Below are 57,671 nucleotides of genomic sequence, written 5' to 3' on the forward strand. Positions count from 1 at the left end.
TAGTTGTGAACACAAAAGAATCGATCCGAACCAGTATTTCAGCGCTATATGGATCAAATGTAATGCGATCTGATGGACTAAGCTTTACCTTATAATCATTTATCAATACCATAACCGAATAGTTCAGATCTGTTTCTACCAGATTTGCCTTCTTTTTGAGCACTGATAGCTCCAACATCTGATTGATATGCGATTCCAGCCGGCGGGCCTGCCGTTCTACAATGTGAACAAGTGCTTTTACACGCGGCCTGTCGTTCAGCACAACATCATCATCGAGGCTTTTACTTGCCACCAGGATTGTAGTAATCGGTGTGTTGAATTCATGCTTAATGCTGTTCAGAAAATCGGACTTTATTTCGGCCTCTTTTTTCTGCCTCATCCAGTTGATGTAAGTATAATAATTTATGCCAACAGTTATGAGAATACATATTGCCACCAATGAAAATGTAGGAAGCATCTGATAGGCAACCCTTAACATGCGGTAAGGGTGATCAGCAAAAAGGCTAAACGTAACCCTGTAATCGTATTTTAGCTTGTCGCTTACAGAAAGATTGGTTACCCTGTTTTGAGGTGTGGGGTTGGCGAGCTCACCATCAATAATAGCCCCATAGTTTGCTTTATTCTTTTCTTTAAAAAATGCTTTTTTACTGTCAAAGATGAAAATATCTCCTATACGGTTGTCAAAGTTTATTTCTATTGATTGAAACGTTAGTAAATAACGCATGTTGGTATCCAGGGAGTTCCCAATAACGATCGACTTGAAAACACTGTCCATGTTACTCTTCATCCTTAAAACATTGAAAAGTGTATCACTTACCCGCATGGCCAATTGATCAAAGGTTTTCTTATCTTTAAGATAAGCCGCACGTAGGTTGGGCATATTCCGGCTTAGAATAGAATCAATGATTTTTCCACCACCGGGATACACTTTGTCGGCAGGTATGCTCCTCCCGTATTCGTCATTAAGCAGCGTTTTTTCCTTTAAGTTGAAGTCTCTGTCGCGTAAAGTGTATGTATTGTAAATTAACCTTGCCTGCACAACTATGAGGATCAAAAAGCTGACTAACACTATGCTCTTATATAGGCGACTTGTCATTTTTCAATAATTCAATTTGCTTTAAAAGTAGGGTAAGTTTTTTTATTTTTCTTACTGTTAAGCTTTTGTTAGGCTTCTGTTAGGTTTCCATTCGACAAGTTTATTCTTTATTCACTATAAATTTGCACTGACCAATTTCAAAACAGAAAAAATGACTATTAAAAGAATTTTAGTTTTATTGTTACTGATTTCAGGACTTTCTCCTTTAAAATCAGTACATGCGCAGCAAAAAGCGCCGAATAAATCGCTCCCTGCACTTCAACAGGATTTTGTAGACCTCGGATTTGGCATGTTCATCCACTATGGGATGCCTACTTTTATGAACCAGGACTGGTCGGATCCTGATGCAGCCCTTTCCCTGTTCAAATCACCTAAGTTTGATGCCGATCAGTGGGCTAAAGCAGCAAAATCGGCAAACATGACCTATGGATGCTTAACAACCAAACACCATAGCGGTTTCCCTATCTGGAATACCAAAACTACGCCTTATAATGTGATGCATACGCCATTTGGACGTGATGTGGTAAAGGAATATGCCAATGCTTTCCGTAAAAATGGCTTAAAAGTAATGCTTTACTATTCCATTCTGGATACCCACCATGGCATCCGCCCCAATCAGATCACTGCTGAACACATTCAAATGATCAAAGATCAGATCACCGAATTGCTTACCAATTATGGTGAAATAACGGCTCTGGTTATTGATGGATGGGATGCGCCATGGTCAAGAATCTCGTATGATGATGTACCATTTGAGGACATCTATCACCTGATCAAATCACTACAACCCAATTGTCTGGTAATGGATCTTAACGCGGCAAAATACCCGGCAGAAGCACTTTTTTATACCGACATCAAATCGTATGAGCAGGGCGCAGGGCAATTCATTTCTAAAGAGCACAATAAGCTGCCGGCTTTGGCATGTCTTCCATTGCAGGAAAACTGGTTTTGGAAAACATCTTTCCCGGGTACACCGGTTAAAAATGTAGACGAGCTTGTAAATAAATTTATTATACCGTATAACAATGCTTACTGTAACTTCATCCTTAATGTAGCCCCAAATGCAGATGGCTTGATTGATGAAAATGCCGCGCAGGCTTTAAAAGAGATAGGCAAGCTTTATAAAAAACCTGAAAAGCTTCCGCAGGTACCGGAGCATGCTGCACCGATCATATCAAGTAACCTTGCTAAACATGTTAAAAGCAACAGCAGCTGGAGTGATGACATGAATATTATGGATTTTGCCAATGATGATAATTTTGGAAGTGCCTGGGTTTCAAATTCCGAAGTAAAATCGCCATGGTATGAGCTCAATTTTGAAAAGGCCAAACCTGTAAATATGCTGGTGATTACTCAGGGAAGGAATACAAAAAGTGCCTATACCATACAATACTTTGCCAGTGGAAAATGGCAGCCGCTTAAAACCGAAAAAGTAGACCAAAACAGCAAAATTCAGATTTTCCGCTTCGACAGACTTTGGGCAGAGAAAATAAAATTAGCTATCCAATCTCCTGATGGCCCACCATCTATTGCCGAAGTTGGTGTTTATAATGAAAGGAGATAAAAGCCGCTAAGGTTCCCAAATATTACTTTATAAAAAGTTTCTTTATGATAAATTCAGTTTACTGACGTTACTAGTATAGTATTACTGAATTATTATGAAGAGACTTTTTGCTATTATATCACTGTTATCTATTATCAGCTCCCACCAATTATTTGCCCAGACCGGTTTCGAACAACTCATAAACGCAGGACCTGCCGATGCCACAAAACTTGTTGATGCTTATTCCAAGTCTCTTTTTAAGGGATTTGGATTGGGTATGAACAGTGGGTGGACAAACAGTGCCCAGACCCTCGGACTGTCCCATTTTGAGTTGCGTGTTACCGGAACTGGTGTAATAGTACCTGCCTCTGGCAAATCATTTGACGTTACCCGGATCGGTTTGTCGAGCAACCTGCGTCCAGCGAACCCCAATGACGTCATTTCACCCTCCTTTAGTGGCAGCACCAGAGCTAATGGGCCTTTGATGGATGTTTATGATGAGAATAACAACAAACTGGTTTCTTTTGAATTACCCAGTGGGATGCTGGAGAATTATGTACCTACACCACAGATCCAGTTAACTGTAGGCCTGCCCGCCAATACAGATGTTACTATTCGGGCTGCGCCAAGGTTTACAATTGGCCGGAAAATAGGTTCGGTTTCTCTGATTGGTTTTGGAATTAAACATAATTTTATGCGTGATTTATCTAAGGATGCGCCTTTTGATCTCGCCTTGGCCTTCAGTTACAATAACCTGAAATATAAGAAATCACTCAACCTGCAACCACTTGAAAATTCGGTGCCGCAAGACAGCGAACAGTCTACAGACTTTTCCGGACAAGAGATTTTTGGGAACTTTAACAACTATCTATTCCAGGCATTGATATCCAAACAGTTTTCAGTGTTCACCCCCTACCTGTCTTTAGGCTACAACGTGTCGAGCGCCGATATGGGACTGAGCGGAAACTACCCGATAATAAGCGGTTATAATGGTGACCAGGTTACTTATAAAACATTTTCTAATCCCGTAAGGATTGAGAGAACCTACCTAAAAGATTTTCGTGTTGATGCGGGTTTTCAGGTTAAACTTCCTATAGTCAGGTTTTATGCTTCTTATGGTGTTTCTGGAAATTACGGTATTGCCAATGCGGGCATCGGTATCGGCCTTTAATATCTTTTATTTATATAATTTGGAATTGGCATGACGAAAAGCCGGTTATCAAATAACTACTTTTGTGGTATGACGCAAAAAAGATATCTGTTCTTAATTTTAATACTTGGTTCACTCACCGCTCTCGGCCCCTTTTCTATCGATATGTATTTGCCGGGTTTTAAAGCAATAGCCAAAGACCTGAATACCACCGATGCGAAGGTAGCCTGGTCGTTATCAAGCTATTTTATAGGTATCTCTGCTGGTCAGTTACTTTATGGACCATTGTTAGATCGTTTTGGTCGTAAGAAACCCCTATTTATTGGTTTACTGGTATATATTCTGGCAGCTGCCGGATGTGCGCTGGTTAAAGATATTGACTCGTTTATTGTATTGAGGTTTGTTCAGGCAATTGGAAGCTGTGCGGCTACTGTTGCATCGGTTGCCATGGTTCGCGATTTGTTTCCTGTTAGTGAAAATGCCAAGGTATTTGCCTTATTGATGCTTGTGCTTAGCGTTTCGCCTATGATTGCTCCTACCGTAGGTGGCTATGTTACGGTGGCTTTTGGCTGGCATACAGTGTTTTTGATTTTACTGGGCTTAGGCTTGTTTAATTTGATAGCCAGCTGGCTCTGGTTGCCCGAAAGTTATAAGCCGGACACCACCATGTCATTAAAGCCTAAACCCATAATAAACAACTTTATAGCGGTGTTACGTGAACCTACATTTTACACGTATGCGTTTACCGGAGCTATGGCATTTGCTGGTTTGTTTGTATACATTACCAGCTCTCCTATTCTTTTTATGTCGCTATTTAAAGTGAAAGAAGAGACTTATGGATGGATCTTTGCCTTTCTTTCTGTAGGGTTTATTGGCGCAAGTCAGGTAAATACATTGATGCTAAGGAAATATAAAAGCGAGCAATTGATTTTTGCCGCTTTAATTGGGCAGGTTATTACGGTAATTGTATTTTTAATTGGCAGTATTAATGGCTGGTTCGGGCTTGCCGAAACTATTGGTTTTCTGTTTGTTTTCTTATGCTGTTTAGGAGTTGCCAACCCGAATGCTTTGGCGCTTTCGCTTGCTCCTTTTTCAAAAAATGCAGGTAGTGCATCTGCGTTGATGGGCGCGCTTCAAATGGGATTAGGAGCATTGGCATCGGCATGTATTGGCTTTTTTGAGCAGACATCGGCTGTGCCGATGGTTTTGATTATGACAGTGACCTCTGTTATTGCGCTTACTGTACTTTTTTTTGGAAGAAAGAATATTGTGGCAGCGCCAGCGGGTAATTAGTTTTTTTTCTCGACGATCGCCTTATAGCGACCGCTAAATATTTCTCCTCCCCTGCGTAGGGGTATAAGTAAATCATGTTGTCTTACTCTAAAACAAGACAACAATGAACATCAAATCTTTTATAACAGCATCAGTATTATTAGCTACCGGTCTAGTTGCAAATGCGCAAAATCAAATGCCAGGCAAAATGCATATTGGTATTGTGTATCCTTTAAGTACTAACGGAACACATGCCCCTTTAGATACCAATAACCTTTCTTTTAACTTACTTGGGGGAGTATCTGCAGCTGAACGTGGTTTGGCCTTTGCAGGGCTTTCGAATGTGGTATTACATGATGCCAAAGGGTTCCTGTTTGCAGGATTTTCTAATCATGTAATCAAAAATGCAGACGGCGGACAATTTGCTGGTTTCCTTAACACTTATGGCGGTGGCGATGGTTTTGCTTTTGCAGGCTTTACCAACATATCATCAGGGAATGTAAAGGGTGCTCAATTTGCTGGTTTCGCCAACATTGCTAAAGAAATGAATGGTGCCCAGTTTGCAGGCTTCGGCAATGTGGCCAAAGGGGGAACAGCATCTCAGTTTGCAGGTTTCATCAATATAGCAAAAGATGTGAAAGGTTCTCAAATGGCTGGCTTCATGAATGTAGCCAAAGATGTAAAAGGATCTCAAATTGCAGGCTTTATAAATATTGCCAAAAAGGTTAAAGGCGCCCAGATAGCCGGTTTTATAAACATCGCAGAGAGCAGTGATTTCCCGATAGGTATTGTAAACATTATAAAAAACGGGGAGAAAAGTATTGGGGTAAGCACCAACGACAACCTGACCACCATGCTAACCTTCAGATCGGGAGGCAGAGTACTTTATGGTATTCTGGGAGTTGGATACAACTTTAAAAACGACAAAGAAGTATATGCAGCTGAGGCCGGTATGGGAGCTCATTTTTTCCAGTCAAACAGCTTCAGGTTAAATACTGAATTAACGGCGATGAGTTTAGAGAGCTTTAAACATGGAGAATATTTTAGTTCGTCGATTCGCGTATTACCTGCTTTGAAGATCGCTAAATTTCTGGAGATCTATGGCGGTCCGTCTCTTAACTACGTAAACACCAATACCATTGAGGGTAAAGATTTAAACAAGCACTACATATCTAAATGGGGTAACAAAGGAAACGACTTCCAGGGACTATATGTAGGCTATACCGGAGGTATTCAGGTAATCTTTTAACCTAATGCAACCTTTAATTGAAATTAACAATCATCGTTTATAACACACAAAAAACCAAACTACTATGAGAAACCTATTATTGTACGTTTACATCAGTCTGCTTTTTATCTCCTGTTCAAAAGACAGACTAACAGCCAGCGGTGATAAGATCACAGAGGAACGTAACCCAGGAAACTTTACCGGTATAAATGCAAGTGGCTCCAACCCTGTCCATGTGGTTTATGGCGCCGATTTTAAGGTGGTATTAAAAGGATCTGACAACCTGATCCCTCACTTTAAAACCAAGGTTATGAGCAGCGTATTGTATCTGGAATATGAGCGCACAAGTGTACAACATGACGATATTGAGGTATTTATTACCATGCCTTTGATAGACCGTGTTTCGTTAAGCGGTAGCGGGGAGGTTGAAATAAAAGGTCAGTTTCCTGATGTTGATACATTTAGGGCTTCTCTTAGCGGATCCGGAGAAATTGAGGTTGACGAGACCTTTAATGCCAGACAGGCAAAAGTAGATATTTCAGGTTCTGGCAATGCAGATCTGGAGAAGCTAAATGCTAAAAATGCCGACATAGACATATCTGGAAGTGGTGATGTGAAAATCAAAGTACAGGATCTGTTAAAGGCTGCAATAAGCGGCAGCGGTAAAGTATACTACTGGGGTAGTCCACAGGTTAATTCCGATATCAGCGGTTCTGGAAAAGTAATTAAATTTTAAAAACTACGGTCATGGCTTCACTTCAATCAATTTGGCAAAACTTCATCTCTACATTCGGAGCAGCAAGAATTCCGATTAATGACATCCATCAGCTAGAGAAAATTGCCCCCGACTTACTGATATATGCATTGCCGTTGGTGTTCTTTTGCACGGCTTTGGAATGTGGATTTTCTCACTTTGCTGAACATAAAAGCTATGAGAAGAAAGAAACCATAGGTTCACTTTTCATTGGCCTTGGAAATTTAGCTGTTAACCTTTTAATGAAAGCAATATTGCTTTACGGTGCAGTGTGGATTTACAATGTTTTGCCATGGCGCATGCATTTGAGCTGGTGGAGCCTGATTCCGTGTTTTATCATTTATGACTGCTGCAGTTACTGGTCGCACCGCATATCTCATTTCAACAGGTTCTTTTGGGCAACACATGTAGTGCACCACTCGGCCGAGCATTACAATTTAACGGTGGCTTTCAGACAAAGCTGGGTGCAGCATTTTAAAACTGTATTTTTTATACCGGTGGCTTTAATGGGTTTTAACCCGGTTATATTCTTTGTTGCCAGTCAGTTGAGCACGTTATATCAGTTTTGGGTACATACCGAAGCCATTGGAAAATTGCATCCTTTTATTGAAAAGTACTTTGGTACGCCATCTAACCACAGGGTGCATCACGGCAGTCAGGAGAAATACCTGGATAAGAACTTTGGTGCTACGTTTATGATCTGGGACCATTTGTTTGGCACTTTTCAATATGAAGAAGAAAAGCCCGTGTATGGCCTTACTACGCCTGTAGGCAATAAAACGAATCCTTTTATTTTGAACTTTCATGAATACAGGGACATGATAAAGGATGTGAAGCAGAGCGATGGGATTAAAGAAATGCTTTTCTTCATTTTTGCCAGTCCGGGTAAGATTTACAGACACAAACTTGCCAATATTGAGCAGGCCGATAAAGCTCCGGTTTTAGATAAAGCAACTTACCTTAAGAACAAGGGAATAAAGGTTTTAAAGTTTGCAGGTATGCTGCTGGTGATCATTTTATTGCTTAGTGAGTCGTTAGATGTTTTAAGCCAGCCTTTAAAGAAAGCGGTTGAAGCTGAAACCTCGGCCCTGCCTACTCCTATTGGAGAAAACCTGTTGTTTTTTCTGCAGAGAAACCCTGATGCCAATACGGTAATTTATGAGCTTAACTTTAAAAGTGAAGGGGTTTTGGATCGTGAAAACCCAGTTAAAGGATCGTGGATCAGGTATGCAGAGCAAGGCAAATACAAAGAGCTGACCGGTATTGAGCGCAGGTTTGCCTATGGGGTAAAATGTAAAGCTTTGGAGAATGGGGAATTTGAGATCAGGTTGGTTGCGTATAAAAAGCTGCCATTGTATCTTAAAAGGTCTGAAATTGATAATAAGTATAAGATTTATATAAAGGATGAGGGCAAGGATTTATTGTTGAAACGGGTTTTTGTTAGGGTAAATGGTGGTTCGTTCTGGTTCCCAAAGGTAGAGTACATTGATTTGATAACAGTGAATAGCGCGTCAGGGATTGAGTTTTTAAAGCGGATTGAGATTTAGGGGCGTGCGGGCACGCCTGGGTAATCAGCCACGTCATCCTGAATTTATTTCAGGATCTCTCACTAGAAAGGCGTAATAGCGCTTCCGAGATCCTGAAATAAATTCAGGATGACGATCGCCGACGAGGAAGGATGACGACCATGTGGGACAACGCTTAAAAAAAACTAATATATTTGAACAGACCAGCAATAAATTAAAGTAGTAAGAAACAAACCAGTGATAAATCAAAAAACCGCCCTTCTGCATCAATATGATGATAAAGCATTTGAGCAAATGTTCAAAGCGCATTATAAAGAGCTTCACTCCTATGCCAATGTAATGCTTAGGGACGAAGACACTGCGGAAGAAATTGTACAATCTATGTTTCTTAAATTCTGGGAAAAGAGAGAATTGTTAAACGTGCAGACATCAATAAAAGCATATCTGTACAAATGTGTTTATAACGATAGCTTAAACTACCTTAAACACCAAAAAGTTAAAACGAAATACCAGGATTTTGCCGCATATACCATGAACGATCATCATGAAGCTGCATCATCAAGAGTAGAGCTTACTGAACTTCAATATAAGCTGCAGGAGGCGTTAAATGAATTACCTGAGCATTGCAGAACCATTTTCCAGATGAGCAGGTTTGAGGAATTGAAATACAGAGAAATAGCCGAGCAACTGGATCTTTCTATTAAAACAGTAGAAAACCAGATGGGCAAAGCTTTAAAGATATTGCGTTTGAAACTGGCCGATTTCATCACGCTCATTTTACCAGGCATAATCATGTATTACAAAGATTTTTTTAATTAAGAGGAACAGATGACCGAGGAAATATTGATAAAGTTTCTTTTAAAAGAAACAAGTGAAGAAGAAAGTATTGCTGTACAAAAATGGCTGGATGAGGCTACCTCTAACAGGGCCGAATTTACCCAGCTGGAAAGAATCTGGACTGCAAGTAAAAGTTTAAGTACTACCAGCAATGTTGATGAAGAACAGGCATGGACAAAATTCAAAGCAAGAACGGCTTCGGGATCAAAGGAAGCTATTGTGCGACCAATTAAGCAAAATTTCGGGTGGTTAAAAATTGCCGCTGTATTGGTTTTAGTAGCCGGAGCATGGATGATGTACAATGTATTTGGCCCCGCAAATTATACGGATCTTGTGGCCAGCAATAAGGTGATCGTTGAACACCTTCCCGACGGATCGGAAGTAACTTTGAATAAAAACTCGCAGATCAGCTATGTGACAGATTTTAAAGACGAACGCAGTGTGAGGCTTAAACAAGGTGATGTGTTTTTTAATGTGGCGCACGATAAATCAAAACCTTTTGTAATAAAGATTAATAAAGTATCGGTAACGGTTGTTGGTACTTCCTTTAATGTGAAACACTTAAAAGGAGAAACTGAGGTAATTGTAGAAACAGGTATTGTAAAAGTGAGCAATGGCAATGAAATGGTAGAGCTGCATAAAGGAGAGAAAGTTTTGATTAAAGAGGTATCGCCTAAATTGATTAAAGAGCAGAATACAGATCAGCTGTATAGCTATTACCGCAGCGGAAAGTTTGTATTCTATAAAACACCTCTTTGGAAGGTGGTAGAGGTTTTAAATGAGGCTTATGATGTGCATATCGTTATACAAGACCCTTCTATTGCCAATGAAACACTTAATACTACGCTTGAAGAGGCTAATCAATTAGATAAAAACCTGGGGTATATTAAAGAGACTATGCAGAATTTAAAAATAGATCGTAACGATGGACAGATCACGCTGTCTAAAATTAAATAATGAGATTAAAAATAATCATAGCCCTATTATTTATAACCGGATATTGTAAGGCCCAGTCGTCCGTAACCAATTACCTCCGTAATTTGGACAGAAGGGTTAATCTGGATATAAAACAACAACCGATTTCTGAGGTGCTCAACAAAATGAGTAAGGCAGGCGATTTCTATTTTTCGTACACAGGCTCTTTATTTAAGCAGGATAGCATAGTAAACCTGAAGGTGAAGGATATGCAGGTTAGAGACATACTTGACCGCTTATTTAACGGAAAAGTGGATTATAAAGAAACCGGACAGTACATTATACTTCGCTATGCAGCCAACCACCTGACTATTGAACCCGAAAATATTACCAGCGCGGATAAACTGTACATCATTAGCGGATATGTTATTGATACGGAAACGGGCAAAAAAATAAAACAGGCAAGCGTTTACGAAAAACGTTTACTCCAATCGACACTTACGGATAACGAGGGTTATTTCAGGCTTCGCTTTAAGGGTGAACATACGGACGTTACTTTAACGGCCAGTAAAGATACCTACAGGGATACTTCGCTGGTTTTTCTGGCTGATATTACAGTTAAGCCCGAAGGTTATAAAGAGGAAGATTCTGAGCAGGGCAGTGAGTTTTTTAATTCGATTGAGAACTCGGGAATCAGCAGGTTCTTTATTTCTTCAAAACAAAGAATGCAGAGTTTAAATATTCCTGATTTCTTTGCAAACACCCCCTTTCAGGCTTCGCTTACCCCCGGTTTAAGTACACATGGGATAATGAGTTCGCAGGTGATAAATAAAGTATCACTGAATATTTTAGGTGGTTATACTGCCGGAACAGATGGTGTTGAGGTGGCCGGTGTGTTTAACATTACCAAAGGAAACGTGAAGAAGTTGCAGGTAGCCGGTGTGTTTAATGGCGTGGGCGGCTCTGTAGATGGTGTACAGGTGGCTGGGGTGCTTAATGATGTAAGAACGAGTGTTAAAGGTGTGCAGGTTGCTGGTTTGCTTAACCACGTGAAAGAGAAGGCCGAAGGTTTTCAGATTGCAGGGCTTGCCAATGTGGTATCCAAGGATGCGAAAGGTATGCAAGTTGCAGGCCTGATCAATGTGGTATCTCAGGACACAAAGGGTTTTCAGATTGCAGGGCTTGGGAATCTGGCTTCTAAAAACCTTAATGGAATGCAAATAGCAGGTCTTGGTAACATCACCTCACAACGAATGAAGGGGACTCAGATTGCCGGTTTGTTTAATTACGCTAAGGAAATGGATGGTTTTCAGATTGGTATCGTAAATATTTCAGGAAAATCGGATGGCTATAGCCTAGGCCTGATCAATTTTGTTAAGAATGGCTATCATAAGCTTAGTTTCTCTACAAATGAGACCATAAATGCGAATGTTTCTTTTAAAATGGGGAATGCAAAGTTGTACAACATCATATTGGCTGGAAAAAACTTTGCCGATTCTGCTAATATTGAAACTGCGGGTTTAGGCTTTGGCCACGACTTTATATTCAGCAACAGATTCTCTGTAGCGGCCGAGATCACCTCTCAATATTTGTATCTGGGCAATTGGGATTACTCCAATTTCCTGCACAGGTTCCAGACCAACCTCCAGATTCAGTTGGTTAAAGGTATAACCGTATTTGGCGGACCGGTTTATTCTATTTACTCTACAGAAGCTCCTGAAGGTTCAAGCGGCAAAGGCTACAAACAAAACATAGCGCCCGCAAAGCATGATTACATCAGCAAAAGGGCTAAGGGTTGGATTGGCTGGAATGTGGGTATTACCATTATGTAGCGGTTAACATTTTTACCACTTCGGCTACTCCGGCGGTTGCGGTTTTTTCTATTTTAACTATGTTTTTATAATGGTCTACCTCAGGTATTTTAGGGTCAATTATGTATTTAACTGTGGTACGCGGAACAAAATTTATTAAACCTGCTGCCGGATAAACGGCCAGAGAAGTGCCTATCAGCATAAAAACATGGGCTTTTGAGCAAATTGAGGTAGCGGGGCCTATCATAGGCACATCTTCTCCAAACCAAACTACATGTGGCCTTAGTTGCGCGCCAAGTTCACAATACTCCCCTGTTTTAAGCTCCCATCCGTTTATCGGGTAAGTTAAATCGGGGTTCAGATCTGATTGTGAGCGGGTAATTACGCCGTGTAAATGGGTAACTTTTGTTGATCCGGCACGCTCATGCAAATCATCTATGTTTTGGGTAATGATGTGTACATCGAAAAACTCTTCGAGATCAGCAAGGGCTTTGTGAGCGGCGTTTGGCTTTGCTTCCAGCACTTGCTTCCTTCTTTGATTATAGAAGTCTTGTACCATTGCAGGATTGCGTTTCCAGGCCTCTGGTGTGGCTACATCGTAAACGTTGTATCCTTCCCACAGTCCATCGGTATCTCTGAAGGTTTTTAAACCGCTCTCGGCGCTGATGCCTGCTCCGGTTAATACTACAAGTTTTCTTTTCATAGAGAGTTGTTTGGTTTTTGAGTTAGCTGTTTGGTTAAAAGGCTGTGCAATTGCAAATGCCCTTTCCGCGGTCATCATATCGACGATAGGAGAGATCTCTTGGTTATGCCAATTTGCCTGGCACAGCTATTTAGTGATCAAGAGATCTCTCCTATCGTCGATATGACGAATTCCCCGAGATGACGGGGTGTGCTATTCGGTTCTCAGGATGACGAGCTACTTCAGTATGACTGACCACAACTAATTTCCTTTTAAATTTAAAAGGCTGTTCTTTAGAACAGCCTTCAATATTTCAATATAATATTAATATAATAAATACTTTAATTACAATTATACCGCTGTATTTGCTGATAAACTTAAACGGGGATACTTGGCTCTTAATACCTCAAATGCACCGAACATAACGGCACCGTAAGCAAGTGTTCCGTAAAGGAATAACCTTTCGTAAGGTACTGCTGCGCCTAAGCATTTAATGTATCCTGCCAGGGTTGGCTCGTACAATCCCGGGAAATACATCACACCAATATCGGCAACAATCCAGTGTACCAGAACTGCTAATACAGATGCACCAAGGAAACTTAATACCGTTACCTTTCTAATGATGAGCTTGGCAACCAGAACCATTAGCACAAACGCGATATAGGTCCAGTACCAGCCTGCATAAAAGAAGCCGTAACCAGATGTTTTTGCGATGAAAATATCGCTTAACAATAAAAGCAACAAGGGAAATCCGAAGGCTTTATAATTGTTATTAAAATATGCTCCTCCAAATAAGGCTATCGCCCCTACTGCAGAGAAATTTGCAATTTCTTTGAAATTATCAGAAAGTGGTGCAGCAACACGAATGAGGCTGATCACTACAATAATTAGCAAAAGAATGGCAGTACGTGGATTGAATTTAAATTCAGACATATTTTTAAAATTATAACACAAAGTTATATTATTTCTATGGTATAAAAAAACAAGGCATTTATTATGAAAACCGTTATATTTTAATGAAACACAAACGTTGCCGGGAAATAATATCCTTCGTAAGGAATCTTTTTAACTAAGTTACCCGATGTGGCATCGTAAAAGTAAATGTTGTTTACGCCATAATTGGTTCCATAACCGTCTTGAACTGTTGTGGTTACAATCTGGTTGGTTTTAGCATAATAACCAAGGTTCTTTTTGTAGAATGACTGCTTATCAGGAGTGGTTATAAAAGGCTGGTCAAGTGATGCTTTATTTCCTTCGATATATCTGTACAGCATTTTACCCCCGCCAAATCCCGGCGATTTTAACAGGTAAACGGTGTTTTCTTGGGTAGATGCGATTATTGGCGATGAAAACCAGGCAAACCATGTGCCTGCAGGTGTGAAAGGCAATTCTACACTATCGGTAGCTAAGGTTAAAGGATCGGAGTTATAAAGGAATTTTCCTTTTGTATACCATACTTTATTGTTTGGAGTTTGAGCAAAACCCAGCGTAACATCTTTTATTTTTTTAACTACTGTAAGATCTGCAGCATTGTAAATTACTGCTCCCTCTGATTGAGAAAGGGTGTAAACGTATTTTCCAGCTTTAAACATATCTCCTGTTTGGCCACTGGTTCCGGCAAGTTGTGTAGCGGCGTAAGTTTTAAGGTTGACTTTAAAGATACCTTTGCTGCTACTTAAAAGGCCATTGTTTTCGTCGAGACCTACAAAAGCACGCCAATCGCTTTGAGGCGATGCAGGAATACGGCCAATTTCTTTAAGTGTCTTAGCATCAGCTACTACAACAGGGCCACCTATTTTACTTACTACATATAAATTTTTATTGAATATGGTTGCAAACTGAATGGTTGAGCTTTTAGGCTCAAAGTCTTTTCCAGGGTTTTCTTTCTGAAAAACGCTGTCTTTTAATGTGCCTGAAACAGCGTCGAAAAAGGTTACTGAACCTGTACCATGACCATACCAGCCTTCGTTAATCACAAAGAATCCGTCTTCGAATTTTCCTTGCTCAGGTTGTTGAATTTCTTGGTTGTTGTCTTTTTTACAAGAAAATAGAGTTCCGGCTAATACTGCAAGTAAAAGCGATTTTTTAAAACTAAAGTTGTTCATTTAATTGTTTTGATTTCTTTGGAGCGGCTTATTATAAAATTGATTTAATTATTAATTGGGGAAATTATTTAGCCAGGTTTAAATCGGCAACACCTAATATTTCGGTCGACAGTTCGCCTAACCAGCCAAGATCTGCCTGGATACCCGTTTGAATTTTGATGAAATCTATGCCGGCAAGATGTACCACTTTACCGTCTTTATCGATAGCATTGGCAATATCTATATTGTCACCACCTACCTTATTATCGGCATACCCAAATTCAAATGGTGCACTGGTAATATATGTTGGCGTTTCAGGTTTAATGCCCGAGGAAGGCAGCAATGTGCCTTTAAGTGTGTATTCGTTACCTTCTACCCATGATGGAAATGCCTGTGAGGTAGCCCCTGCAATGGTAACTACACCGGTTTTTCCTTTATTGTCTTTCCATGATACGCTACCGCCTGTAGTTGGTTTTGTATAAGTTACTTCGTAATCGCGAACGTATCCTTCCTTGCCAAACTCACTTCCTTTTAGCTCGTACCAGGTATCATCAGGTTTACCGTTTCCATTCTCGTCCTGCATTACCCACACTACTCCGGGTTCTGCCCAGTTTGACTGGGCATTGCCATAAATAACAATGTCGTCTTTCTGATTTTCATTGATCACCGTATGGTCGAAACCGAGTACAATGTATCCACCCCAGGCACCCAGAGATACAATACCCTCTTTACCCTCGATGCTTTTTGCACCCTCTAGTGTTCCTAGAGATTTATTGGTGAATTGCCCCGGAGCTGGTAAATATTCAAATACTTTGGTTACGTAATTATTGCTTCCAGGATTTGAAGGCACTGTTGGGATGCCAACATTAACCACATATTTATAGTTAAAAGAGCCACTGCTATTTGTAGCAGTGTACTCTATGTTATATATACCTGCTTTTAGCGGGGTAAAATCGTAAGTGGAGGTATTACTGGTAACTTCACCTTCTAATTTCCATTCCTGATCATAAACCTTATCGTTGACATTAAAAGCTGAAAATGCGATCTTTTCATTGACCTTGCCGTTTATAGGGCTATCTTCAATTTTCATTTTAACCACCGGAGCCTGCTCTGCATCCTCGTCTTTTGTACAGGCAGATAGAACACTAATGCTCAATAAGGCGAAAAGTAGGTAATGTTTAATGTTCATAACAGGTTTACTTAAGGAATACAATATCGTTATTTATAGTTGTAATTGAATACCGCACTTTGAGGTAAAGTACCTGTAGCAAAGTCAAATTTCTTTTTACCATCGGCACCGAAACAGAAGAACTTGCCCGTAACTGCATAACCTGCAGCATCTCCAACGTAAACATCATTGTTTAGCGTATTTACAGTGATGCCATAAGGGGTTTTAATTGCAGTCTGATCTGTAACAAAATTTCCATTAAGTGTGCCAGTTGATATATCGAATGTTTTAAGATATGGATCTAGGTAATCACCAATTACAAAACCTTTTGTTCCTGTAATGTTCAAATACTCGAGACTAACTTCATTAGAGCTAACTTTTTTATCCGTTACGCTACTCAATTTAACCAGTTGAGCTGGAATATCTGCATAATTTCCTTTTACAACTGTAAACAGATCGCCATTTGCAGTTGCTGCAATTTTTGTAGAATTAAAACCAACATTGATGTCTAATTTCTTTGTAAATGTTGTTAGATCGACCACAGAAACTGATGTGCTATTGGGACTAGGGTAATCAAACTGATCAGAGTTTGTTACATATAATTTGCCGTTTACTATTGCCAAACCTTCTAATGCACCACCAACCTGAATTCTTGATTCGACAGCCAGACTTGCCGTATCAATTTTACTAATGTAACCATCGTAACCAGACACATATGCTTTGTTTTTATAGAAAGCTATGAAGCGAGGCATAAAATCTTTACTGTCATCAAAGAAGGGGATTCTTTTAATAGATTTTCCTGTTACTATGTTAATGACTTCAATATAGGAATCCTGCTTTGTGTCTTTTGCTCCTGTTACAGCGCAATACATTTTGCTGCCATATTGTTTTAAATCGGCGGCATTAGTTCCCAAAGGAATTGCATTTTTCAGTTTGAAATAATCTTGTGTGACTTCGTTTTTAGCAATGTCGTAATAAGTGATGGTACTATTGTTTGTCCCGCCAAAAAATCCTTCGCACAATACATACACACCGGCTGTAGAAACGGGTTGCGGATCTAATGCAGGAAGCCTGTCTTTTTTACAGGATGCTAATCCTAAAACACAACCAAGGATTGCGAGCAATCCTGGTTTTCTATAATTTAGTACTGGTTTATTCATGATTATTGTTTTTATATATTTTTATTAATATCCGTAATTAAATACTGCATGTTGTGGTAAAGGGCCGGTTGCAAACTCAAACTTCTTTTTACCATCGGCACCAAAGCAAAATGCTTTTCCTTCTGTTGCATAATTTTTATCGTCCCCTATGTAAACTTCGTTGCCTACCGGATTCAAGGTTATTCCGTAAATGCTCCCGATAATGGTATCGTCTGTGATAAACTCCTTACCCATTACACCGGTGCCTACATCAAATGGTTTTATAGATGCACCCCAATCCAGACTTAAATAAGCAGTATTACCTCCTATTGCCAATGCTCCTGCGCTGTATTCGTAGTTACCTGTAACCTTGTTTGTTGTACTGCTAATTCGTGTTAAACCTGGATTGATGTCGTCGTAATTACCCCATGAAATTACCAATAAATCTCCATTTCCTGCTGCTGCGATCCTAACCGGATTATGGATAACTTCGATATCCTGTGTTTTTATAAATGTGGTTAGATCCACAACAGAAACTACATCCTTTTTGCCGTTGGGATGAATCGGATGATCGGAATTGGTAACATAGATGTTGTTATTTACTACGGCCAGCCCTTCAAGTGCCCCACCCACTGCAACTCTTGAGTCAATAGCTAAAGTTGCTGTGTCTACACGGGTGATTTTTCCATCATAACCAGATACATAAGCTTTGTTTTTGTTAAAAGCTACATAACGTGGCATATATTCGCCGTCAGCATCAAAGAAAGGAATTCTCTTTAATGATTTTCCTGTAGCAACGTCTATAACTTCCAGATAAGAGTTTTTACCTCCTTGTATTCCTGAAACTACACAGTACATTTTACTGCCGTAGCGCTGTAAATCATTCGCGGTTTCGCCCAATGCATATCCGTTTACTTTTTTAAAGTAATCCTTTTCTGATGCGCCTGTTTTGACATTGTAGTATGAAATAGCGCCATTATTGTTATTCATGGTGCCTTCGCACAACATATAAACGCCAATGGTTTCTTTTGGCATTAAAGCTTCGGGTTCATCGCCACCGTTAACTTTATCTTTTTTACAGGCGATGGTTAGTGTAATAAACCCGCCTAAAAAGCAAAGTATGAGTTTGTTATAGTTCATCTTATAGATAATTACTTATTTTATATTTAAATCAGCGGCACCCCCTACTTCTGTAGATATTTCGCCAAGTAAAGTGTTTCCTTTTTCATTTTGACCAGTATATACCTTTACAAAATCAACAGCAGTAAGATTTACTTTGTTGCCGTTTTTATCCACGGCCCAGGATAGATCGAATGAGTTGTAACGTTTGTTATCGTAATCATCGCCGGTTGAATAGCTATCTGTATATCCCCATTCAAATGCGAGGTTTACGAAAATGCTCCCTATTTTACCCCATGTTGATTTCAGCAGAGTTCCTTTAAATTTGATGCTATCCTGGTTTGCAGCGAAAAGCGGATAATAGTTATGGTTATGAAATCTATTTACCTCAACGCTTCCTGCTTTACCTTGATTGTCTTTCCAGGTTACATTTGCTGTTGCTTTTGGGTTATAATAAGTGATTTCATAGTTTTTAATTGTTGTGGCGGCCGTATGCTCACTTCCTGCAAGTTCATACCATTCATCGTCGGGTAAACCGTTTCCATTTTTATCCTGACTAACCTGAACAATGCCTGGCTCAGACCATTGTTGTATTGGACCTAAAGGATTTCCATAAATAGCCAGGTCATTTCCATCTTTATTAATTATTGAATGATCAAACCCAAACGTAATGAAACCTCCATAGGCGCCCAACGATACCAAAATGGTATTTCTAACATCACCTATAATTTTCTGCGCGCCATCAGGACTGCCCAGAGACTCATTTATAAATTGACCAGGAGCCGGCTGATATTCATAGATCTTGGTGATAAACTTACTGCTCGTACTAGTTATTGGACGCGGTACGTAAGTATCTTCATCAATAGTTTTGTCGTCCTTTGAACAGGAGCTTAAACACAGCTGGAAAAGTAAAACTGCTGAAAGACCAAGAATTGCGTTTTGATTGAACTTCATTTTTAATTTAGATATGGTTATTTATATACAAATGCAAAGTGAGCGGGAATATCTCCGGTAGTGACCGACCATTTCTTTTTCCCGCTGGGATCAAAACAGTAAAGTGTGCCTGGTGAAACATAATTTTTGGCATCCGTAACCAGAACTTCCCTGGTAATGGGATGCACAGCTATTCCATAAGGAATGGTAATTGATTTCTCTGTTCCGTCTGTAATGAACTTCTGATTGAGTATTACTTCGTCTTTTACGTTGAGCATACCGTAGGTTATGGTGTATTTCGCTTCATTATAGTTCCATTCTGAACCATAGTAATAAGCGACATCTCCATCAATAGCCAGGTTGTTTACCGCGATGTTAAAAGTCTTTTTTACCTGATCTGTTTTAGTGTCTATTACAAACATTTTTGAGGGGATGTCAAAATAATTCCCTCTTGAGGTTACATAAAGATCACCATATTTATCAGCCTTTAATCGGTGTAAATTGATGGCTACATCTATTTGTTTGGTGACAGAAAATGTATTCAGGTCTATAACAGAAACGGTTCTTTCGTATTTCTGAGGACTATATCCGCCTGAATTTGCTACATAAAGCTTTTGACCTACAATAGCCATTTCTTCGGGCTGCCGGCCAACATTTACCCTTTTTATTTCAGTTAAGGAGCCAGTATCTATTTGGGCTACAATTCCTAATGGTGCATTAGGATCTCCTACTGTACCAAGATACGCGCTCACATAAGCTTTGCCTTGGTTAAATGTGATATACCGACAATTGGTGATGTTAATTTGTTTGATTCGTTTACCGGTTTTAACATCCAAAACCTCAATTTTATTGGATACGTTAACTACTACATATAGCTTGGAGCCATAAACCCCTATATCATTACCAACGTCACCTAATCCCTTTACTATTTCGGGGTTTACCTCATTATAAATGTTTCTTCTGTAAATTCCGGTAGTATAATCAAGGTAATCTAAAGATGCCTTGTTCATATTCATATTGCCCTCGTTCACGATATAAAATCCTTTAACCTGAGCGGATGGATCAGGAGGTAAAAGGCTTTCTTGTTGCTCAGGTACCGGCTTAAGGTCTTTACGACAAGATACCGTAAGTCCAACTGTAGTAATTAGAAGTACTAAACTAATCGCATTAAGTAATTTATTCTTTTTCATAAGTGCTAATAGTTATAGGTTAATCCAAAACGATAATAGCGACCGGGCATAGGGAAGTTCGTAATCACTTCATAATCCTGATTTAGCAGGTTATTGATTTCTGCGGTAAGGCGAATTTCCCGGCTATTTATTTTTGTGTTACAATGCAAGGCTAAATCATGAGTATACCATGGTTGCACATAGTTGTATACGTTATTTGTACTTTGATTATAACGTTCTCCGGTATAAATGAAGCTGTAATTCATTGAGAAATTTCTATACGCTGCACTTGCTAAAAATGATCCGCTGTGAATTGGCGTGTAAGGAATTAAATCCTTATAGCTTGCTGAGGTTTTATCTGCATCTATTGCCTTTTGATAGGTATAGGTAAGACCTGTTGTAAAGTTAATGTAATCGGTAAGCTGCCATGCAGATTGTATGTTCACATCTATCCCCTTGATTTCTACAAGCCCGAGGTTCTGCATACTCCATCTTGCCTGACTGTTTCCCGGAACGGCAACTATTTTGTTTTTAACTTTGTTATAATACGCATCTGCCTGTATAGAAAACTGGCTCAATATCCTACCCTCGTACCCTTTTATATAAGTAAACCCTAAATCGTATTGTTTTGTATACTCGGGTTTTAAAACGGTAAATCCGTAATTGGTGTAGTAGAGGTCGTTAAAGGTTGGCATACGGAAAATGCTTTTATAGAACGAACGCAGTCTAAACTCTTTCTGATTAAAAGGCTGCCATGAGAGCATAACCGTTGGTGTTAGTTCGTTTCTATTTTCATCTGCCGGTCCGCTTTGAGTCTTATCGTACTTAAGGGTGCTTAATAAGTTGGCCTGAATGTCAAATTTAGCAAAGCGAAATTGGGTAGCCAAAGCCGTTAAGATGGTGTTTCTTACGGGATATGAAAAGCGGTAGAGGTCTGCATTTAAATCATTCCGCTGGTAATCTGTAGACAATACAACATCCCAGTAATTGGTAATTTTAAACTTATTGGCCAGAGACACGTATATTTCCTGTAGATGAAAATTGTTTTCCTGTAATCCATCAACTGTTACGATATCCGGATTTAAGTAACGTTGATTGTCATTTGCATATTTGGCTGTTGCCAGCAAACTGTACTTACCTACATTCTTTTCATATGAAGATTGAGCGAAAAAGTTCTTATTCCACATCCGTTGTGAAAATGCAAACACGTTGTTGACAACCGCACCCGGCAAGCCCTGGTTGTCTTTATAACCATATAGTTTTACCTTCCACTTACTACTGTCGGGCAATACTCCGTTTAATCCCAGTTCCAACCTCATCGTTTCAATGTCGCCGTCTTTTCTTACTGCTGTAGTATCGTATACTCCATTGGTAGATCGGAATTTATATTTGCCATTGGCATTTTTATATTCCGCACTTAAGGTGCTGTAAACATTCTTACTTATTTTACTTTGCCACAATAAAGATGGATTTATAAGCCCGAATGACCCTCCTTTTACTGATGCACGAATTTTTTGGGTTCTACCGGCTGGAAAATCCGGTTGTTTTGACGTAAGATATAGTGAGCTGGCTGAGGCAAATCCCTTTGCAGATTGAAAAATGGAGCTTTTTTGTCCGTTATAAAGTTCTATCTCTTCGATATTATCCAATGAGAATTTACCAAGGTCTACCTGGCCATTTTGTGCATTGCCCAATTGCACGCCATCATAAAAAACTGCGGTGTGGTTAGTGCCCATGCTGCGCACATTAATGGTTTTTAAACCACCAATGCCACCATAATCTTTAAGCTGCACACCAGAAAAGAAACGAACAGCATCAGCTACTGAAAGGCTGTTTAGTTTTTCGAGCTCTGCCCCTGATAATATTTGTAAGGGTGTTGAAGAAGTTTGTCTCTTGGTGATCTTTATTTTCCTGATCTGTACTTCTTTAAGCTGATTAACCTTATTTACAGAATCTGTAGTGTTGCGTTTTATGGAATCGGTTTGGGCAAACGACTGAACAGCCATAAACATGCCCAGCCATATAATAGCCAGAAAAGTAAAAAAAATAGACTTTACGCCTGTAAAAGCGTTTTTACTTCTTTTCATTTTGTTGTGAGCTTATTACCCACAGCAAACAGTTAGATCAAGGAAATGAAATACAATAAACAAGCACTCACTCCAAGCTTCAATCCCCGAAAGCTATGAAATATTACCACTTATGGCAGGTCTTCTGACTTACTTCCGGTTATTCTGCCTTCCCAATCCTTAATCCCTTTTAAAGGATCAGAAAAAGTGGCCTTGATTTGAACACCGTTATGAAGCTTACAGCTGCGGGACAGTTACGGATTTACACCGTATTCCCTTTTAATCCCGAATAAGCACATCGGGAACCAAAAGCGATGCAAATGTACTTAAATAATTACCTTGAAGCAAGCCTGATTAGCTTTCTATATTAAATCAAATGCTCTTGCATATTGGCAGATCTCGTAATAAGAGTGCGTGTTGAGTTTTTGCTTGATGTTTTTTCTATGTGTTTCGACGGTGCTTGTTGAAATAAAAAGCTTTTCTGCTGTTTCTGAAGAGGATTTACCTAATGCCATTAAACCCAGGATTTCACGTTCCCGGGAACTTAATTTAGTGAAATGGTGGTAATTGTTGCGCAGAAAGTTGTTCTCTTCGAGCAGCCGAGATGCCTTAACGGTCATGTGGTGCATCGAATCAATCGGTAAAGCAATTGTTATGACAAGCAACGGCTTGTTTTCCTCGTCTCTGATATAAACCTTTACGCTAGACATATGCCAGTTCCAGTCGCTTGAATTTGAGAAACGAACCTGCTGAAAAAAAGTACACAGGTCCTCATCGTTATTTTGCTCTATTAAGCCAAGTATTTTAGGAACATAATCTTTAGCGTCATCTCCATTGAAATACCTGGTATAATATTCTTCGGCAGTTATTTTGGTGATATCCTCCAGAGAAACGCCAAGTTGCTGCAGCCCTCTTTCAGACATCCAGGCAACTGACCAGTCCCTAAGGTCGTGCAAAATAACAACGCCAGGCAGTTCGTCTGCTATTGCAGAAATTTTAGCTATAGCATCATCAATCTTACTTTGGATAAGGACGTTTTGACTCATATTTTGAAAGCAATAATAAAGATTGTAATTATCAGTTAAATATACGTAGTAATAATGTATTAGAGGTAATAAAATCCCTAAAAACAGGGATTGATTTTGCCATTATTTTACAGTCAATTTGCACAAAAATTAACTAATAGTAAAAACAGCTCACAATCGCGTTTTATCCTTATATTTATTCCCATTATTATTGTTATTATGATGATGAAGTTTGCCTCCTTTTTACTTGTTATGGTTAGCCTGAATGCAATGGCTCAGAAAACAGATACTACATTTATAGCGCAATTAATGCTTAAACACCCCGATCTTTTTGCAGGGGTATTAAACCATCCGCAAAAGAACCAGATCCAGGTTCTTTATACTCAGATCGACAGGGATGCGAGGCATAAGCCAGTTTTTAAAACCTATGGTTATAACCTGGACGACCACAGGTACTTTTACCCCGCAAGTACAGTTAAACTGGCAGCCGTAATTTTTGCACTTGAAAAAGTAAATGAACTTAAAATAGCCGGGTTTACCGCCAAAAGCACCATGATTACCGACAGTTCATATACTGCTCAAACTAAAGTCCTGGCCGATAGCACTGCTAAAAATGGACTGCCTTCTATTGAGCATTACATCAAAAAGATATTACTTACCAGCGATAATGATGCATTTAACCGATTGTTCGAGTTTATTGGTCGCGCTGAAATTAACAGCAAATTGAAGAAATACGGTTTTAACAACAGCCGTATCTTAAACCGGTTGGCTATAGGTGATGCGGGTGAAACGGCAAAACACACCAATCCTATTAAATTCTATAACGGAGATAAACTGGTGTACAGCCAGGCCGAACAGTACGATCCTAAAGAATATGTGCTTTCATTAACAAATACAGTTATGGGTACGGGTTATCTCGACAGCACAGATAAACTGGTAAATAAGCCTTTTAACCTCGAAAATAAGAATGCTTTTAGCATTTCTGATCAGCAGGCGATGATGAGGAAACTGATATATCCGGAGGCTTTCCCTATTAAGGAGCGGTTTAATTTAACGCCTGCCGATTACAAACTGATCTATACTTATATGAGCAAATTGCCGACTGAAAGTGATTACCCTGCTTATGACCCTAAAGAATTTTGGCCAACATACGCCAAAATGCTGTACTATGGCAGGGATAAGGATGCTCAAATTGATTCGAACATCAGGATATTTAATAAATATGGCGACTCCTACGGTTTCATTATCGACAATTCGTATTTCGTAGATTTCAAAAATAATATTGAATTCTTTCTTACAGCCGTTGTTCAATCAAATGAGGACGGCATTTTTAATGACAACAAATACGAATACGATACGGTATGCTTTCCCTTTATGAAAAACCTTGGCCGGACAATTTATGCGCATGAGCTGGAAAGGAAACGTAAAAGTGTACCTGACCTTAAAAAATTCAGGATGAAGTATAATTAACTATTCTTCATCTAATAATTGTGCTTTTATATCATCCAGTTTCTTTGCTTCTTCTTTTGCCAGAACCGGGAATTTAAGGTTTAGCTTTTCGAATGTTTCGGCCAGTATATGGCTGATTGCCAATCGTGCATACCATTTCTGATCGGCCGGAATAATATACCATGGGGCGTTTTCTGTTGAGGTGGCTGTTATTGCCTCCTCATAAGCAGTCATGTATTGTTTCCACAATTTGCGTTCTGCGATATCACCCGAAGCAAACTTCCAATTCTTTGCCGGATCATTTATTCTATCTAAAAACCGTTGCTTTTGCTCTTCTTTAGAAACATACAGAAAGATTTTTATGATAACTGTTCCGTTTTCATTTAGGTGTTGTTCAAAATTCCTGATGCTGTCATAACGCTTTTTCCAGAAAGCATTGTCTATCTTTTTTACATCCTGATATCCGGGAATGTTTTCATTAAGTACATATTCGGGATGTACTTTGCAAACGAGGACGTTTTCATAGTGGGAACGGTTATGAATTCCTATCCTACCCTTTTCCGGCAGGGCTTTATAATGGCGCCATAGAAAATCGTGGTCGTACTCTTCGGAATTTGGAGCCTTAAAACTGTAGACCTGGCAACCCTGTGGGTTTAAGCCAGACATTACATGCTGTATGGCGCTATCTTTCCCGGCAGCATCCATCGCCTGAAAAATAATTAATACAGAGCGCGTATTTTCTGCATATAGTGTTTCCTGAGCAGCATTTAACTTAAGTTTAATCTCTTCCAGCCTTTCCTTTCCTTCTTCTTTCTCCAGATTCCCCCTGTAGCGGGTATCATAGTTTTTAAGGGATACTTTTTTTCTGGGTGCTGCCAAATACTGTTCTATTTCATCTTTCATAAGCTACATGTTTAGCTAAATATAGAATAAAACTCAGAAAAAGCACTGCAGCCTCTGGATGATTTTTATCAAAAAGTACATTTCTTTAATCAAATTGGACAGTTTGCTTAAGTGTTTAATCTTTAAATTTGGTTTATTCCTATAGATAATAGTTAAACAATCGTGTTTCATGTGTAATATGCAGTACTTCTTCAAAAAATCCAATTTAGCTGTGCTAATCCTGTTTACAATCGTCTTGTTGTCAGTAAGCGCTCATGGGCAAACAAAGGCTACTTTTCGGAATTTCAATGATGCTTTTGAACAGGTTACAAGGTTTAGTACGGTTGGAGAAGCCATTGATGCTCATGATGGAGAGATTGCATTTTTTGAAGGTGTTTATTACCTGTATGGCACAAGTTATGGGTGCGGTTTTCAATGGGGTAAAAAAGAAGCACCTTTTTGTGGATTTAAAACCTATACTTCGACAGACATGGTGCATTGGACAGACAAAGGTTTTTTATTTGATGCAAAGATTCCGCTGTGGCAGTCGAGGTGTAATGGAAGCACTTATGGCTGTTTTCGCCCGCATGTAATTTTTAACAAAAAGACTTCTTTATATGTACTATGGATTAATGTTTACGACAATGTTTCAGGATTTCGGGTATTTACCAGTAAAAATCCTGCAGGTCCGTTTACTGAAGTTGCAGAACCAAAATTGGCGGTGAACGCAGATGCTCCTGCCGCTGGATTGAACAATGGTGATCATGATACTTTTGTAGATAAAGACGGGACCGGCTACCTCGCCTATACCGATTGGAGATCAAAAGGGACAATAGTGATTGAAAAATTGAATGATGATTACCTGAGTGGCAGTGGAACAGTTACCAAAGCGATTACACCGGGGCAAACAGAAGCTCCTTCTTTATTTGAAAGAAAGGGGATTTATTACCTTACTTATTCAGACCCTAACTGTGGCTATTGCGCTGGAACCGGTACCTCTTACCGAACGGCCAAAACACCGTTAGGCCCATGGTCTGAAGGAATTCAGATCAGTAATAATTCTTGCGGAGGCCAACCATCATTTGTTTCGCCGATAAAATTAACTTCGGGCATGATCTACCTCTACGGAAGTGACCTATGGAATAATGCTGCAAAAAATGAATCTCTTGCTAATTTTTACTGGGCACCTTTAAACTTTGCCGAGGATGGATCTATACTTCCGATGGTCTGTAAGAATGAGGTTACGCTTTCGCTTGCAACAGGCAGCAAGGGAAAACAGCAGGTGATTAAGGACGTGGATAATGATACGGGGATTAAAAACTTCAAAGGCTTTTGCGACATTAGTAATGAGATTCAACGTGGACAGGGCTTTAGGGCAAGCCGCACAGGAATTCTGAATATCGTTTCGATTACTACATTCCAGAACAATGATCCTGATGCCGATCTGATTATAATGATGTATCAGGCAGATGCATCTTTACTTCCTGTTGGGAAACCGCTAAAAACCATTAACATCGCTAAAGATTCGGTGAGCTGGTCGCCCTCAAATGTTATCGTTCGTCCAGATATTCCTGTTGTGGCAGGCAACCGCTATGTTTTGGTGTTAAAATCTGCTTCAAAAAAAGGAGCTTATGGGTTCATGTATCATGATGAAGCTACTGAACAAAATGCTGGTGCTTCTTACAGCTCGGATGGCGGTATCCATTATACAATTGAAAAGAATCGTAAAATAAAGTTTTTTACCACCATAAAACGGAAATAAAATCATAATCATAGAACAAGCTGGCTATTAATCGTTAACTATTAGGTATTAATAAGTTAATCATCAGCTTATAGCTTAAGGATACTTTAGCTAAGTATGATATCCTTAAAATTATCTGAAGACAGGTGTTATGAAGTGCTGATCTCGGTGCTGATTGCTATTAGCTTTTTTTCGTTATTTAATGAAGTGATGGAACCGGATGGAGCCTTATATGCCAGCATCTCTAAAAATATGATCCTGAGAAACGACTGGCTTAACCTTTATGTACATGGCAAAGACTGGCTGGATAAGCCGCATCTTCCTTTCTGGCTCGCTGCTGCAAGTTTTAAGCTTTTTGGGATATCTGCTTTTGCTTACAAACTCCCTTCATTTTTAATCAATCTGATGGGAACGTTTTATCTATATCGTTTTACTGCAGATCATTTTAACAGAAAAACTGCCCTGATCAGTGCTATTATATTTCTGACAAGTTTGCACGTATTGATCTCCAATTCTGATGTAAGAGCAGAAGCTTATCTTGCGGCTTTTGTTACAGCGGCCATTTACCATTACGACAGGGCACGTCAAAAATCTTTTTTACATATTGTTGCAGGGTCTTTTTTTGCAGCCTGCGCAGTAATGGTTAAAGGGATATTTGTTCTGGTTCCGATATTTTGTGGTTTTATTATTTACTGGGCTATAACCAGACAATTAAAGGAATTGTTAAAACCGAAATGGTGGATCGCCATTACACTTATTTTAATTTTTATAACTCCCGAACTATATTCCCTGTATGTGCAATTTGACCTGCATCCTGAAAAAACAGTATTTGGACAGCAAGGGGTATCAGGGCTTAGGTTCTTTTTCTGGGATAGTCAGTTTGGACGTTTCTTTAATACCGGCCCAATTAAAGGAAAAGGTGATCTATCCTTTTTCCTGCACACTACTTTATGGGCGTTTTTACCCTGGTCTGTACTGTTTTATGTGGCGGTAATCAACTTATTTAAAAAATCTTTAAGAATTGTTCTTCCACCCGAAACGATTATCATCTGGAGTTCGGCATTTATTACCTTTTTGTTGTTTTCATTTTCTAAATTTCAGCTTCCACATTATATACTGGTCATATTCCCTCAGTTTTCAATTATTACTGCCTTATATTTAATGAGGATCAGTGAAAAGAGGATCAAAACATTCCTTATTATACAAAATGTGATCTTCCTGATTGTAGTTTTACTGCTTGGCACAATTGCAGTTTGTTTCAAATTTCAGTTTTATGGGGCGGCACTTGCAATTTTACTAATCGCCGCAGTTAGTACTTTTTTACTGTTTAAAGGGGCATCCATTAAAACCATTGTAAGCAGAGGTGCAGTTTTATCAATTGGGATAATGAGCTTTCTTTACCTGTTCTTTTACCCTTCTATTTTAAAATACCAGTCGGGCATGGAAGCGGGCAAATGGCTGCAGGCAAACGACATAAAAGCCATCCCGGCTGTTTTCAGATATGACCATGCTTTCTCTTTTGATTTCTATGCAAATAAAGAAGTTAAATATCTATACGACGATGCTGATCTTGAAGAGACAAAGGATCAAAAAGAAACGGTGATCTATACCCACGAATCTGAGCTGCCCTATCTCAAAAGCAAATACAATTTAGAAATACTGAAGCAATTTGATTATTACCACATCACCAAACTGAAAGCAAAGTTTATACTGGCAAAAAGCCGCCCCTCGGTTCTGGAACATTTTTATCTGGTGAAAATTAAATAACAACACAGATGTGATCATCATCATGATTTCATGAATAATTGGGCTCCCAATTTATTATCTTTGTTTATGTTTTTTGATGCATAAAGCCTAAATTCATAGTAATTCCAGATGCTGAGAACTGGTATTTGTGTTCTTATTTTCCTGATTAACAATTGTTTTATAAATCTTTTTGCACTCTCAATTATACGCTAAATAGAATAAAGCAACTTGAAATATCAAATCAACCAGTTTATTAATTAATTGTGTTTATTTGCATTGCAAGTTTTAACACTATTTAACACTAACAGTTTTACGTTTTTTTTCATCTTTATCACATGTTTAAAGAAATTCGCAATAAGTACATCCGTTATTCGAGCATAGTTCTTTTTTGTATCATTATCTTCTTTTGTGCGTTGCAACTTAACTTTTTATGGTTATTTGGTTATTCTCCTTCCTCTAAAGATATAAAAGCCCCTACCCTTCGTGTAGGCTCAGAATTATACACAGCCGACGGCAAATTAATTGGCCGCTATTACAAAGAAAACCGTACTCCGGTAAATTTTAATGAAATAGCACCAAGTGTAATTAATGCACTTGTAGCAACTGAAGACGTACGCTTTTACAGCCACATGGGCATCGATTTTCGCTCCTTGTTATCAAGTGGAATATCTACCGCTACCGGCGATAAAAGAGGTGCAAGTACAATTACTCAGCAGTTGGCAAAAAATCTTTATCGCACACGTTACAATAAATCGCAAGGACTTTTAAGTCATATCCCGCTATTGCGGACGCTTATACCTAAGCTTAAAGAATGGCTCACGGCTGTTAAACTGGAATCTAATTATTCCAAAAACGACATCATAACCATGTACCTGAATACTGTTTCTTTTGGGAACAATGCTTATGGAATAAAAACAGCTGCAAGAATATACTTCGATAAGCAGACAAACGAACTGGATATACCGGAATCGGCCTTATTGGTAGGTATGTTAAAAGGTACCAGCTTATACAACCCTATAAAAAACCCTGATAGAGCATTAGAAAGACGCAACGTGGCTTTGGCTCAAATGAATAAATACAATTACATCAATGCTGCCCAGCTGGATAGTTTCAAAAACAAACCAATAAAGCTTAAAGAAGGACGTATTGATGAAGGCAGTGACGGCGATTCTTACCTAAGGGCTGCAGTGGATAAGTATCTGGAAAAATGGTGTGAAGATAATGGTTATGACCTTTATGAGGATGGTCTGAAAATTTATACCACAATAGATTCTAAACTGCAAAAATATGCAGAGGAAGCTGTTTCAGAGCAGATGAAAGTTATTCAGAAAAGATTTTATAACGTTTGGGGCACGGAAGATCCATGGGAAGATTCGGAAAAGAAAAAAGTAGATTATCCTGAACGTGCGAAGAAAAACTTACCCATTTATGCGCTTCTTCAAAAGAAATTCAGCAATTCTCCTGATTCTGTAGAAGCTTATTTCAACAAGAAAAAGAAAATGAAAATCTTCACGTGGAAAGGCGATAGAGATACACTCTTTTCGACCATGGATTCCATCAGGTATTATGGTAAAATAATGAATACCGGAATGATGACCATGGATCCATTTAATGGGAAGATTAAAGTTTGGGTTGGTGGTATTGATCATAAGTTCTTTAAATATGACCATGTAAATCAATCTAAAAGACAAGCGGGTTCTACCTTTAAACCATTTGCTTATTTAGCAGCTTTGGAATCAGGAATGAGTCCGTGTGATAAGTTTACGGACAAACCTGTCCGTATCTCTTACCAGGAAAATGGAAAGACAGAATATTGGGAGCCAAGAAATGCAGACTGGAGCAATAGCTATCGCGAAATGTCGCTGCGCTGGGCCATGGCTAAATCAGTAAACACCATTACTGCTCAGGTTACTGAAAAAGTAGGAGCGGAAAACGTGGTAAAATGGGCACATGAATGTGGTATTGACAGTCACCTGGCATCTGTACCTTCTGTGAGCCTTGGGCCAAATGATGTAACTGTATATGAAATGGTTAAAGCCTATGGGACCTTTTTAAATGGTGGTATCAAAACAGAGCCTATCCTTGTTGAAAAGGTTACTGACCTGGATGACAATGTGATTGAAGAATTTAAGCCGAAAACAAAAAGAACACTTACCGAAGAAATAGCCTGGTTAATGTTGTATATGCTTAGAGGTGGTATGGAAGAACCTGGTGGAACTTCGCAGGCGCTTTGGGAATGGGATTTATGGAAAAACAACAACCAGATTGGTGGCAAAACAGGAACATCATCTGATTATGTTGATGCCTGGTATATGGGGGTTACTAAGGATCTGGTCACGGGTGTTTGGGTTGGCTGCGACGAGCGTACGGCCCACTTTAAAAACGGGGAAACCGGTGAAGGTTCAAGAACTGCCCTGCCTATTTTCGCAAAATTTATGGAAAAGGTTTATAAGGATCAAAGTACCGGATATACAATGGGACCTTTCCCTAAATCGAAAGTTAAAATTACCAGGGATATTGATTGCCCTACACCTCGATATACTGTTGACACAACAAGTACCGACAGCATGGCTGTAGATTCTACGAATTTTGATGTTCCTGCAACTGAAGAAACACAACCTGTTCAACAGGATGTTGTAGTTCCTAAGCCCGAAGAAAATAAAACACCCGAACCTGCTAAACCACAACCGGCCACAGAAGCTCCCCTAACTAAAAAAGAAGAGCGTCAGTTAAAGAGAAAACAGCGCCAGGAAGAAAAGGAAAAAGAAAAAGAGAGAAAGAAAAACGAACAACAGTAGTTTTTAATATTTATAAATTATAACCAATAATAGTCATACTATGATCATGAACTCTACATTTTTGAGAAGGCTAATTCCACTGCTGGTCTTCCTAATGATATCGGCTGTTTCCGTTCAGGCTCAATACTTTGGACAGAACAAGGTGCGGTATAAAAATGAGAAGTTTAAGGTGCTTCAAACTCCACATTTTGAGCTTTATTATTATCTTAAAAATGAAAAGATGATCCAGAAATTCGCACAGGATGCGGAAACATGGTATAAAATGCATCAGGAGATCTTCAGAGATACATTCCTTAAAAAGAATCCGATAATCCTTTACAACAACCACCCTGATTTCCAGCAGACTACTGCTTTACAGGGTGAAATTGGAGTGGGTACAGGCGGTGTTACTGAGGCGCTTAAGAACAGGGTAATTATGCCTGTAATGGAGCTGAATAACCAAACCAGACACGTTTTAGGTCACGAGTTGGTTCACGCTTTTCAATACCATATCCTGCTTGAGAAAGATTCTATTGGTCTGGAAAACATCAGCCAGATTCCTTTATGGATGATTGAGGGTATGGCAGAATATCTTTCTGTTGGTAAAACCGATGCTTTTACCTCAATGTGGATGAGGGATGCGTTATTAAACAGAGATATTCCTTCATTAAAAGACCTTACCAATTCTAATAAGTACTTTCCGTATCGTTACGGACAAGCATTCTGGACTTTTGTAGGTTCTGTTTATGGCGATACGACTATTGTTCCTTTGTTTAAAGCCACAGCAAGATTTGGATATGAGAATGGATTAAAATATACCTTCGGATATGATGACAATACGTTATCAGGACTGTGGAAAAATGCGATAGAATCGCATTACCGTCCAATGTTAAAGTCTGATAGTTCTCAGATCAAGATCAGCGGTACAAAAATTATCGACAACAAGAATGCGGGAAATATGAACGTGGCTCCTGCAATCAGTCCTGACGGAAAATACCTCTGCTTCCTTTCAGAAAAAGACTTATTTGGCATAGATCTCTTTTTAGCGGATGCCAAGACGGGAAAGATAATGCGAAAGCTAAGTAGTCAGGTAGCCAATTCGCATATTGATGATTTTAACTTTCTGGAATCTGCAGGTGCTTGGTCGCCGGATAGTAAGCAGTTTGCCTTTAGTATTTTTAGTAAAGGTAAAAACCAATTGATGGTGATCAATGTTGACAATGGAAGCGTTGCTTTAAGAACGGATATGGGTAATGTTGAGCAGTTTGGAAACCTTACCTGGGCACCAAATGGAGATGATATTGCATTCTCTGGAATGGTTGAGGGACAGAGCGATATTTTCACTTACAATATCAAAACGAAAACGGTAACTCCGATTACCAATGATGCTTATTCTGATTATGCACCTAGTTATTCTCCTGATGGAAAAAAGCTCGTTTTTTCCTCAGATAGAGCTTCAATGATGAAAAACAGCAGCAATGCTGTACACCCGATCAACCTTTCAATATATGATATTGAAAGTAAGTCGTTAACAGATGTACCTGTATTCCCTGGTGCAAACAACTTAAATGCGCAGTTCTCTGGCGATAGCAAAAGGTTATTCTTCTTATCTAACAGAGATGGTTTCAGGAATTTATATGAATATAATCTTGGCGATAATACCGCAAAACAACTTACCGACTACTTTACCGGTATTAGTGGTGTTACCGAATTCTCGCCAGCTATTTCAGTTTCGAGAAACGACGACATTATTTATAGCTACTATCGCTACCAGAGATATACTTTGTACAACTCTCCTGTCAGCAATTTCAAATCAAGACCGGTTGATGTAAATGAAGTGAATTTCGACGCTGCGATATTACCTCCAATGGAAAACACCGGGGTTGACATTGTAAATTCTAATCTTGGAAACTTTGAAAAGTTTGAAAAAACCCTTACTGATTCCATGAAACTGGTTCCATACAAACCAAAGTTCAAACTTGATTATCTGGCCAATAGCGGCGTTGGGGTTTCAACCAGTAGATTTGGAACTGGAGTTCAGGGTGGTATTGTAGGGATGTTCAGCGATATTTTAGGTAAAAATCAGATCATAGCCAACTTGTCTGTAAACGGCGAAATCTATGATTTTGGTGGCCTTGTAGGTTATATTAACCAGCAAAGCAGAATTAACTGGGGTTTTGCATTGTCGCACATCCCATACATTACTGGTTTTAGAGACATTGCGGCAGAACAAATTGATCAGAGTGATGGCAGTAAGCTAAATGTTATAAATGACAGAACAAATCTGATACGGACATTTGAAGATCAGATGCAGTTATTTGGTGCATATCCATTTAATAAGGTACATAGGTTTGAACTTGGCGGCGCATTTTCTCGTTATAGTTACCGCATAGATCGTATAAGTAATTATTATGATGAAACAGGCTCATACTATCTTGGTTCTGAAAAGAAAAAAATACCAACAGATCAGGCTTCGCAGGAATTAGGTATACCATTTAATTCATTTACTATTTTCCAGGCTAATGCATCATTTGTTGGCGATAACTCTATTATGGGGGTAACCTCTCCTCTTGATGGATTTAGATATAGAGTTGGAGCCGAGCAATATTTTGGCGATTACAGTTTCTCGGCCATCACGGTTGATTTAAGGAAATATGTGCGTGTTAAACCTTTCACCTTTGCAGCCAGAACTTATAACTACATCAGGATTGGAAGAGATGGCGAAAACCTATACCCATTGTATGCAGGATATCCGTATTTAATAAGAGGTTACGAAGCGAACTCTATGTATAAGAGTAATGATTTAGGAGGGAACTTCGATATCAATCAGCTATCTGGAAGTAAGATAGCAGTAGTGAACTTTGAAGTCCGCCTACCATTTACAGGCCCTAAAAAGTTAGCTCAAATACCTTCTAAGTTTTTATTTACTGATTTAAACCTGTTCTTTGATGCAGGATTAGCATGGGATGAAGATTCAAAAGTATCTTTCAAAAGCCAGCCTAATGGTGTGTTATTGCCAAACGGCAAACCTGCTGAAAGAGTACCAGCACTAAGTGCCGGTGTTTCCGTTAGGGTGAATGTATTTGGTTACTTTGTATTGGAACCTTATTATGCTTTCCCGTTCCAACGTAAAGATGTTAAAGCCGGTGTTTTTGGTTTAACATTTGCTCCTGGTTGGTAAGACTGTTATTTAATGATCGTATAAAAAGGCTCGAATAGAATATCTATTCGAGCCTTTTTTGTTTTAAGAGTACATAGTAAATGGCAGGTTAACCTGATTGATCAGCTTCTTGCTGGAAATGATATGCTCAAAATCCAACCCTATCGTTAAATCTACCCAATCAGGATTACATGACCTCACAACCCGCTCCTTTTGCATCCTGGTGAATCTGCTCATTATTTTAAATCTGCTTAAAGCCTGTGCTTCTGTTTTAAATTCTTCAAAATACACCAATCTGGTAAGTTGTTGACTGCTATCAAAAAACAAGCAAGGCATTTGCTTGTAGAAATCCAGCGTCTTAATTAAATCAGAACTCATTCCAACGTGTAAACTAGTACGGTTTCTGTCTGTTACAATGTATACGAACTTTTTCATGGCCTTAAGCTTAAATTATTATTAACTAAATTAATTAGTACTCCTTTTGGATATGCAAATAAATAATACTAACTTTATTGGCACAATAATACTAACTATTTTAGTAAAAACAAATAAATTTTAAATTTTTATTTTATGTCAAATATTTCATCCAACCTTAAGTACTTAAGAAAGAAAAAAGGCCACACACAGCAGCAATTCGCTGATGCAATGGAAATTAAAAGATCATTGATTGGTGCTTACGAAGAGGACAGAGCGGAACCAAAATATGATTTACTAAAGAAAATAGCAGAATATTTTGAACTGACTATAGATGAATTTATCAATGAAAATATAAACGACAGCTGGAAACCCAAACCAAAAAGCCAGGGTTCGAACCTTAGGATACTAAGTATATCTGTCGACAAAGACGACAATGAGAACATCGAGATGGTTCCTGTTAAAGCTAGCGCCGGATATTTAAATGGCTTCGCAGATCCACAGTATATTAAAGACCTTCCCAAATTTCAATTGCCATTGCCCTTCCTAAAACAAGGAACGTTCAGAGCTTTCGAAATCGTTGGCGATTCTATGTTACCTATCCAATCGGGAAGCGTAATATTAGGGGAATATATGGATAACTGGAATGATGTAAAAACTGGCGAAACCTATGTTATTGTGAGCAAGAATGAAGGTGTGGTTTATAAAAGAGCCGGCAACCGCTTTAAAGAAAACAAAGAACTGAAGTTAATCTCAGACAATAAAGTATATGATCCTTATACCATAGCAGCGGAAGATATTCTTGAAATATGGAAAGCAAAAGCTTATATTTCATCTACCCTGCCCGACCCTACACCTGAACCTACTATTGAAACGCTAACAAATATGATGTCTCAAATGCAAAAATCTATATCACAGCTAAACAAAAACTAATACGCCCCAGAACAGCACTAAATGAATAAAGCTGAGCAATTCATAAACGAAAGGCTACTCAACAGAACAGAAAAAGGCTCATTAAGGAAATTATCTGCAAAGATTTTCCCTGTTGATTTTTGCTCTAATGATTATCTGGGCTTTGCAAGATCGCCTCAATTAAAAAATGCAATCAATGAGACTTTATTGCATATGCCACATTATGGTAATGGCGCTGCAGGTTCTCGTTTGCTAAGTGGCAATCATGCTTTTACTGAAGAGACTGAAGCTTTTATTGCTGACTTCCATAACGCAGAAAATGGTCTTGTCTTTAATTCTGGATACGATGCCAACGTAGGTCTTATTTCAAGCTTAGCACAGCGCGGCGATACCATTATATCTGATGAATTGATTCATGCCAGCCTTATAGATGGTGCCCGACTAACTCATGCCAACCGATATTCCTTTAAACATAACAATCTTAACGACCTTGAAGCCAAACTAAAAGTTGCAAAAGGAAATGTTTATGTGGTTGTAGAAAGTGTTTATTCTATGGATGGTGACGTTGCGCCACTTACTGAAATAAATAGCCTGTGTGAAAGATATGAGGCAAACCTGATTGTTGATGAAGCGCATGCTTTGGGTATTTTTGGGAATTATGGACGGGGGTTAGTACAGCAGGCAGGCCTGGAAAATAAAGTATTTGCACGCATCGTTACTTTTGGCAAAGCATTGGGCTGCCATGGGGCAATTGTATTAGGAAGCCGTGCATTACGCAACTACCTCATCAATTTTGCACGTTCCTTCATCTACTCTACAGCAGCTCCTATTCATGCTATTGCAGCTATAAGAAGTGCTTACCAAATGCTGACTGATACAGATTACCGCCCATTAATTGCAGAGAAAATAGCTTTGTATTCACGCTTAATTAGCAACTCGGGCATTCAGGATATTCAACCAAGCCCAAGTACAATACAAACTATTATATACAACAGCAACCAAAAAGCTAAATTTGCTGCCGAAACATTACAAAATAAAGGTATAGATGTTCGTGCTATCTTAAGCCCTACCGTTGCAGAAGGTAAAGAGCGGCTAAGGATATGCTTACATCTGTTTAATACCGATGAAGAGATTAAGATGCTTGTAGACCAACTCATATTATTAAAAGAACATGAATAATACATATTTTATTACCGGAATAGGAACTGGTATTGGTAAAACAATTGTAAGCTCAATATTAACAGAAAAACTACAGGCAGATTATTGGAAGCCCATTCAGTCAGGAGATCTGGAAATAAGCGATAGCTTATTTGTTGGAAACCTGATAAGCAATACCAAAACAGTTATACACCCTGAACGATACAGACTCGGCCAGCCACTTTCTCCCCACTTGTCGGCCAAAATAGATGGTGTTCACATTACCACTGATTCTATAAAAAAACCGATAACGGATAACAGTCTGATTATTGAAGGCGCGGGAGGTTTAATGGTACCATTGAACGATAAGGAACTTATATGCGACCTGATCAAATCACTTGATGCAAAGGTTATTGTAGTTTCTCAGAACTACCTTGGCAGCATTAACCATACCTTACTTACACTAGAAGTCCTTAAAGCAAACAAGATCTCTGTAGAGGGGCTAATATTCAACGGCCCTGCAAATGCAGAGACAGAAGATTACATCCAGAACTATAGCGCGGTTAAGGTAATTGGAAAAGTTCCTTTTATGAGTAGAATCGACAAAGAACATATCATCACTGCCGGTCAGCACATTAACTTATAAAATATACGACATAAAAAAGGGAGCTATTAGCTCCCTTTTTTATAACTTAAGTTATATCTATTTTACTGCATCAATTACAGCTTTAAAAGCTTCTGGATGGTTCATAGCTAAGTCAGCTAAAACTTTACGGTTTAAACCGATATTTTTAGTGGCTAATTTACCAATTAATTGAGAGTAAGATATACCGTGTTGACGTGCTCCAGCGTTGATACGTTGAATCCACAATCCACGAAATTCTCTTTTCTTAACTTTACGGTCACGGTATGCATATTGCAAACCTTTTTCTACCGTATTTTTAGCAATGGTGAAAACCTTGCTTCTTGATCCCCAATAGCCTTTGGCTAAATTTAGGACTTTTTTCCTTCTTCTTCTCGAAGCTACTGCGTTTACCGAACGTGGCATGTTTTTGTTGTTTTTGATAAACGGTGTTGCGTATTACAGCAAACTTACTACCGGTTACCTGGTTAAAAATTTAATTATTTACCGATTGCAAGCATACGTTTAACGTTGCCCATATCAGCATCAGACACCATTGATGTTTGACCTAAGTTACGCTTACGTTTAGTCGACATCTTTGTTAAGATGTGGCTTTTGTATGCGTTCTTTCTTGCGATTTTACCTGTTCCAGTAAGCGAAAAACGCTTTTTAGCACTGGAATTGGTTTTCATTTTTGGCATAACCTGTTTTTATTATATGTAATTTATTTATTTCTTAGCAACTTTTGGAGCAAGTGTTAAAAACATACGCTTACCCTCTAATTTAGGTAGCAATTCTACCTTACCTATGTCTTCAAGAGCCTGAGCAAATTTAAGAAGAAGAATCTCTCCCTGTTCTTTATAAACGATTGCTCTACCTTTAAAGTGAACATAAGCTCTAACTTTCTCACCATTTTCAAGGAAACTAACAGCATGCTTTAGTTTAAATTGAAAATCATGATCGTTAGTGTTAGGTCCGAATCTAATCTCCTTAATAACGGTTTGTTTAGCGTTAGCTTTAATCTCTTTCTGCTTTTTCTTTTGCTCGTAAACAAACTTGCTGTAATCGATTATTCTACATACTGGAGGAACTGCATTCGGAGAAATCTCCACTAAATCCAATTCTAACTCATCGGCAAGGGCCAAAGCTTTTGCCAAAGGATAGATCCCCGGTTCAACATTATCTCCAGCTAATCTTACCTCTTGTGCCCTGATAAACTGATTAATATTATGTTCTGCTTCTTTTTTCTTAAAAGGAGGACGTGGTCCCCTATTAAATCCTGGTCTGCCTAATGCCAAATTTGTATCTTATTTAAACTGTTATTTCTTTAATTAATAATTCACTAAACTCTTGCAGGGTCATTTCACCTAAATCGCCTTCGCCATGTTTCCTTACAGAAACCTTTCCTTCAGCCATTTCCTTCTCACCAATAATCAACATATAAGGTATTTTTTTAACCTCTGCGTCTCTGATTTTCCTTCCAATCTTCTCATCACGAAAGTCAATCAGCCCGCGAATATCGGAATTATTTAGTTCATCTGAAACTTTTTTTGCATATTCTTCATACTTTTCTGAGATAGGAAGAATAATAAATTGTTCAGGAGAAAGCCATAATGGGAAATTACCAGCACAATGTTCAATCAAAACTGCGATAAAACGCTCAAGAGAACCAAATGGAGCCCTATGGATCATTACTGGTCTGTGTTTTTGATTATCGCTGCCAGTATATTCCAACTCAAAGCGCTCAGGTAAATTATAATCAACCTGAATAGTTCCAAGCTGCCATTTTCTACCCAATGCATCCTTAACCATGAAATCTAATTTCGGGCCATAAAATGCTGCTTCGCCGTATTCCACAACTGTTGGTAAACCTTTTTCTGCAGCAGCCTCAATAATTGCAGTTTCTGCCAGATGCCAGTTCTCATCACTACCAATGTATTTTGCTCTGTTTTCAGGATCTCTTAAAGAAACCTGAGCGATATAATCATTGAAACCCAATGATTTAAATACGTATAGTACAAGATCAATTACCTTTTTAAATTCCTCTTTCACCTGGTCCGGGCGACAAAATAAATGTGCATCATCCTGAGTAAATCCACGAACCCTTGTTAAACCATGCAGTTCTCCACTTTGCTCATAGCGATATACAGTTCCAAACTCAGCAAAACGCAAAGGAAGATCTTTATACGAACGTGGTTTCACTTTATAAATCTCGCAATGGTGCGGGCAGTTCATCGGTTTAAGGAAAAACTCCTCTCCTTCCTGCGGTGTCTTTATTGGCTGAAATGCATCTTTACCGTATTTCTCATAGTGACCCGAAGTAATGTATAAATTCTTATGGCCAATATGTGGAGTTACAACCTGCTCATACCCTGCCTTACCTTGTGCTTTTGTTAAAAACTGCACCAAACGCTCGCGCAATGCTGCACCTTTAGGTAACCACAATGGCAATCCCATGCCTACTTTTTCAGAAAAAGCAAATAGTTCAAGCTCCTTACCTAACTTTCTGTGATCTCTTTTCTTAGCTTCTTCAATCATATGAAGATATTCAGTAAGTTCACTTGCTTTAGGGAAAGTAACACCATAAATACGTGTAAGCTGTTTTTTAGTTTCGTCACCACGCCAGTAAGCGCCGGCAACATTCATCAACTTAACAGCTTTAATAAACCCTGTATTAGGAATATGTGGGCCACGACATAAATCGGTAAATTGTCCCTGAGTATAAAAAGTGATTTTACCATCTTCAAGGCCATCAATAAGATCTAACTTATATTCGTCTCCCTTTTCAGTAAAATACTTAACAGCATCAGCTTTTGAAACTGATTCTCTAACAAAAACCTCTTTCTGTTTTGCCAGTTCAATGATTTTTGCTTCGATAGCTTTAAAGTCATCAGAAGAAAACTCTCTGTCGCCAAAATCTACATCATAGTAAAATCCGGTTTCAATAGCTGGACCGATACCAAATTTTGTACCAGGGTATAATGCTTCCAATGCCTCGGCCATAATGTGGGCCGATGAATGCCAGAAAGTAGCTTTACCTGCAGTATCGTTCCAGGTTAAAAGTTTTAAAGAAGCATCAGACTCTATTGGTCTGGATGAATCCCAAACTTCGCCGTTAACTTCGGCAGCCAAAACATTCCGGGCTAAACCCTCAGAAATTGATAATGCAATTTGATGGGCAGTTGTGCCCTTTTCGTACTGACGGCTAGAGCCATCAGGCAGTGTAATGTTAATCATCTACAACTATGATTTAAAAATTAATAAAATTTGTGTTATAAATCACCTACAATGTGATTCTGAATTACAAAGTTAACTAATATTCCGTACTTTCTAACCATCCATTTGCCAATACATCGGCTAAGTGCATCGTTTTAAGTGGGATATTATTTTTATCGATGTAACCCTGTAAATGCATCAGGCATGATAAATCTGTAGAAATCACATACTCAGCACCTTGCTCCAAAGCATTATTCACCTTCTGCTCAGCCATTGCCGATGAAATGGCATCAAACTTAACTGCGAATGTACCACCAAAGCCACAGCACATATCAGTATCCTTCATCTCTACCATTTCCAATCCGTGTACTTTAGACAAAAGTAGCCTTGGTTCTTCTTTGATTTTGCATTCGCGTAGTCCGCTACATGAATCATGATAAACAGCCTTTCCATCCAGCTCTGCCCCAAAATAGTCTCTTTTAAGAACGTTTACCAGAAAATCTGAAAGCTCAAAGATATTGGATTGGATATTCCTACATTTGTTATGCACGGTAGTGTTGGTAAAAAGATCACTATAACCACTTTTAACCATACCTACACATGATGCGGATGGAGCTACTATATAATCTGTTTCCGAAAAATCACTAAGGAACTTAGTGCCTGTTTCCTTTGCCTGCTCCCAATAACCGGCATTATAGGCAGGCTGGCCGCAGCAGGTCTGATTAGAATTATAGAACACCTCACAACCAGCCTTCTCCAATAACTTTATGGTATTAAATGCCGTTTCCGGATATAACTGGTCTACGAAACAGGGTACAAATAATTCTACTTTCATTAATATTATATTCTCTACTATTTAAGTCAAAAGTGACCATTTTATTTAAGTTAAAACGAGCATTACCACGCATTTATTTTAAAGCAATCGTCAAGCATTTATGTCAAGCATTTATAAAACAGATCTCTTTTCAACGCTTTTTAATACCACCAAAAACACCAAACCAATTATAAAAAATGATGCCAAAGCTATTATGGAGTTCCGCATATTCCCCGTTACTTCCTCAATGTAAGCAAAACTAAACAAACCAATTACAATGGCCATCTTTTCGGTTACATCATAAAAGCTAAAGAATGAGGCTGTATCAGGAGTATTGGCCGGCAAATATTTCGAATACGTTGATCTTGACAAGGATTGAATACCTCCCATAATTAAACCAACAATAGCAGCCAATCCATAAAATTGGTATTCATTGGTGATGTAATATGCACAAACACAAGTAGCAATCCAAATGAGTACCACATAGATCAATACACGAACATTTCCAATTTTCTTTGCAAAATAAGACATCATCATGGCACCCAATATGGCCACCAACTGTATAATTAAAATGGTTACAATAAGTTTAGAAGTTCCCAGTTTTAGAGTCTTTTCTCCAAAACCCGCAGCGGCGAGCATAATGGTTTGTACACCCATTGAATAAAAGAAAAATGCCAATAAAAACATTTTAAGCACTTTCATATGGCGTAACTGGTTCCAAACTTTAGACAATTCCTGGAAACCACTTCTTACTACGCTCTTATTAATCGACGAATAATTTGGACTACCTGCAGGAAGCTTTTTAAACGGAATCTGTGCAAAAGCAATCCACCATATACCCACCAGCAAGAACGATAGCCTTGGCGGAAACGATAAATCTGTAATACCAAACAGTTCTGGTTTCAGTACAAAAACAAAGCAAATGATTTGAAGCAAAACACTACCTACATAACCATAAGCAAAACCTTTTGCACTTACCGCATCCTGCTGATCTACAGTAGCTATTTCCGGCAGGTATGAGTTATTAAACAACACCCCTCCTATGTATCCCATGGCAGCTATAGCAAAACAGATGATGCCCAGCTCCAGCGTATCGAGCTTAAAAAAGTACAACCCCATGCAGGCAACACCGCCTATGTAGGTAAAGATTTTCATGAAAATCTTTTTGTTGCCCCTGTAATCTGCAATTGACGAAAGAATAGGTAACAGCAAAGCCATTATCAGATAGGCCACAGATAAGGCATAGTTAGACAAGGCCGTATTGGTAAAAGTTCTTCCAAAAAAGGAAACCTTATCACCATGTTCCTGAGTGGTAGTTATTATGGTATAATAAGCCGGAAAAATGGTAGAAGTAATAACTAGATTATATGCTGAATTAGCCCAGTCAAAGAACGCCCACGAGCGGATGACTTTTTTATCGTTTTTTTGTTCCATGTATTAAATGAGGCACTAAAGTAGCTAAAAAACCGTATTCAGTATTAATTTACTTTCTCCAATTTAGTAGCTCCTGATTTTTTCTCATCAACGTTTTTCGGATTCCCTTTATAATACACCTCACTTGAACCTGCCGTTTTAATTTTCAGATCATTCAGCACATTTATGTTGGCCTTTCCGGTTCCATCGATATTTATATCGTAAATACCTGCTACAAAATCAAATGCATTAACAGTTGATGTTCCCTTAGCTGTTAAATTGTGTACACCGGTTTGCCCGGTCAGTGCAAGTTTACCAATCCCATCAATCCTGGTGGTTAATTTAGACGCACTCAGGTCCAGAGAAACATCAGATGTACCTTCGAGTTTCAAATCAACATCTGTTGCATAAATACGGCCATCGCCAACAACCTTAACAGCTCCTACTGTATTTAGCTTCTTTAATTCACCAATACCTGCATAAACGACTACAGAGTCTGTACCACAATATATTCCATCGTCCAGTTTCACCCTCAGTTCTCCACTGCTCACATCTGTTCTTACCATGTTAACAATACTAGAATCTGCATCAATTTTTATAGCATAAGAACTATCTTGTTTGATCACAAGTTTAATAGCTCCGGTAATTTTTATCTGATCAAAATTCTTTACAACAGCATCCTTAACAATGTGTTTACCCGAATCCTGAATACAATCAGAGGAACATCCTGCTAAAAGAACAGGAATAGCACAAACAATAGCGATAATCTTTCTCATAATATTAAAGGTAATAATTTTTCCCGTCCGTTTTAATTTTCCCGGCATCAAGCAATTCTCTTATCCTGTCTAGTATCTCATTTTCAGCACCAACTTTTATGGCATTTACAAGGTCGTCCAGTGTGTGGGCCTGACTCTGTAACAAAGTAACAATCTCAAAATCTATCTTATCAGATAACTGATCCAGATCTTCAGCTTTTTTCTCTGCAAGGCAGATGTCGCAAACCCCGCATTTTTCAGAATCGGGTTCATCAAAATAAGTCAACAACTGAATGCTTCTACATTCTGCTTTTCCGGCATAAGCCAATACTGCATTTATCTGATCTGTCTGAATTTTCTTTCGTAGTTCGATATACTTTACATCAATGTCTATATGAAGCAGATCAACTCTGGCGCGTATATATTGCAACTGAGGTTGGTCTGTTTGAGGCAAATACGACAAAATACCCTGATCCTGTAAATTGTTCAGCAGCCTGACTACATCATTAAATGATATCCTTACTTTCTTGGCAATATCAGCCTCCTGAATCTTCACATATTGATCAAAGGCACCGCCATATGATCTTAGAATAGCCTTAATAAGTGGATCATAGCCTGCATTTTCTATCTGAAAGCGATAAACATCTTCGTTGCCAACTGTAAACAACACCCTCGATTGTAAAAAAATATTTTCCGACAAGGTGATATACCCATCACGTTCCAAAAACTTAAGAGCGGCAATTGTTTTTACCACGCCCACATTAAACCGTTTACAGAAATCAGCAATATCGAAGTTAAAACTTAAGCCCTCACCAGCACCAAATGCCAGCTGAAAGTAATTGCCCAGATAGTGATATATCTTTTTAATCTCGTCTAACGTAGGAAAACTATTGGCATATTTAGCCTGCAGGGCCATCTGATCTGATTTATTGGACAATAGAACACCGTATGATCTTTTACCATCCCTTCCTGCCCTGCCGGCTTCCTGATAATATGCTTCTAAACTTTCTGGTAAATCCAGGTGAACTACAAAACGAACATCAGGTTTATCTATTCCCATTCCAAAAGCATTGGTGGCCACCATTACGCGAATGATGTTCCGCTTCCAGTTTTCCTGCCTTTTAAAGCGTTCTTCCTTTTCAACTCCCGCATGGTAAAAATCAGCAGCAACGCCATTTCGCTTTAAAAACAATGCTATTTCCGAAGTTTCCCTCCGGTTCCGCACATACACCAATCCGCTGCCCTTTACATTCTTAACAATATCTATCAGTTTTCTGTGCTTGTCTTCATCGTTTAAAACCACATAACTCAGGTTTTTCCGAGCAAAACTCTGCACAAAAATCTTTGCATTTTTAAACTGTAATTTCTCTACAATGTCATTTCGCACAAACTGAGTGGCGGTAGCTGTTAAAGCCAAAACCGGCACCTTTGGATGGATCTCTCTGATGGCACTAACCAATAGATATGGTGGTCTGAAATCGTAGCCCCATTGAGAAACGCAATGCGCTTCATCAACCGCTATAAGATTTACATTCATGTAAGAGATCCGCTCTCTAACCAATTCAGAAAGCAACCGCTCCGGAGACAGGTAAAGAAATTTAATATTGCCATAAATGCAATTATCTAAAAGGATATCGATCTCTCTTTTACCCATGCCTGCATAAATGGCCACTGCATTGATCCCATTATCTTTTAACCCCTCAACCTGATCTTTCATTAAGGCTACCAGGGGCGAAATAACAATACATATTCCCTCCATAACCATTGCAGGTACCTGAAAGCAAAGCGATTTACCTCCTCCTGTTGGCAATAATGCTAAGGTGTCATTTCCGTTTAAAACCGATGCAATAATTTCATCCTGTGATGGCCTGAAACTATCAAATCCCCAGTATCGTTTTAATATCTCTACTTCACTCATAAAAAGGTTAAGCCCAAAACTATAAAAATGAACTGATATTACTAAATTGCGGGCTAATTAACACCCGTCGCTTATGAAAACATCATTACTACTATTATGTTTCCTACCTATACTTCATTTCAGCTATGCCCAGGAAAAAAAATGGGATGTCGAAAAATTTCATGGACCCACTAAAACGTTTAATATCAGCACAGACGAGGGTACATGGATGAATTTGGATGTAAGCGCCGATGGTAAAGATATCGTTTTTGATCTTTTAGGGGATATTTACACTATGCCCGTTACAGGTGGCACAGCTGCGTTGTTAAGCGGGGGCGTTGCCTGGGATGTTCAGCCGCGCTTTAGCCCCAATGGGAAGTATATATCCTATACCAGCGATAAAACCGGAGCCGACAACATCTGGATCATGAACCGCGACGGGTCTAATAAAAGGCAAGTTACCAAAGAAACATTCAGACTGTTAAACAATGCCACATGGATGCCAAACAGCGATTATCTGATTGCCCGGAAGCATTTTACTGGCAGCCGTTCTTTAGGCGCCGGAGAAATGTGGATGTACAGTATATATGGTGGCGAAGGTGTACAATTAACCAAAAGAAAAAACGATCAGCAAGATGCGGGTGAGCCTAACGTATCGCCTGATGGCAGATACCTATACTTTAGCGAAGATGTATCGCCAGGTCCTAACTTTGAATATAGCAAAGACCCTAATGGTGTAATATATGCGATCCGTCAGCTAGACATGATTACCGGCAAATTAACAGATCTGATAGAGCAACCAGGGGGTTCAGCTCGTCCTCAGATCTCGCCCGATGGCAAAATGATGGCTTATGTTAAACGGATCAGATTAAAATCTGTACTTGTTGTACAGAACATCAATTCCGGCGAAGAATGGACACTAACAGAAGACCTTACCCATGACCAACAGGAAACGTGGGCCATATTTGGTGTTTACCCCAATTTTGCGTGGACTCCTGATTCTAAAAACATCATTTTTTATGCTAAAGGAAAAATCAAAAAGATAGAGCTCAGTTCATTGGTTATTTCCGATATCCCTTTTAAAGTAACAAGCACGCAGACCATACAGGAATCTCTGCATTTCCCAAAACAAGTATTCAGCGCTGAGTTCACCTCAAAAATGATCAGACAGCTAACTACCTCACCCGATGGTAAGTTTGTTGTATTTAATGCAGCAGGATTTTTATATAAAAAAGAACTGCCAAATGGTACTCCTGAAAGGGTTACCAATGGTATTGATTTTGAATTTGAGCCAGACATTAGTCCGGATGGAAAATTTGTAATTTACACTACCTGGAGCGATGAGTTTAAAGGCTCCATTAAAAGAGCTGACCTTAAATCTGGCAAAACCATACCACTTACTGATGAAAAAGGCCTCTATTACTCCCCTTCCTACTCTACCAAAGGCGATAAAATTGTTTACCGTAAAGGCGTTGGAAACGATGTTTTAGGATATGCTTATGGCCGCGGCACAGGTATATTTACCATGTCGGCAGATGGAACAGCAAAAACACTGATCTCCGAAAACGGCATAAAGCCACAGTTTAACAAAGACGATACCCGCATCTTTTTTCAAGGAAATGAGGATGGCAAAAAGGCATTTAAAAGTGTAGATCTAAATGGCGGCAATCCGCGTACTCATTACACCTCTACCTATGTTACCCAGTTTTGCCCAAGCCCTGATGGCAAATGGATGGCATTTACAGAGCTATTTAATGTATACATCACCCCGATGGTTACCACAGGATCGCCTTTAGAGCTTTCATCAACAAACAAATCTATTCCGCTAACCAGAGTTACTAAAGATGCGGGAACTTATTTGCATTGGAGTAATGATGGCAGCAAATTACTATGGACATTAGGGCCGCAATACTTTAGTCGTGAAATTAAAAACACCTTTAATTTTGTAGACGGTGCTCCACAAACCATTCCGCCACCAGATTCTATAGGTGTTTCTATTGGCCTGCGTCTTAAAACAGATGTGCCAGACGGTATAACTGCCTTAAAAGGTGCCAGGATAATTACCATGAAAGGTGATGAAGTTATTGAAGAAGGAACCATTATAATAGATCATAACAAAGTTGTAGCAGTAGGTAAAGCAAGCGAAGTAAGTATACCGCAGAATGCTAAAGTGATTGATGTAACGGGAAAAACAATAATGCCGGGTATTATTGATGTACACGCACATTTACGCACCAGTCCGGACGGCATTAGTCCGCAACAAGATTGGTCATACCTTGCTAACCTTGCTTTCGGTGTAACTACCTCACACGATCCATCGAGCAATACAGAAATGGTGTTTAGTCAATCAGAGATGATCAGGTCAGGCCGCATGGTAGGGCCAAGATTATATTCAACGGGTTCTATATTGTATGGTGCAGATGGCGATTTCAAGGTAGTCATTAACAGTTTAGATGATGCTTTATCTCACCTCAGAAGGTTAAAAGCAGTGGGCGCCTTCTCTGTTAAATCATACAACCAGCCTCGTCGTGACCAGCGTCAGCAAATATTAGAAGCCGCACGGCTATTAAAAATGGAAGTAGTTCCAGAAGGTGGTTCTACATTCTTTACCAACATGAACATGATTTCTGATGGTCATACCGGTATTGAACACAGCATCCCGGTTGCTCCGGTTTATAAGGATGTAGTTTCTTTCTGGAATAATACCAAAGTGGCCTACACACCTACCCTTATTGTAAGTTACGGCAGTCAGTGGGGCGAGAACTATTGGTACGACAGAACCAATGTTTGGGAAAATGAAAGGTTAATGGCATTTACACCTCGCCCAATTATAGATTCACGTTCAAGAAGAAGAACTACTTCGGAATACGGAGATTACGGCCACATTGAAGTATCAAAAGCAGTTAAACAAATTGCTGACGGCGGCACAAAAGTAAACTTAGGTGCCCACGGACAAATCCAGGGTCTGGGAGCGCATTGGGAACTATGGATGCTGGTACAAGGTGGCATGACACCGTTACAAGCCATCAGATCGGCCACGCTAAACGGTGCTTCTTATTTAGGTATGGATAAAGAAATAGGTTCATTGGAAAACGGCAAACTTGCGGATCTGGTAATTATGGATGCCAACCCATTGGACGACATCAGAAACTCAGAAAAAATAAAATATGTAATGGTAAATGGTCGTATTTACGACAGCTTATCGATGAATGAAATTGGCGGTCGCGAAAAATTACGCGGCAAGCTGTGGTTTGAGATGGGCAAAGGTATGGTTTACAGTTTCCCAACAGGAAATGCCGAAACCTGGACCTTTACCACCCCTAATTGCGAGTAAAATCGAATAACCCGTTATTTATCCAGTAACGGGTTATTTAGAATACCGGTAAACAAAATTAGTCCGGTTTTCATTTCGCGGATTGCATATACAAATGGACGATTAATAAGAACAGCGGAAGGTTGTTGCACCGATGTGAGTTCAATTCCAACAGAAGTAACAGCAGCGGCTTCAGTTCCGCTTTCATTTACTTCAATAAAAGTTTTGTGTCTCACCTCGTCTATTTCCAAATGCCCGTCCGGATTAATTCTTGTAAAATCGGCAAAGCCATTTTTACCAAACGCCACTTCCATACCCAGATGTTCTAATTGATCATTTAGTGTAATATCATAGCTAAATTTAAACTTAGGCATTTTTATTTCCATACCGGTTTTCTTTAAGCCTGCCATCCATCCTTTCCATTTTGCAGAAGTAATTGAGCCTGCAAATTCATTAATTGTAGTATTACCATTAGGCAATACAATTACCATACTATATTTCTCGTTCCCATAAGGAAGTTCGTATACATTCGCCTCCTGTGAACTTAAATAATTAACAGAAGCTTGCGCAACCATAAAATCTGTTTGAATCTTATTGTTAGCATCTAAATTAAAATCCGCTTTGGCAGTTTTGTTTTTATCGAACTTATATTTCCAATCGCTTTTAAAGTAAACAGCATTAATCAGGTACATTACCATATCACTACCGATCTCATCAATTATACTTGGAATCTTTCCCTGTGTGCTGTTATTTACCCAGCTATTAATTTTGTCTTTTGCAGTCGGACTTTTAAAATCTAACCCTTCAACTTCGGCATTATAGTTATCGGCATTCACCTTTAGAAAACCAGGCAATGGTGTAAAGGTTTTTTCATACCAAATTGAATTGGCAATTTCTAATGTAGCTTTAGGATCTAGCTGAGGCAATTCAGTTGTTATTTTGTGGTAATAACTGTTTATTTCGGCCTCAGTAAAATCTTTAAACTCCATTGTATTTTTTATGGCCTCCAACGTTGAGCCACTGCTGCCGTTACTGGTCATGCCCAAAGCTATACTTACGCTTAAAGGTGATAGCATGAGGTTTTTACCCGCTAATGGTTTTAACAAAGTTTCCTTAAACAGCTTAAAAGTAAAAGCATTATCGGCTTCTACCTTTTGTTGCTCTCTCGCAGTTAAAATCAGATCTTTTCCCTGGTCTATTGGTTTGCTATCCTTTTTACAAGATGTGGCGGTGATCATTAAAGCGGCAATAGCTAAAAGTAAGATGTGGTTCTTTTTCATCTGGTTAATGGTTTGGTTTACTTCGTTAAACGTATAAATCTGGTGATTCGCTACAGTCTGTTAGAATTCGCACAATGCTTTTTTACAAGCAGTATCAAAACTTTGGTTGTTGGGGCGTTGACAGGGCGTTCGTAAGGCCTTGATAGGGCTAAAACCCTACTAAGGCCCTGCCAATGCCCAATTAAAACCTTATTAAATTTCAAGAAATACATATGATATTATGTCGAATCTATTTATTAGATTTATTAGTAAAAAAAGCTATGGGGATATTACCAAAACAAGTAGCTGCAATTATTCCGGAAAATGCCCGACAATCTGTTAAGCGATCTTTGCAGGGATTCTTTCAATTTGGATTAACAAAAATATCCGGAGGTAAAAGCAACGCATTACTTTGGTCTTATGGTCACTTTGAACTGACACCCTTTACTATATTTCAAGGATTTTCTCAGGGTAAAAACCTTCTACCCAATTTGTATGGCGGTAAAAACTCCATTTGGGAAGATCCGGAATTAAGGGGTATTATCCCAATACAGGATTTTAAAGCACAAAAAGATTTGTTACGTCGTTTAAAAAAAGAAAAAACACTACCACCGGAAACACAACTACAAATAAAGGTAAATACCAATTTTAAAGAAACAATAACTGGCTGTTCCCGTACAAATGGTAAAAAGAACAGGGTTTGGCTAACTCCTGAATTTATAAAATCGGCTTTAGAACTGCATGAAATGGGCATAGCACACAGTGTAGAGGCTTACCAAAATGGCATTCTTGTTGGTGGTGTAATTGGCCTTGCTATAAATGGATATTTCACCTCGTTAAGCTTATTTCATACGGTTGACAATGCCAGTAAAATCGCTTTTTACTATTTACTGGTTAAACTTAAAGACGATGGATTTACTTTACATCTTAGCGGAGCAGCTAATTCCTGGTTCACACAGTATGGAATGGTTAATGTTGAAAAAGAAGAATTCAGGATAAGTTTAATGAAAGCCGTAGCCACCCCGGCTAAATTCACTCCAACGGTTCCTCAGCTATCATTTTAAGAAAAATACTGTCTTACAAATTCTGAGCAATTACATAACCATTTGCCCAGGCCCACTGAAAATTATAGCCACCAAGCCAACCGGTTACATCTATACATTCGCCACCAAAATACAGTCCGGGTATGTTCTTACATTCAAGCGTTTTAGAAGAAAGCTCATTGGTATCAATACCACCCCTCATCACCTCAGCTTTGTCATACCCCTTATCGCCTGCAGGTTTTACCTTAAACAGGTGGATGGTTTTATGGATCAATTCAAGCTCTGCTTTGGTTAATGATGCTACCTGTTTCTCTATTGGCAAAAACTTACTCATTGCATCGGTAAGTTTTTTAGGGTAAAACCGGTTAAACAGGGTTGAAAGTAAAGATTTCCCGTTTGCTCTTCTTTCCTCCTCAATTAAGCTGGTAATATCTTTACCGGGCAACAGATCTATATTTATTTCTTCACCCCTTCTCCAATATGAAGAAATCTGTAAAATAGCAGGGCCACTAAGTCCCCAATGTGTAAACAAAATATTCTCTTCAAAAGAGATGCGATCGTTGCTTACTTCGCAAAAGACACTGTTTCCTGATAACTGAGCGTACCAGTCTTCATCTTTACCTGTAATGGTTAATGGCACTAAAGCAGGTGCAGTTTCGATAATATTTAAGGCGTGTTTTCTGGCAAAACGAAGCGCAAAATCTGTTGCACCCATTTTAGGAATAGGCAACCCACCCGTAGTTATTACCAGCTTGGGAGCCTTTAAAGTACGTTGTTTCCCTCCTTTTTCATATTTTATGGTAAAGGAGCTATCGTTAACAAATTCTATTTCCGATACCTGTGCATTGCAGATAATCTGTTGCCCAAAATCAGCACATACAGAGGTAAAAACATCTACAATGTCTTTGGCATTTTTGCCATCTGGAAAAAGCTGACCCAAAGTTTTTTCTTTTCCTGTGATGCCATAAGCTTCAAAAAAACTGACGGTATCGTCAACAGTCCACTGTGTAAATGCCGATTTGCTGAAATGTTTATTGTTAGATATAAACTGTTCATCGGTAGCAAACAGGTTGGTATAATTACACCTTCCACCTCCTGAGATCAGGATTTTAGCTCCCGGTTTATCGCTTTTTTCCAGCAAGATAACCTTTTTACCAAGGTAACCTGCCTGTACGGCGCACATCAAACCACACGCTCCGGCTCCAATAATTATAGCATCTGCATCCATCAATCCGTTTATATTGTTATTTTTGTGCAAAATAAGCATAACTTTTTCATAGTAGATATGGCAAAACAGATAAGTGATTTAAAATTGGGCATACTTGGAGGCGGACAATTGGGCAGAATGCTGATACAAGAGGCCATCAATTATAACTTAACCACTTTAATTTTAGATCCCGATACCGACGCACCTTGTAAACATATAGCGAACTATTTTGAGTGTGGCTCAATTACTGATTTCGACACCGTTTATAATTTTGGAAAAAAGGCCGACATCATCACTATTGAAATAGAGAAAGTAAATATTGAGGCACTTGAGCAATTGGAAAAAGAAGGAAAGCATGTTTATCCACAATCGAGGGTAATCCGTTTAATTCAGGATAAAGGTGTTCAAAAACAGTTTTTTAAAGAAAATGATATTCCTACCGCCCCATTTCAACTGGTAAACAGTAAGGCAGAGATGTTAAACAGCAACATTCCTTTCCCTTACATGCTTAAACAGCGCAAAGACGGCTACGATGGTAAAGGGGTAATGAAAATAAACCATGCCGCAGATGTTGAAAATGCCTTTGAAGGGCCTTGTTTGATTGAGGAACTTGTAGATTTTGAGAAGGAGATTGCAGTTATTGTGGCAAGAAACCCGAACGGAGATGTAAAAACTTTTCCTTTGGTTGAGATGGAATTTAATGCTGAAGCAAACCTGGTTGAGTTTTTAATCTCTCCTTCCACCTATCCTGAAGCGATTCAGGAAAGAGCTGAAGTTATTGCTAAAAACATCGCTTCATCATTAAATATTACCGGATTATTGGCGGTTGAAATGTTTATTACCAGGGATGGCAACATCTTGGTAAATGAGCTTGCACCTCGCCCTCATAATAGCGGTCATCATACTATAGAAGGCAATTATGTATCTCAGTTTGAGCAACATTTAAGGGCTATTTTTAACTTACCTCTGGGCGACACCCGTGCAATAAACAATGCGGTGATGATTAACCTGCTTGGTGAAAAAAACCATAATGGGGTGGCAAAGTACCATGGACTAGAAAAAATCATGGCAATTGATGGTGTATATGTACATTTGTACGGAAAAAAATATACCAAGCCTTTCCGTAAAATGGGTCACATTACTGTTGTTGACCAAAACCGCGAAAGTGCAATAGAAAAAGCAAATTATATTAAAAATACATTAAAAGTTATTTCCTAATGAGCGTACAAGTTGGCATTATAATGGGTAGCAAATCGGATCTTCATATTATGAAGGATGCTGCTGATGTTTTTAAAGAATTCGGGGTCGAATTCGAAATGACAGTTGTTTCTGCTCACCGTACTCCTGAAAGGATGTTTGATTATGCAAAACAGGCTGCTGGCCGTGGTTTAAAGGTAATTATTGCGGGTGCCGGAGGTGCAGCACATTTACCTGGAATGGTGGCTTCTATTACCGTTTTGCCGGTAATTGGAGTTCCTGTAAAATCTTCAAATTCTATTGACGGATGGGATTCTATCCTTTCTATTTTACAAATGCCTAATGGTATCCCCGTTGCAACTGTTGCACTTAATGCAGCAAAAAATGCCGGTTTGCTTGCTGTTCAAATACTTTCTACTGCTGATGCAAGTCTTGCTGTTAAAATGCAGGCTTATAAGGATGAGCTTAGAAAGAAAGTTGAAGAAAGCGCTTTAGAGCTTTAGAGTATTTAGACATTAGTACTTGGACATTAGTAGTTATGCCCCTTGTCTAAATACTAATATCTAAATACTAATTACTAATTCAAATTAGGATTACTTGGAAAATTGCTAACATGCGCATATTTTGGTCCAAGGTTAATGATCACCTCTCGCCATAAATCTTCTTCATCGTTAGAAAAAACCACATCAGCCTGATAAGTGTCTGATACAATCCATGTATTTTCTTTAAGCTCATCTTTAAGCTGCTCTACACCCCAGCCAGAATAGCCAATAAAAAACTTGATTTCGCTGGCTTGGATAAATCCATTGCTGATGAGAATTTTCAGTGCTTCAAAATTGCCTCCCCAATAAACACCTTTTGCAATTTCTTCGCCACCATTTAGCTTATCATAACAGCGATGCATGAAATGAACGGTATCGGTTCCAACAGGGCCACCGATATATACCGGGAAGTCTGCTTTATCCAGTTCAGGGATTAAATCGCTCAGCACAAGTGCACTTCTTTGGTTTAAAATAAAACCAACAGTTCCCTCATCCTGATGCTCTGTAATTAAAACTACCGAACGTTTAAAATTAGGATCCATTAAAAATGGTTCAGAAATTAATAATTTACCTACAGATGGTTCTAAGCGACTTAACATTTTAGAAATTTAAAACAAAATTAACTAAACTAACCCTATTTTTGTGTATGGACCTTACTAAAGAAAATATACAAAACCTACGCCAAGATTATCGCTCGGCAAGTCTTTCTGAAAATGATGTTGATAGCAATCCAATTCTTCAATTTAAAAAATGGTTTCAGGACGCTGTCAGTTCACAGCTATATGAACCTAATGTGATGACGCTTGCTACTTCCGATAGGTTTGGAAAGCCCACGGCAAGGATAGTATTATTGAAAGGTATTGATGAGGATGGTTTTGTATTTTACACCAATTACGAGAGTAAAAAGGGCCGTGATCTAGTAGAAAACCCACAAGCAGCCCTTGTTTTCTTTTGGCCTGAGTTAGAACGACAAGTGCGTATAGAAGGTGTGGTAAGTAAGGTTAGTGAGGAGACTTCTTCCGAGTATTTTCACTCGCGTCCAATAGGTAGTCAAATTGGAGCAATGGCATCTCCTCAGAGTAAAGTAATTAGCGACAGGGAATCGCTAGAGCGTAAAGTTGAGCAACTTACTACCCAATATGCTGATCAGGAAATCCCACGTCCGTTACATTGGGGTGGTTATTTAGTGGAGCCTACTCATATAGAATTCTGGCAAGGCAGACCAAGCAGGCTGCATGACAGGATTGTTTACGATTTGGTGGAAGGTTCGTGGATTATCAATAGATTAGCTCCGTAAAAAAACTTAAATGAAAAACATCTCAGTAATAGGCTCAGGTACTATGGGCAATGGGATTGCGCATGTTTTTGCACAATTCGGATATCAGGTAAACCTGATTGACATTAACAAGGATGCGCTTGAAAAGGCAATCAATACAATTGGCAAAAACCTTGATCGTCAGGTTACCAAAGGCACAATAACAGAAGTACAAAAGGCCGAAACGATCAAAAACATAACCGTATTAACCGATATGCAATTGGGTGTTGCAAATGCAGATTTTATTGTTGAAGCTGCCACGGAAAACCTTGACCTAAAACTAAAAATATTTAAAGATCTGGATGCTTTTGCTAAGCCGGAGGCTATTTTAGCAAGTAACACTTCTTCTATTTCCATTACCAAAATAGCATCTGTTACCAATAGGGGCGCCAAAGTTATTGGAATGCATTTTATGAATCCTGTACCAGTGATGAAACTGGTTGAGGTGATTCGCGGTTACGCAACAAGTAATGAAACTACTGCTACAATAATGGATCTTTCCAAAAAGCTTGAAAAGGCACCTGTTGAAGTAAATGACTACCCGGGTTTTGTTGCCAATAGAATATTAATGCCCATGATAAATGAGGCTATATATACACTTTATGAAAACGTTGCAGGAGTTGAAGAGATTGATACGGTGATGAAGTTAGGAATGGCGCATCCGATGGGGCCATTGCAACTTGCCGATTTTATAGGACTGGATGTTTGCCTGGCTATATTACGCGTACTGCATGACGGATTTGGGAATCCTAAGTATGCTCCATGTCCTTTATTAATAAACATGGTTACTGCTGGTAACAAAGGGATTAAATCTGGTGAGGGCTTCTATAACTATTCTGAAGGTGTTAAAGAAGCCAAAGTTGCCGCCAAGTTTAGTATATAGTTAGTATTTAGTAGGTAGTACTTAGTATTTAGATTAAAGGAAAGCTACAGAATAGAATTTAATATATCTGATTTTAAATGTATTTTTGGATGTTTAACACCATGTCTAAGTACTAAATACTAAATACTATATTAAAAATAAATGAACGAAAATCTTGATCCTTCTTCTGAAAGCCTATCTCCTATTGAACGTGATATAGAGAAAGTGCTGCGTCCGCAAGTTTTTGAGGACTTTACAGGACAAGAGAAAATTATGGAAAACCTCAAAATCTTTGTAAAAGCTGCAAAGTTAAGAGGAGAACCATTAGACCATGTTTTATTACACGGCCCCCCGGGTTTAGGTAAAACAACACTTTCTCACATCATTGCAAATGAGATGGGTGTAGGCATTAAAATAACGTCGGGACCTGTTTTGGATAAACCTGGTGATCTGGCAGGGCTACTTACAAATCTGGATACTG

The 57,671-nt window shown here is 38.9% G+C and carries 48 protein-coding genes and 1 riboswitch (2 of these 49 running past the window's edge); of the genes, 24 read left to right on the forward strand and 24 right to left on the reverse strand.

Annotation, left to right across the window (positions count from 1 at the left end; genetic code table 11):
- On the reverse strand, positions 1–1,096 hold the 5' portion of the coding sequence (locus HQN86_RS23345; protein ID WP_172663270.1) for a sensor histidine kinase. The gene continues 302 nt to the left of window position 1, outside the view; the window shows 1,096 of its 1,398 coding nt (coding positions 1–1,096); its start codon is at positions 1,094–1,096; its stop codon lies beyond the left edge, outside the window.
- Positions 1,097–1,247: 151 nt separating this feature from the next.
- Between HQN86_RS23345 and HQN86_RS23350 the strand changes: the two genes are divergently transcribed.
- From HQN86_RS23350 to HQN86_RS23390, 9 genes are all read left to right on the forward strand, one after another.
- The gene (locus tag HQN86_RS23350; RefSeq protein ID WP_172663271.1) at positions 1,248–2,660 is read left to right on the forward strand and encodes an alpha-L-fucosidase; all 1,413 of its coding nucleotides are present in this window, start codon (positions 1,248–1,250) and stop codon (positions 2,658–2,660) included.
- Between the two features lie 94 nt (positions 2,661–2,754).
- Positions 2,755–3,810: a DUF6588 family protein gene (locus HQN86_RS23355; protein WP_172663272.1), complete on the forward strand. Its 1,056-nt coding sequence runs from the start codon at positions 2,755–2,757 to the stop codon at positions 3,808–3,810.
- Between the two features lie 69 nt (positions 3,811–3,879).
- Positions 3,880–5,082, forward strand: coding sequence for a multidrug effflux MFS transporter (locus HQN86_RS23360; protein WP_172663273.1), 1,203 nt, complete (start codon positions 3,880–3,882; stop codon positions 5,080–5,082).
- 103 nt (positions 5,083–5,185) lie between these two features.
- Positions 5,186–6,310 (forward strand): hypothetical protein, encoded by a 1,125-nt coding sequence (locus HQN86_RS23365; protein WP_172663274.1) that lies wholly within the window; start codon positions 5,186–5,188, stop codon positions 6,308–6,310.
- Positions 6,311–6,374: 64 nt separating this feature from the next.
- Positions 6,375–7,025: a head GIN domain-containing protein gene (locus HQN86_RS23370; protein ID WP_172663275.1), complete on the forward strand. Its 651-nt coding sequence runs from the start codon at positions 6,375–6,377 to the stop codon at positions 7,023–7,025.
- Between the two features lie 11 nt (positions 7,026–7,036).
- A complete protein-coding gene (locus tag HQN86_RS23375) occupies positions 7,037–8,590 on the forward strand; it encodes a DUF4833 domain-containing protein (RefSeq protein WP_172663276.1) in 1,554 nt (517 codons plus the stop codon).
- A gap of 216 nt (positions 8,591–8,806) precedes the next feature.
- On the forward strand, positions 8,807–9,388 hold the full coding sequence (locus HQN86_RS23380; RefSeq protein WP_288884351.1) for an RNA polymerase sigma-70 factor: 582 nt from the start codon (positions 8,807–8,809) through the stop codon (positions 9,386–9,388).
- A gap of 9 nt (positions 9,389–9,397) precedes the next feature.
- Positions 9,398–10,363: a FecR family protein gene (locus tag HQN86_RS23385; RefSeq protein ID WP_172663277.1), complete on the forward strand. Its 966-nt coding sequence runs from the start codon at positions 9,398–9,400 to the stop codon at positions 10,361–10,363.
- Positions 10,363–12,153 carry a peptidase associated/transthyretin-like domain-containing protein gene (locus tag HQN86_RS23390; protein ID WP_172663278.1) on the forward strand — a complete coding sequence of 597 codons (1,791 nt, stop codon included), beginning with the start codon at positions 10,363–10,365 and terminating at the stop codon, positions 12,151–12,153. The genes HQN86_RS23385 and HQN86_RS23390 overlap by 1 nt, the downstream gene beginning before the upstream one ends.
- On the opposite strand, the gene HQN86_RS23395 is transcribed toward HQN86_RS23390, so the two are convergent.
- The 10 genes from HQN86_RS23395 to HQN86_RS23440 form a co-directional block, all read right to left on the reverse strand.
- Positions 12,146–12,835 carry an SIR2 family NAD-dependent protein deacylase gene (locus tag HQN86_RS23395; RefSeq protein WP_172663279.1) on the reverse strand — a complete coding sequence of 230 codons (690 nt, stop codon included), beginning with the start codon at positions 12,833–12,835 and terminating at the stop codon, positions 12,146–12,148. The two genes, HQN86_RS23390 and HQN86_RS23395, sit on opposite strands and share 8 nt — an antisense overlap.
- A gap of 330 nt (positions 12,836–13,165) precedes the next feature.
- The gene (locus HQN86_RS23400; RefSeq protein WP_172663280.1) at positions 13,166–13,747 is read right to left on the reverse strand and encodes a DUF6580 family putative transport protein; all 582 of its coding nucleotides are present in this window, start codon (positions 13,745–13,747) and stop codon (positions 13,166–13,168) included.
- An 80-nt stretch (positions 13,748–13,827) separates the two neighbouring features.
- Entirely contained in the window at positions 13,828–14,919 is a 1,092-nt protein-coding gene (locus tag HQN86_RS23405) for a DUF5074 domain-containing protein (protein WP_172663281.1), read from the reverse strand.
- Between the two features lie 64 nt (positions 14,920–14,983).
- Positions 14,984–16,087, reverse strand: a complete 1,104-nt coding sequence (locus HQN86_RS23410; protein ID WP_172663282.1) for a cell surface protein — start codon at positions 16,085–16,087, stop codon at positions 14,984–14,986.
- A 29-nt stretch (positions 16,088–16,116) separates the two neighbouring features.
- Positions 16,117–17,226 carry a YncE family protein gene (locus HQN86_RS23415; protein WP_172663283.1) on the reverse strand — a complete coding sequence of 370 codons (1,110 nt, stop codon included), beginning with the start codon at positions 17,224–17,226 and terminating at the stop codon, positions 16,117–16,119.
- Between the two features lie 24 nt (positions 17,227–17,250).
- Positions 17,251–18,345, reverse strand: a complete 1,095-nt coding sequence (locus tag HQN86_RS23420) for a YncE family protein (protein WP_172663284.1) — start codon at positions 18,343–18,345, stop codon at positions 17,251–17,253.
- Between the two features lie 15 nt (positions 18,346–18,360).
- Positions 18,361–19,278, reverse strand: a complete 918-nt coding sequence (locus tag HQN86_RS23425) for a PKD domain-containing protein (RefSeq protein ID WP_172663285.1) — start codon at positions 19,276–19,278, stop codon at positions 18,361–18,363.
- A 17-nt stretch (positions 19,279–19,295) separates the two neighbouring features.
- Positions 19,296–20,447 (reverse strand): YncE family protein, encoded by a 1,152-nt coding sequence (locus HQN86_RS23430; RefSeq protein ID WP_172663286.1) that lies wholly within the window; start codon positions 20,445–20,447, stop codon positions 19,296–19,298.
- Between the two features lie 5 nt (positions 20,448–20,452).
- Positions 20,453–22,513: a TonB-dependent receptor gene (locus HQN86_RS23435; RefSeq protein WP_172663287.1), complete on the reverse strand. Its 2,061-nt coding sequence runs from the start codon at positions 22,511–22,513 to the stop codon at positions 20,453–20,455.
- A gap of 97 nt (positions 22,514–22,610) precedes the next feature.
- A riboswitch (cobalamin riboswitch) is annotated at positions 22,611–22,817 on the reverse strand.
- A 37-nt stretch (positions 22,818–22,854) separates the two neighbouring features.
- Positions 22,855–23,538 carry a response regulator transcription factor gene (locus tag HQN86_RS23440; protein ID WP_172663288.1) on the reverse strand — a complete coding sequence of 228 codons (684 nt, stop codon included), beginning with the start codon at positions 23,536–23,538 and terminating at the stop codon, positions 22,855–22,857.
- A 198-nt stretch (positions 23,539–23,736) separates the two neighbouring features.
- Here HQN86_RS23440 and HQN86_RS23445 point away from each other — a divergent pair, with 198 nt between their 5' ends.
- Positions 23,737–24,987: a serine hydrolase gene (locus HQN86_RS23445; RefSeq protein ID WP_246269721.1), complete on the forward strand. Its 1,251-nt coding sequence runs from the start codon at positions 23,737–23,739 to the stop codon at positions 24,985–24,987.
- On the opposite strand, the gene HQN86_RS23450 is transcribed toward HQN86_RS23445, so the two are convergent.
- Entirely contained in the window at positions 24,988–25,869 is an 882-nt protein-coding gene (locus HQN86_RS23450; protein ID WP_172663289.1) for a polyphosphate kinase 2 family protein, read from the reverse strand.
- A gap of 178 nt (positions 25,870–26,047) precedes the next feature.
- Between HQN86_RS23450 and HQN86_RS23455 the strand changes: the two genes are divergently transcribed.
- The 4 genes from HQN86_RS23455 (at position 26,048) to HQN86_RS23470 (ending at position 35,293) form a co-directional block, all read left to right on the forward strand.
- The gene (locus tag HQN86_RS23455; protein WP_172663290.1) at positions 26,048–27,610 is read left to right on the forward strand and encodes a family 43 glycosylhydrolase; all 1,563 of its coding nucleotides are present in this window, start codon (positions 26,048–26,050) and stop codon (positions 27,608–27,610) included.
- 96 nt (positions 27,611–27,706) lie between these two features.
- Entirely contained in the window at positions 27,707–29,356 is a 1,650-nt protein-coding gene (locus HQN86_RS23460) for an ArnT family glycosyltransferase (protein WP_172663291.1), read from the forward strand.
- A gap of 314 nt (positions 29,357–29,670) precedes the next feature.
- The gene (locus tag HQN86_RS23465) at positions 29,671–32,133 is read left to right on the forward strand and encodes a penicillin-binding protein 1A (protein ID WP_172663292.1); all 2,463 of its coding nucleotides are present in this window, start codon (positions 29,671–29,673) and stop codon (positions 32,131–32,133) included.
- Positions 32,134–32,173: 40 nt separating this feature from the next.
- Positions 32,174–35,293, forward strand: a complete 3,120-nt coding sequence (locus tag HQN86_RS23470) for a basic secretory protein-like protein (RefSeq protein ID WP_172663293.1) — start codon at positions 32,174–32,176, stop codon at positions 35,291–35,293.
- Positions 35,294–35,356: 63 nt separating this feature from the next.
- Here the strand turns inward: HQN86_RS23470 and HQN86_RS23475 are convergent, their stop codons facing one another.
- A complete protein-coding gene (locus tag HQN86_RS23475) occupies positions 35,357–35,707 on the reverse strand; it encodes a GIY-YIG nuclease family protein (protein WP_172663294.1) in 351 nt (116 codons plus the stop codon).
- Positions 35,708–35,842: 135 nt separating this feature from the next.
- Between HQN86_RS23475 and HQN86_RS23480 the strand changes: the two genes are divergently transcribed.
- From HQN86_RS23480 to bioD, 3 genes are read left to right on the forward strand one after another with little or no spacing between them, the layout of a single operon-like run.
- The gene (locus HQN86_RS23480; RefSeq protein ID WP_172663295.1) at positions 35,843–36,619 is read left to right on the forward strand and encodes an XRE family transcriptional regulator; all 777 of its coding nucleotides are present in this window, start codon (positions 35,843–35,845) and stop codon (positions 36,617–36,619) included.
- Positions 36,620–36,640: 21 nt separating this feature from the next.
- Positions 36,641–37,777: an aminotransferase class I/II-fold pyridoxal phosphate-dependent enzyme gene (locus HQN86_RS23485; protein WP_172663296.1), complete on the forward strand. Its 1,137-nt coding sequence runs from the start codon at positions 36,641–36,643 to the stop codon at positions 37,775–37,777.
- Positions 37,770–38,381, forward strand: a complete 612-nt coding sequence (gene bioD / locus HQN86_RS23490) for a dethiobiotin synthase (protein ID WP_172663297.1) — start codon at positions 37,770–37,772, stop codon at positions 38,379–38,381. The genes HQN86_RS23485 and bioD overlap by 8 nt, the downstream gene beginning before the upstream one ends.
- 57 nt (positions 38,382–38,438) lie before the next feature.
- Here the strand turns inward: bioD and rplT are convergent, their stop codons facing one another.
- From rplT to HQN86_RS23530, 8 genes are all read right to left on the reverse strand, one after another.
- Positions 38,439–38,783 (reverse strand): 50S ribosomal protein L20, encoded by a 345-nt coding sequence (gene rplT, locus HQN86_RS23495; RefSeq protein ID WP_048905003.1) that lies wholly within the window; start codon positions 38,781–38,783, stop codon positions 38,439–38,441.
- Between the two features lie 74 nt (positions 38,784–38,857).
- A complete protein-coding gene (gene rpmI / locus HQN86_RS23500; RefSeq protein WP_048905002.1) occupies positions 38,858–39,058 on the reverse strand; it encodes a 50S ribosomal protein L35 in 201 nt (66 codons plus the stop codon).
- Positions 39,059–39,085: 27 nt separating this feature from the next.
- On the reverse strand, positions 39,086–39,655 hold the full coding sequence (gene infC / locus HQN86_RS23505) for a translation initiation factor IF-3 (protein WP_008238148.1): 570 nt from the start codon (positions 39,653–39,655) through the stop codon (positions 39,086–39,088).
- 13 nt (positions 39,656–39,668) lie between these two features.
- Positions 39,669–41,594: a threonine--tRNA ligase gene (thrS, locus tag HQN86_RS23510; RefSeq protein WP_172663298.1), complete on the reverse strand. Its 1,926-nt coding sequence runs from the start codon at positions 41,592–41,594 to the stop codon at positions 39,669–39,671.
- A 76-nt stretch (positions 41,595–41,670) separates the two neighbouring features.
- A complete protein-coding gene (locus HQN86_RS23515; protein ID WP_172663299.1) occupies positions 41,671–42,408 on the reverse strand; it encodes a (Fe-S)-binding protein in 738 nt (245 codons plus the stop codon).
- A gap of 111 nt (positions 42,409–42,519) precedes the next feature.
- Positions 42,520–43,821: an MFS transporter gene (locus HQN86_RS23520; protein ID WP_172663300.1), complete on the reverse strand. Its 1,302-nt coding sequence runs from the start codon at positions 43,819–43,821 to the stop codon at positions 42,520–42,522.
- A 44-nt stretch (positions 43,822–43,865) separates the two neighbouring features.
- A complete protein-coding gene (locus HQN86_RS23525) occupies positions 43,866–44,576 on the reverse strand; it encodes a head GIN domain-containing protein (RefSeq protein ID WP_246269722.1) in 711 nt (236 codons plus the stop codon).
- Positions 44,577–44,580: 4 nt separating this feature from the next.
- Entirely contained in the window at positions 44,581–46,473 is a 1,893-nt protein-coding gene (locus tag HQN86_RS23530) for a RecQ family ATP-dependent DNA helicase (RefSeq protein WP_172663301.1), read from the reverse strand.
- Positions 46,474–46,546: 73 nt separating this feature from the next.
- On the opposite strand from HQN86_RS23530, the gene HQN86_RS23535 reads away from it, so the two are divergent.
- Positions 46,547–49,786 carry an amidohydrolase family protein gene (locus HQN86_RS23535; RefSeq protein WP_172663302.1) on the forward strand — a complete coding sequence of 1,080 codons (3,240 nt, stop codon included), beginning with the start codon at positions 46,547–46,549 and terminating at the stop codon, positions 49,784–49,786.
- 14 nt (positions 49,787–49,800) lie between these two features.
- Here HQN86_RS23535 and HQN86_RS23540 read toward each other — a convergent pair whose 3' ends face one another.
- Complete coding sequence (locus HQN86_RS23540; protein ID WP_172663303.1) at positions 49,801–51,045, reverse strand: serpin family protein; 1,245 nt, start codon at positions 51,043–51,045, stop codon at positions 49,801–49,803.
- Positions 51,046–51,305: 260 nt separating this feature from the next.
- Between HQN86_RS23540 and HQN86_RS23545 the strand changes: the two genes are divergently transcribed.
- The gene (locus HQN86_RS23545) at positions 51,306–52,088 is read left to right on the forward strand and encodes a leucyl/phenylalanyl-tRNA--protein transferase (protein WP_172663304.1); all 783 of its coding nucleotides are present in this window, start codon (positions 51,306–51,308) and stop codon (positions 52,086–52,088) included.
- Positions 52,089–52,101: 13 nt separating this feature from the next.
- Here HQN86_RS23545 and HQN86_RS23550 read toward each other — a convergent pair whose 3' ends face one another.
- Positions 52,102–53,334, reverse strand: a complete 1,233-nt coding sequence (locus tag HQN86_RS23550; RefSeq protein ID WP_246269723.1) for a BaiN/RdsA family NAD(P)/FAD-dependent oxidoreductase — start codon at positions 53,332–53,334, stop codon at positions 52,102–52,104.
- A gap of 18 nt (positions 53,335–53,352) precedes the next feature.
- On the opposite strand from HQN86_RS23550, the gene HQN86_RS23555 reads away from it, so the two are divergent.
- Positions 53,353–54,492, forward strand: coding sequence for a 5-(carboxyamino)imidazole ribonucleotide synthase (locus tag HQN86_RS23555; RefSeq protein WP_172663305.1), 1,140 nt, complete (start codon positions 53,353–53,355; stop codon positions 54,490–54,492).
- Entirely contained in the window at positions 54,492–54,974 is a 483-nt protein-coding gene (gene purE, locus HQN86_RS23560; RefSeq protein WP_172663306.1) for a 5-(carboxyamino)imidazole ribonucleotide mutase, read from the forward strand. Before HQN86_RS23555 ends, purE begins: the two co-directional genes overlap by 1 nt.
- A 74-nt stretch (positions 54,975–55,048) precedes the next feature.
- Here purE and HQN86_RS23565 read toward each other — a convergent pair whose 3' ends face one another.
- Positions 55,049–55,612 carry a YqgE/AlgH family protein gene (locus HQN86_RS23565; protein ID WP_172663307.1) on the reverse strand — a complete coding sequence of 188 codons (564 nt, stop codon included), beginning with the start codon at positions 55,610–55,612 and terminating at the stop codon, positions 55,049–55,051.
- Between the two features lie 47 nt (positions 55,613–55,659).
- On the opposite strand from HQN86_RS23565, the gene pdxH reads away from it, so the two are divergent.
- The 3 genes from pdxH to ruvB all read left to right on the forward strand — a co-directional run.
- Positions 55,660–56,310 carry a pyridoxamine 5'-phosphate oxidase gene (pdxH, locus tag HQN86_RS23570; RefSeq protein ID WP_172663308.1) on the forward strand — a complete coding sequence of 217 codons (651 nt, stop codon included), beginning with the start codon at positions 55,660–55,662 and terminating at the stop codon, positions 56,308–56,310.
- Positions 56,311–56,320: 10 nt separating this feature from the next.
- On the forward strand, positions 56,321–57,211 hold the full coding sequence (locus tag HQN86_RS23575) for a 3-hydroxybutyryl-CoA dehydrogenase (RefSeq protein ID WP_172663309.1): 891 nt from the start codon (positions 56,321–56,323) through the stop codon (positions 57,209–57,211).
- A 141-nt stretch (positions 57,212–57,352) separates the two neighbouring features.
- Positions 57,353–57,671, forward strand: the 5' portion of a protein-coding gene (ruvB, locus tag HQN86_RS23580) for a Holliday junction branch migration DNA helicase RuvB (protein ID WP_172663310.1). The gene runs 704 nt beyond the window's last position; the window shows 319 of its 1,023 coding nt (coding positions 1–319); the start codon lies at positions 57,353–57,355; the stop codon falls past the right edge of the window.

The organism is Pedobacter panaciterrae, assembly GCF_013204795.1.
In the GTDB taxonomy this organism is placed as follows: domain Bacteria; phylum Bacteroidota; class Bacteroidia; order Sphingobacteriales; family Sphingobacteriaceae; genus Pedobacter; species Pedobacter panaciterrae.

What these genes read in the sequence shown, in the direction of transcription:
- HQN86_RS23440 (WP_172663288.1), bottom strand. Translation starts at nt 23,538, where the DNA reads ATGAGTCAAAACGTCCTTATCCAAAGTAAGATTGATGATGCTATAGCT.
- HQN86_RS23470 (WP_172663293.1), top strand. Translation starts at nt 32,174, where the DNA reads ATGATCATGAACTCTACATTTTTGAGAAGGCTAATTCCACTGCTGGTC.
- HQN86_RS23390 (WP_172663278.1), top strand. Translation starts at nt 10,363, where the DNA reads ATGAGATTAAAAATAATCATAGCCCTATTATTTATAACCGGATATTGT.
- HQN86_RS23435 (WP_172663287.1), bottom strand. Translation starts at nt 22,513, where the DNA reads ATGAAAAGAAGTAAAAACGCTTTTACAGGCGTAAAGTCTATTTTTTTT.
- HQN86_RS23565 (WP_172663307.1), bottom strand. Translation starts at nt 55,612, where the DNA reads ATGTTAAGTCGCTTAGAACCATCTGTAGGTAAATTATTAATTTCTGAA.
- HQN86_RS23535 (WP_172663302.1), top strand. Translation starts at nt 46,547, where the DNA reads ATGAAAACATCATTACTACTATTATGTTTCCTACCTATACTTCATTTC.
- HQN86_RS23425 (WP_172663285.1), bottom strand. Translation starts at nt 19,278, where the DNA reads ATGAAGTTCAATCAAAACGCAATTCTTGGTCTTTCAGCAGTTTTACTT.
- HQN86_RS23375 (WP_172663276.1), top strand. Translation starts at nt 7,037, where the DNA reads ATGGCTTCACTTCAATCAATTTGGCAAAACTTCATCTCTACATTCGGA.
- HQN86_RS23400 (WP_172663280.1), bottom strand. Translation starts at nt 13,747, where the DNA reads ATGTCTGAATTTAAATTCAATCCACGTACTGCCATTCTTTTGCTAATT.
- HQN86_RS23555 (WP_172663305.1), top strand. Translation starts at nt 53,353, where the DNA reads ATGGCAAAACAGATAAGTGATTTAAAATTGGGCATACTTGGAGGCGGA.
- HQN86_RS23350 (WP_172663271.1), top strand. Translation starts at nt 1,248, where the DNA reads ATGACTATTAAAAGAATTTTAGTTTTATTGTTACTGATTTCAGGACTT.
- rpmI (WP_048905002.1), bottom strand. Translation starts at nt 39,058, where the DNA reads ATGCCAAAAATGAAAACCAATTCCAGTGCTAAAAAGCGTTTTTCGCTT.
- purE (WP_172663306.1), top strand. Translation starts at nt 54,492, where the DNA reads ATGAGCGTACAAGTTGGCATTATAATGGGTAGCAAATCGGATCTTCAT.
- HQN86_RS23360 (WP_172663273.1), top strand. Translation starts at nt 3,880, where the DNA reads ATGACGCAAAAAAGATATCTGTTCTTAATTTTAATACTTGGTTCACTC.
- HQN86_RS23395 (WP_172663279.1), bottom strand. Translation starts at nt 12,835, where the DNA reads ATGAAAAGAAAACTTGTAGTATTAACCGGAGCAGGCATCAGCGCCGAG.
- HQN86_RS23410 (WP_172663282.1), bottom strand. Translation starts at nt 16,087, where the DNA reads ATGAACATTAAACATTACCTACTTTTCGCCTTATTGAGCATTAGTGTT.
- HQN86_RS23465 (WP_172663292.1), top strand. Translation starts at nt 29,671, where the DNA reads ATGTTTAAAGAAATTCGCAATAAGTACATCCGTTATTCGAGCATAGTT.
- HQN86_RS23540 (WP_172663303.1), bottom strand. Translation starts at nt 51,045, where the DNA reads ATGAAAAAGAACCACATCTTACTTTTAGCTATTGCCGCTTTAATGATC.
- bioD (WP_172663297.1), top strand. Translation starts at nt 37,770, where the DNA reads ATGAATAATACATATTTTATTACCGGAATAGGAACTGGTATTGGTAAA.
- HQN86_RS23575 (WP_172663309.1), top strand. Translation starts at nt 56,321, where the DNA reads ATGAAAAACATCTCAGTAATAGGCTCAGGTACTATGGGCAATGGGATT.
- pdxH (WP_172663308.1), top strand. Translation starts at nt 55,660, where the DNA reads ATGGACCTTACTAAAGAAAATATACAAAACCTACGCCAAGATTATCGC.
- rplT (WP_048905003.1), bottom strand. Translation starts at nt 38,783, where the DNA reads ATGCCACGTTCGGTAAACGCAGTAGCTTCGAGAAGAAGAAGGAAAAAA.
- HQN86_RS23525 (WP_246269722.1), bottom strand. Translation starts at nt 44,576, where the DNA reads ATGAGAAAGATTATCGCTATTGTTTGTGCTATTCCTGTTCTTTTAGCA.
- HQN86_RS23450 (WP_172663289.1), bottom strand. Translation starts at nt 25,869, where the DNA reads ATGAAAGATGAAATAGAACAGTATTTGGCAGCACCCAGAAAAAAAGTA.
- HQN86_RS23405 (WP_172663281.1), bottom strand. Translation starts at nt 14,919, where the DNA reads ATGAACAACTTTAGTTTTAAAAAATCGCTTTTACTTGCAGTATTAGCC.
- HQN86_RS23485 (WP_172663296.1), top strand. Translation starts at nt 36,641, where the DNA reads ATGAATAAAGCTGAGCAATTCATAAACGAAAGGCTACTCAACAGAACA.
- HQN86_RS23365 (WP_172663274.1), top strand. Translation starts at nt 5,186, where the DNA reads ATGAACATCAAATCTTTTATAACAGCATCAGTATTATTAGCTACCGGT.
- HQN86_RS23545 (WP_172663304.1), top strand. Translation starts at nt 51,306, where the DNA reads ATGGGGATATTACCAAAACAAGTAGCTGCAATTATTCCGGAAAATGCC.
- HQN86_RS23550 (WP_246269723.1), bottom strand. Translation starts at nt 53,334, where the DNA reads ATGCTTATTTTGCACAAAAATAACAATATAAACGGATTGATGGATGCA.
- HQN86_RS23530 (WP_172663301.1), bottom strand. Translation starts at nt 46,473, where the DNA reads ATGAGTGAAGTAGAGATATTAAAACGATACTGGGGATTTGATAGTTTC.
- HQN86_RS23475 (WP_172663294.1), bottom strand. Translation starts at nt 35,707, where the DNA reads ATGAAAAAGTTCGTATACATTGTAACAGACAGAAACCGTACTAGTTTA.
- HQN86_RS23460 (WP_172663291.1), top strand. Translation starts at nt 27,707, where the DNA reads ATGATATCCTTAAAATTATCTGAAGACAGGTGTTATGAAGTGCTGATC.
- thrS (WP_172663298.1), bottom strand. Translation starts at nt 41,594, where the DNA reads ATGATTAACATTACACTGCCTGATGGCTCTAGCCGTCAGTACGAAAAG.
- HQN86_RS23385 (WP_172663277.1), top strand. Translation starts at nt 9,398, where the DNA reads ATGACCGAGGAAATATTGATAAAGTTTCTTTTAAAAGAAACAAGTGAA.
- HQN86_RS23515 (WP_172663299.1), bottom strand. Translation starts at nt 42,408, where the DNA reads ATGAAAGTAGAATTATTTGTACCCTGTTTCGTAGACCAGTTATATCCG.
- HQN86_RS23420 (WP_172663284.1), bottom strand. Translation starts at nt 18,345, where the DNA reads ATGAACTATAACAAACTCATACTTTGCTTTTTAGGCGGGTTTATTACA.
- HQN86_RS23355 (WP_172663272.1), top strand. Translation starts at nt 2,755, where the DNA reads ATGAAGAGACTTTTTGCTATTATATCACTGTTATCTATTATCAGCTCC.
- HQN86_RS23520 (WP_172663300.1), bottom strand. Translation starts at nt 43,821, where the DNA reads ATGGAACAAAAAAACGATAAAAAAGTCATCCGCTCGTGGGCGTTCTTT.
- HQN86_RS23370 (WP_172663275.1), top strand. Translation starts at nt 6,375, where the DNA reads ATGAGAAACCTATTATTGTACGTTTACATCAGTCTGCTTTTTATCTCC.
- HQN86_RS23415 (WP_172663283.1), bottom strand. Translation starts at nt 17,226, where the DNA reads ATGAATAAACCAGTACTAAATTATAGAAAACCAGGATTGCTCGCAATC.
- HQN86_RS23480 (WP_172663295.1), top strand. Translation starts at nt 35,843, where the DNA reads ATGTCAAATATTTCATCCAACCTTAAGTACTTAAGAAAGAAAAAAGGC.
- HQN86_RS23455 (WP_172663290.1), top strand. Translation starts at nt 26,048, where the DNA reads ATGCAGTACTTCTTCAAAAAATCCAATTTAGCTGTGCTAATCCTGTTT.
- HQN86_RS23430 (WP_172663286.1), bottom strand. Translation starts at nt 20,447, where the DNA reads ATGAAAAAGAATAAATTACTTAATGCGATTAGTTTAGTACTTCTAATT.
- HQN86_RS23445 (WP_246269721.1), top strand. Translation starts at nt 23,737, where the DNA reads ATGATGATGAAGTTTGCCTCCTTTTTACTTGTTATGGTTAGCCTGAAT.